Origin of the sequence: Rothia nasimurium (genome assembly GCF_928391935.1) — a bacterium.
GTDB classification, from domain to species: domain Bacteria; phylum Actinomycetota; class Actinomycetes; order Actinomycetales; family Micrococcaceae; genus Rothia; species Rothia nasimurium_D.
On sequence record NZ_CAKMTD010000001.1, the window covers coordinates 457,577 to 513,429 of the forward strand.

Genomic DNA, 55,853 nt, shown 5'->3' on the forward strand with positions numbered 1-55,853 from the left:
CGGAGAACTCCCGCTAGGCCCTCATCAAAAATCCGCCCCCAGTACAGTCTGGGGGCGGATTTTTTGATGGGTGGGCCTGGGGCGGCTCTGCGGGGTGTCTGTCTAGCCCCGGGTCTCGTCCTTGTTAGCCTGGCTGGGGTCCTGGGGCTCGGGGGCCTTGCGGATGGTCGCCTCAAATTCTTCGGGGTTTTCTACCCGCAGGCCGTAGCGCTGCTCATTCTTTTCAGCTCGGATCTGTTCGACCCGTTCGTTGGTGGCGGGAGCCTCCGGAGCCTTTCGGATCATGGCCTCAAATTCCTCGGGGTTCTCCACCCGCAGGCCGAACTTGCCAGCGGCCTTTGAGCCGTCCCGGTTGGTTTCGGCAGGCGGGGTGAAGACGGGTTGGCTCGGGGTTTCCGGGGCGGCGGGGGCCTGCTGCTGGTCTGCCGGGTTGAAGCCGGGTAGGAAGGGTTCAGGCTTCTGCTCGCGCGGGGGCAGGGGCTTGGTCGGATCAAACCACTGGGGCTGCTGGGGAGCACCAGCCTGGGGAGCACCAGCCTGGGGTGCCCCGGCCTGTGGGGGGACGGATGGCTGGTTGACCGGGTGCTGCATGGCCGGGTGGGGCACCGGGCTGGACTGCCCATTGACCACAGTTACCCGCAGCAGCTGCCGGGCAGCGGCGGCGGTAGCTGGAATAGCCATCAGATCATAGCGGGCCGGCAGAATCTGGCTCCGGGTGCGGATTCCTTTACCCTTGGCCCGGGAGGCCACAAAAATGGAGTAAATAATACTGAAAGCAACTGCCAGGGGAACAATGCTGATGAAGTTAGCCAGCATGGAGGTCTGGGTAATCAGGGAGTTGAAGAGGGCAACTAAGGCGCCAAGTCCAATACCCTGAATCGCCCCGCTGAGGGCGGCCCTGGGGTAGGTGGCCTGGCCGGTCACGTAATCTACCTGGCGCACGTCCTGGCCCACCACAAAGAGGGAATGGACCGGGAACTTCTGGCTAGCGAGGAACTCAATAGCCTTGTTCAGTTCGCGGCGGTCCGTAAAGGTGGCGACGAGCTCGCCCGGGGGCAGGCTGGCCCCGGTGGCAAGAGCGAGAGCTGGGGGTACTTTCAGTTGATCCATAGCCCCATTTTTTCGTATCTTGCTGAATCTTTGCCCGGAGTCTGCCTGGTTATCGCCACCGGCGTACATCCTGCTTGTAAGCTAGCTTATTTTTCCCGCTCTGTGGCTCCTGCACATGGCAGGGTGTGCCCCCAGGGAGTAGGCTTAAGACTTGTGAGTAGCGTACCGAACAAAATCTTTATTGCCCGCCTGCTAGGCCTAGACGTCTTTGACCCCCACGGTGACCGCCTGGGCCGTCTGCGCGACGTCGTCGTCCTCAAAAGCGGCTTTACCCAGTTCTCAGCCATTGGGTCCCTGGCCAAGCTCAAGGAACCTGTCGTTGTCGGTATCGTCATTGAGATCCTGGGCAAGAAACGTATTTTTGTTCCCATGACGCGGGTCACCAGTATCGACTCCACCCAGATTATTCTGACGGGCCTGGTGAACCTGCGCCGCTTCGAACAGCGCGGCTCCGAAGCCCTAGTGGTCGGTGAGCTCTTTGACAAAAAGGTGCAGCTGCGTGACGGCTCCGGCATGGCCCACGTTGAGGACGTCGCCATGGAACAGCGACGCAACGGCGACTGGTTCATCTCAGAACTCTTTGTCTCCCGCGGCCACAACCACCTGCTACGCCGCCGCAAGGAAACCCTGATCGTAGACTGGGACCAGGTCATCCTCTCCACCGACTTCGAACCCCAAGCCGCCACCGCCTTCGTCGCCAGCCACGAAGACTCCAACGCAGCAGACCTCGCCGACGCCATCCACGAAATGCCCGACAAGCGCATGGTCGAGGTCGCCCAGGAACTCCAAGACGAGCGCCTGGCCGACGTCCTGCAGGAACTCCCCGAAGAAGACCAGGTACAGATCCTCTCCCACCTGGAGGTAGAACGCGCCGTCAACGTCCTGGAAGAAATGGAACCGGACGACGCCGCCGACCTCCTCAGCGAGCTCTCCGACACCCAGCGTGAGGAGCTGCTCACCCTCATGGACCCCGAAGACTCCGACGACGTCCGCCGCCTGCTGGAATACGAGGAAGGAACCGCCGGTTCGCTCATGAACCCGGTGCCCATCATCCTCTCCCCCGAGGCAACCGTCGCTGAAGCCCTAGCCCATATCCGCCAGGAGGAAATCCCCCCGGCCATGGCAGCGGCCGTCATGGTCACCCGTCCCCCGCTAGAAACCCCCACCGGCAAGTACCTAGGCCTGGTCCACATGCAGCGGCTCCTGCGCCACTCCCCCAGCGAACAGGTCGGCAACATCATTGACTCCTCCATCGAGCCGGTCACCGACGCCGCCAGTATCGAAGAGGTCACCCGCGTTCTAGCAACCTACGACCTCACCATCGTGCCGGTCGTCAACGACCACGACCGCCTAGTCGGGGCAGTGACCGTGGACGACGTCCTCGACGAGATCCTGCCCGATGACTGGCGAACCTACGACGACGGCACCCCCATTCGAAAGGTAGGTCGACGCTTTGAGTGATTCCCGCGACCGTAACGACTCCCTCGGCGCCCTCGGAACCCCCCGACAGCAGAAACGTCGACGCCGTCTCTTCCAGCTCAGCCCCAACCCTGACGCCTTCGGGCAGATGACCGAAAAAATTGCCCGCTTCATGGGAACCCCCATGTTCCTGCTCTGGATGACGGTCTTCTGTGCCCTCTGGCTGGGCTGGAACACCCTCGCACCCGAAGAGTGGCAGTTTGACCCCAGAGCTCTCAACTTCACCCTGCTGACCCTCATGCTCTCCCTGCAGGCCTCCTACGCAGCGCCCCTGCTCCTGCTGGCCCAGAACCGGCAGGACGACCGCGACCGCGTCGTCGCCCGCCAGGACCGCCAGCGCGACCAGCGCAACCTGGAAGAAACCGAATACCTCACCCGCGAAATCGCCTCCCTCCGCATTACCCTGCGCGAGGTAGCCACCCGCGACTTTGTACGCGGCGAAATGCGGGACATCATGGACGAGCTGGCGGAAGTCCAGCGCCGCCAGGAGGAGCTTTTTGCCAGGGCTGAGCAGCTAGCAGCCCTGGGGCTGGGCAACCCCCAGGACCTCGCCAAGGAAGCCCCTGGTTCTGCCCCCGACGGGCCCAACCCGCCCACCAGCTCCTTTGAAGTGCTCAGCGAAGACCACCCCAAGATCCGCAAAAAGAAGAAGGTCATGGACATCGACCGCCCCCAGGAGGATTAGGCTCACATGGCAGATACCCCGCAGGAGGCACCGGCCCTGCACCCTGAGCTAGCTACAGCTCTGGCTACCGTCATTGACCCAGAACTCCGCCAGCCCATCACCGAGCTTGGCATGGTTGAGCGGGCTGACCTGGTAGGTTCAACCGCCACCGTCAGTATTCTGCTCACCATTGAGGGCTGCCCCCTGCGCTCTACGATCGAGCAGGACGTCCGGGCTGCCGTCGGCACCCTGCCCCAGGTGGAGCAGGTAGAACTATCGGTCGGCTTCATGAACGCCGACCAGCGGGCCACCCTCAAGCAGAAACTCGGCCACACCCGGCAGAACCCCTTTACCCAGGACGGTTCCCTCACCCGGGTCTTTGCGGTGGCCTCCGGCAAGGGAGGGGTGGGTAAGTCCTCGGCCACGGCCAACCTTGCGGCGGCCTGTGCCTCAGCCGGGCTGAACGTGGGCATCATCGACGCGGATGTTCACGGCTTTTCCATTCCCGGCCTGCTCGGTATTACGGCTGGCCCCACCCGCATGGATGACATGATCCTACCCCCGGTAGTTGAGGCACCCAGCGGTGGCGGGGCGATTAAGGTCATTTCGATTGGTATGTTCGTCAAGCCGGACCAGCCGGTGGCCTGGCGTGGCCCAATGCTCCACCGGGCCCTGGAACAGTTTTTGACGGACGTCCATTTCGGCCAGCTCGATGTCCTCTTCCTGGATCTACCCCCGGGCACCGGGGATATTGCCATTTCTATGGCCCAGCTTCTGCCTCATGCTGAGATTCTGTTGGTCTCCACCCCCCAGCTGGCTGCCGTTGATGTTGCCCAGCGGGCCGGGACTCTGAGCCTTCAAACGGAGCAGAAGGTTGTGGGTATCTTGGAGAATATGGCTGCTATGGTCCTGCCCGACGGCAGTACCCTCCCCCTCTTTGGGGAGGGGGGCGGGGCTGTCCTCACCGAGTCCCTGTCTCAGGCGCTGGGGTATGAGGTGCCCCTGCTGGGGTCTGTGCCCCTGGAGGTGGCCCTGCGGGAGGGGGGCGACGCGGGCGTCCCGATTGTTTGGGGGGCACCGGACTCCCCTGCCGCCCGGGTTTTGAGTGAGGTGGCCTATCACCTCACCCACGCGCCGCGAGGCTTGGCTGGCAGGTCCCTTCCCTTCACCGTCTAGCCCCAGGTAGGTACCACTTAAAACGGAATGGACCATTTAAATCGGAAAAACCCACCACTCTGGTGGGTTTTTCCGATTTAAATGGTACCTACCTGGTTTAGGTGGCTTCAACGTCAAAGGGGGCCCAGGCCCCGTGCGGCAGGCGCTGGGTCACGGACGGCGCCGGCGCAGCACTTGCCTTAGCCTCCAGCTCAGCCCGGCGCTCCTCATCGTCCTCAGCGAAAGCCTCCCGCACAATCACACGGGGGTCATATTGACGAGGATCATACTGTTTCCAGTCAATGTCACCCAGGTCGGGGCCAAGGGTCTCTTTGAGGTCATCGCGGGCCTCAAAGGCCATGCGGCGGACCATCTTGATAAAATCCTTGAGCTGCTGGGCATATTCGGGCATGCGTTCGGGCCCGATGACAACAAACACCAGGATCAAAAGAACAATAAATTCGAGGCCGCTAATTCCAAGCACACCTAGAGATTACCAGGTGGGGCTGTCTGATACACACCGAAGATGCAAGGTTGAATAAGATATACCAAGAATCTCTGTTAATTCTCCTCAGTGAAGGGCACACGACATGAACCGAGCGGACCTCTCAAAGATCTGGGCTTTTACTGAAGGATTCGCTACCCCCTCCCCTCTGGAGGAGCTGGTACGGGAACAAGCCCAGATGCTAGGGGCCGGTCCGGTCTCTGCCTCGGTGGCTGATGCCCTAACGGTCTTTGCAGCTGCCAAGGCTCCTGCTCAAGTGGTCGACGTCGGCTGTGGGGGCGGGGTTGCTACCCTGGCCCTGCTCAAGGGTATGCCTGCTGGTGCTGCTCTCACAGCTATTGAGATTGACCCGACCCGCGCCCAGGCAACCCGCACAGCAATCGCCCAGGGTGGGTATTCGTCCTCCCACCGGACCCGAGTCATCACCGGTGATGCCCGGCAGGTCCTGCCCCATCTCTCTGACGCCGCCTACGACCTGGCCTTCGTCGATCTGGGTGACGAACTGGCGGAAGAAGCAACCTACCAGTGCCTCAATCTCCTGAAGCCCGGTGGGCTGCTCCTGGTCCACCAGCCGCTCGGGGCCGATGGGGCAGTGACCTCACCAGCCCGGAGGGACCCCACCACTGTCTCCCTGCGGCGGATGCTTACCGACATTGCCTCCTGCACCCAGGACGTGCATGTTTCCCTCATGCCCGTGGGGGCAGGTCTCTTCGCTGTGCAACGAATCCGCTAGGGGCACAGGGAAGACAAAATATCCCCACCTGTTCAGGTGACAGGTGGGGATCAACAAAGATTTAGAAGTTCTCGACGCAGGTTCGCAGGGCTTCGACCTCTTCTTCAGTGAGGTCAAGGACCAGGCGCCCGCCGCCCTCTACAGGGATTCGCATGACGATGCTGCGGCCTTCGCGCACAATTTCGAGGGGGCCGTCTCCGGTGCGAGGTTTTTGTGCTGCCATGAAAATCTCTCCTCTAAGCAGGGGTTAATCTAGTGGCGGTAGCGGGCCAGGTTGCCCGCACCTCTTCCATTAATCATAGTGCTTATCAGCTCTGCGGGGGCATAAACCCCGCAGGTTTCGTGCTGTTTTTTAGGGCGGGTAGTCGCCGCCGCCGGGGAGCTGCTTCCAGTGCCAGAGCCAGCCGACCCAGCCGAACTGGGTTGTTGCCCCTAGCCCCAGCAGGAGCCAGCGGTAGGCGGCTGAGGCTGAAATCCCGACCACCGGCAGGAGCAGGGGGAAGAGGGGCAGAAGCAGACGGAAGGTGGAGGACTGGGGGTTGAAGAAGACCAGCATGTAGATGGCGTAGGCGGCGCACCAGGTGATGAGGGCCGGGTGCAGCAGGCGGCGGGTGACAGGGGCAGCCAGGGCTAGGAAGTAGCCGGCCAGGAGCAGGGCCAGGACGAGGGGGCCCATGAAGGTGCCGAGGTAATGTTGGCTTTGGGTCAGCCAGGGCATAAAGGGGAGGACGTCTTCTCCCCCGGCCCGCCAGGCCGCCTCCGTGGCTGTGTAGGCGTCGATTCGTCCGGTAGCCCACCAGGCGTGGGCGGGGTGGATAAAGGCGAAGGCGCAGACGGCCAGGGCTGAGAGGAGCTGGCCTAACCGGGCACAAAAGGCGGGGAGGGCCCCGTCCGCTCGTGCCTGGGTGAGCCAGGAAATCAACCACCAAATCCCCACTGTTGCCCCGAGGGGGACGCCGACGGGACGGCTCAGGGCTGCTCCCAGGGCGGGCAGGAGCAGGAGCCCGTACCGGCCCTGGACAAGCAGGTAGAGGGCCCAGGAGAGGAAGAGCAGGCCCAGGGCCTCGGCGTACCCGGTTTGCAGGATGGGGGCGACAGCGCAGAAGCTGACTGCGGCCAGGCCCCAGAGGGCGGTGGTGGTTCGGGAGGTGGCGTCCTGGTCTGCCCGGGTGAGGGAGAGCTCGAAGAGCTTGTAGATGAACCAGGCTGCCCCGAACCCAGCCAGGAGGGAGAGGGTGGGGGCCAGTACCTGGAAGCTTCCCCCGGTGACGGCCATGGCTCCCCTGACCAGCAGGGGGTAGAGGGGGTAGAAGGCCCACTCGTTTTGGGCGACGTGCCCGGCTGCGTCGAGGGGGAGCTCGGACGGGTAGCCGGTGGTGGCGATTTTTTCGTACCAGTCGGTATCCCAGATGGTTACGAACTCCAGGTAGCTCATGGCTGAGTCTTTCCAGGGGCCAAAGGTTTGGTGGCGGCCTACGGTGGCGAAAATGGCCCAGCCCCAGATCCTACTGGCGGCATAGATCAGGGCAACCTTGGCCCAGAGGGGTAGGGCGGTAAAGCGGTGCCCGAGGGCCCGGCCCCCCTGGTAGAGGGTGAGGGATAGACGGTCAAGCGGTGAGGTCTGCATGAGGTCCTATCGTTTGGTCCGTCGGGTGGTGGGCTGGGGCGCGGACGCCGGGGCGTCAGGGCCGTTTGCCTGGGCGGCAGCGAGTTCTGCAGCGAGCCGCTTATTTTCGGCGCTTAGTTTGGCGATGACCCCGTCCACTTCTTCCCGTTTGTAGCCGAAAGCGGTGGTGGCGAAGGTGAGGGTGCTCAGTTCTTTCGCGTCGGGGTGGTCTGAGAGGATCAGCGGTGGGTCCCCGGCCGGGGGCAGGTCTATGCCGTCGGTGCTGACGTGGCGCAGGGCCCGGCGTCCGGGTATGAGGCGGTCGGTGGCAAGAATAGCGCAACCGGCCATGGTGCCGCTCAGCACGATGAAAGTAAGTACGACAAGAATGTAGTTCATGGGTTCTCGCTTGTGAAGGTGGGGCGAAGAGGTAGGGGGTGGGTTAGGACGCGGTCAGCCAGGTTTCCAAGGCAGTGTAGCAGGCGCGGACTTCAGAGGCCTTAACGTGTTCGTTGTCGGTGTGGGCCAGCAGGGCGTCGCCGGGGCCGAAGTTGACGGCGGGGATTCCGATTTCGCTGAAGCGAGCGACGTCCGTCCACCCGTACTTGGGTTTAGGTGCCTGCCCCACCGACTCAATGAGCGAGCGCGACATGGGCGCATCCAGGCCAGGGCGGGCGGCGGAGGAGCGGTCAACGAAATCAAGCTCGTAGCCGTCAAAAACCTCGTGCAGGTGGGCGATAGCCTCGTCCAGGGTCTTGTTGGGGGCAAAGCGGTAATTGATGTGGACGCCCGCCCGGTCAGGAATGACGTTACCGGCCACCCCGCCTGAGATTTGGACGGCGTTCAGGCCCTCGCGGTAGGCTAGGCCCTCCACCTCATAGGTTTGGGGCTGGTAGGCAGCCAGGCGGCCCAGGACGTCCGCCATCTTATGGATGGCGTTGACCCCCTTCCAGGCCCGGCCCGAGTGGGCGGCAATGCCGTCGGTGTGGATCCAGAATCGGATCGTACCGTTACATCCTCCCTCAATGGTGCCGTCGGTGGGTTCGAGCAGGACGGCGAAGGCCGCGTCGGTCAGCTTCTCGCGGTGGTTCCGCATGAGGCGGGCCAGGCCGGAAAGGTCAGCTGCAACCTCCTCGTTGTCGTAAAAAACATAGGTGATGTCATAGGCGGGATTTTTCAGGTGGGCAGCCAGGGCCAGCTGCACGGCCACCCCACCCTTCATGTCCACGGCCCCGCGCCCGTAGAGCACCCGCTCCCCTGCCTCATCCACCCAGGTAGCAGGCACCGTCCCCAGGGACCCCTCAGTACGGGGCAGGGGCACCGTATCTAGGTGACCAGCCAGCACAACCCGTGTATCCCGTCCCAGGTTGGTTCGGGCAATAATAGCGTCGCCGTCCCGGGTGATCTCCAAGCCGCCGATACCCTCCAGGGCCGCCTGCACGGCATCTGCTAGGCGCACCTCAGCACCCGACACAGAGTAAATATTGAGCAAATCAGCGGTCAGCTCTTCAACCGGCAGGGACAGATCAAGGACGGCCGGGCCCACCTGAGCGAACTCGGCAGCCTGGGCGAGGGTAGGGTTTTCAGTCATAGTTCCACCATACAAGCAGATGAGGCACTGTGCCCGCCTCATTCCGTAGACTGGTAGGCATGACTGAAAACAATACCCGCGTAGCATCCGGCCTGGGCCTGGCCACCGTCGTCGCCTCCGGCGACAACGAAGGCACCGTCCTGGACGTCTGGTACCCCGCCCCCACCCTCACAGACACCCCCGACAACTCAGTAGCCGCCGACCTCGAAGCCCTCGTTGAGGCAGATACGGACCGCAACGTCGTCCGCGAACTGGTCAACGTCACCATCAACCTCGACGAAGCCCCCGCCAACGCCGCCGACGCCTACCTGCGCCTGCACCTGCTTTCCCACACCCTGGTAGCCCCCAACACCATCAACCTCGATGGCCTCTTCGGGGCGCTCGCCAATGTCGCCTGGACCAACTTCGGCCCTGTGCTGGCCAGCGAGTTCAATACAGTCTCCCTGAAGCTGCGACGTCGTGGTGCCCTGGTCGTCACCCACGTTGATAAGTTCCCCCGCATGATTGACTACGTTGTTCCTGCCGGTGTGCGTATTGGCGACGCCGACCGCGTCCGCCTGGGTGCCCACCTGGCCGCCGGCACCACCGTCATGCACGAGGGCTTCGTCAACTTCAACGCCGGCACCCTCGGCGAATCCATGGTTGAGGGCCGTATCTCCCAGGGCGTTGTCATTGGCAACGGCACCGACATCGGCGGCGGCGCCTCCACCATGGGCACCCTCTCCGGCGGCGGCACCCAGCGTGTCTCCATCGGCGAGCGCTCCCTGCTGGGCGCAGAAGCCGGTATCGGCATTGCCCTAGGCGACGACTGCGTGGTTGAGGCTGGCCTGTACGTCACCGCTGGCTCCCGCGTGACCGTCCTCAGCCCCGGCGAAGAGCCCAAGGTCGTCAAGGCCCTGGAGCTCTCAGGGGTCAACAACCTGCTCTTCCGCCGCAACTCTGTCACCGGCGCCATCGAGGTCCTGCCCCGCGCCAACAACACCGTGGAGCTGAACTCAGAGCTGCACGCCAACTAGAGCAACCACCTCTTTCACACAGGCAAAATATCCATTGACTGTGTGTCCAGCCCCGCCACTACTTCTACCGGGTGGCGGGGCTGAGTGCAGGTAAGCTAGAAAAAACACCTATCACCTTCCGAGGGGAAAACATGAAAATTCTGGTTACCGGTGGCGCCGGTTACATCGGCTCCCACACCGTCCTACAGCTGCTTGAAGCAGGCCACGAGGTCACCGTTATGGACAACCTCTCCAACTCCTCCATGGAGTCCCTGGCCCGCGTTGAAGAACTCACCGGCAAGACCGTGGAGTTCCGCAAGGTTGACCTGCTCGACCTGCCCGAAATGAAGCAGCTCTTCAACCTGGTCAAGCCCGACGCCGTCATCCACTTCGCCGGCCTCAAGGCTGTGGGCGAATCCGCTGAAAAGCCCCTCTGGTACTACCAGACCAACGTCGCAGGCACCCTCAACCTGCTCTACGCCATGGAAGAAGCAGGCTGCCACTCCATCGTCTTCTCATCCTCAGCAACCGTCTACGGTGAGCCCGAGTCCATGCCACTGACCGAAAAAATCAACATGGATGCCCAGTCCTGCTACGGCCGCACCAAGGAACACATCGAGGACATGCTGGTTGACCTGGCAGCCTCAGATTCCAAGTGGAACATTGCCCTGCTGCGCTACTTCAACCCGGTCGGTGCCCACGAGTCAGGCCGTATCGGTGAGGACCCGGCTGGTATTCCCAACAACCTGGTCCCCTTTATCGCCCAGGTCGCTGTGGGCCGCCGTGAGCACCTGAATGTCTTCGGTAACGACTACCCCACTGTGGACGGCACCGGCGTGCGCGACTACATCCACGTCGTTGACCTGGCTGACGGCCACCTCAAGGCCCTGGACTACATCACCACCCACGGCGGCCTGCACACCTGGAACCTGGGCACCGGTAACGGCTACTCGGTGCTTGAGGTTCTGCACGCGTTTGAGAAGGCTGCGGGTAAGGAGCTGCCCTACAAGATTGTGGATCGCCGCCCCGGCGACGTCGCTGTCTCTTATGCTGATCCTTCTGCTGCCCTGGCTGATCTGGGCTGGTCTGCTACCCGTGACATTGACACCATGGTGCGCGACCACTGGAACTGGCAGAAGAATAACCCGAATGGATATGAGGCTTAAGCCGAATATCCCCTAAAGCCGAGCCCCGGCGTCCTGACCTTCTGAGAGGGTTAGGACGCCGGGGCTTAGTTTTTGCCGTTTGGCAGGTTATCGCTGGGGGTAGTGGCGTTCGTTTTCGCCGATGTAGACCTGACGGGGGCGGCCGATCTTGCGGTCGGGGTCCTGGACGCCTTCGGTCCATTGGGCGATCCAGCCGGGGAGGCGGCCCAGGGCGAAGAGGACGGTGAACATGTGTTCGGGGAAGCCCATGGCCTTGTAGATCAGGCCGGTGTAGAAGTCTACGTTGGGGTAGAGCTTACGTTCGATGAAGTAGTCGTCGTTGAGGGCCTTTTCTTCGAGGCGCATGGCGATGTCGAAGAGTTCTGAGTTGCCACCGATGGATTCGAGGATTTCGTCGGCGGTCTTCTTGACGATGCGGGCACGCGGGTCGTAGTTCTTGTAGACGCGGTGGCCGAAGCCCATGAGGCGAACGCCGTCTTCCTTGCGCTTGACCTTTTCCATGAATTCTTCGGGGGTGAGGCCCTGCTGCTGGATCTGGTTGAGCATTTTCAGGACGGCCTCGTTGGCGCCGCCGTGCAGGGGGCCGTAGAGGGCGTTGATGCCAGCTGAGACGGAGGCGAACATGTTGGCGTTGGAGGAGCCGACCAGGCGCACGGTTGAGGTTGAGCAGTTCTGCTCGTGGTCTGCGTGGAGTAGCAGCAGGAGGTCAAGGGCCTTGGCGTGCAGGGGGTTGACTTCGTATTCCTCGGTGGGGAATCCGAAGCACATGCGGAGGAAGTTCTCGGTGTAGTTGAGCTCGTTCTTGGGGTAGATGGACGGCTCGCCCTTGGACTTCTTGTAGGCATAGGCGGCTAGGGTGGGCACCTTGGAGAGCAGGCGGAAGGTGGAGACTTCTACCTGGCGGGGGTCGAAGGGGTCGAGGGAGTCGGGGTAGAAGGTTGACATGGCTGAGACGCTCGAAGCGAGCACTGCCATGGGGTGGGCGTCGCGGGGGAAGCCTCGGAAGAAGAACTTGAAGTCCTCATGCACCATGGTGTGGCGGCGAATCATGAGGTCGAATTCTTCAAGCTGGTCGGGGGTGGGGAGTTCCCCGTAGATGAGGAGGTAGGCGACCTCAATGAAGCTGGATTTTTCGGCCAGTTCTTCGATGGGGTAGCCCCGGTAACGCAGGATGCCGGCGTCGCCATCAATGTAGGTAATGGCTGACTTGGCGTTTGCTGTGTTCATGAAGCCGGGGTCGTAGGCTACCTTGCCGGTTTCTTTGAGCATGCCAGCAACATCGAAGGCACCATTACCTTCGGTTGCTTCCACTGCAGGCAGGGGCAGTTCTTTGCCGTCATAGCTCAGCAGGGCCTTGTTCTCTGTCATTGTGTTCCTCCATGTCTTACGAGGCTACGCGCTTCGTATCGCGTGGTGTGATGCTGTGGGTGTTGGGTGCCCGTCAGTGTGGGAGGACACCCAACACACGCACGCAGGTCATGTTATGCACCACATTACAGGAGTTGATGTGCGAGGTCACATCAGGTTTCATTAGGTGGCCTACATTACGGCATGTAGCGCCTCTTATTTGACAGGGGTGCTTTTTATTGTGCGGTCAGGCGCTGGGCGGCTGCTGCAATGTCGGCGTCTGATCCTGTCAGGGCGATTCGGACGTAGCCGTGTCCGGCTTCCCCGTAGAAGACGCCGGGGCCGATGATGATTCCCTTCTCGGCGAAGCGTTGCACGGTTGCCCAGGTGTCTTCCCCGGCGGTTGCCCAGAGGTAGAGGCCTGCTTCTGAGTTTTCGACGGTGAGGCCGAAGGCCTGTAGGGCGGGCAGGAGGATTTCGCGGCGGGCCCGGTAGAGGTCTTTTTGTGCTTCGACGTGGGCGTCGTCCTGTAGGGCTGCGGTCATGGCTACCTGGACGGGGGCGGGCACGATCATGCCAGCGTGCTTACGGGAGTTGACCAGGTTGGCCATGATGGTGGGGTCGCCGGCGAGGAAGGCTCCCCGGTAGCCTGCGAAGTTTGACTGTTTTGAGAGAGAGTAGGCGGCTAGCACCAGGTCTTGGGTGTTTCCGCAGACTCGGGGATCGAGGATGGAGGGTACGGCCTGGCCGCCGCGTTGGACGTCCCATTCCCCCCAGCCGAGTTCGGCGTAACATTCGTCGGAGGCGACGACGGCACCCAGGGCGCGGGCGTCGTCCACGATCTTTTTGAGCTCGTTAACATCGCGCACAATGCCGGTGGGGTTGGCTGGTGAGTTAACCCAGACGAGGCGGACGCGGTCTCGGGTGGCATCGTCGAGTTCGTCCAGGGTGTCAGCGGCGATGGGTGTGGCCCCGGCGAGTTGGGCGCCGATGTCATAGGTGGGGTAGGCGACGGTGGGGCGGACAACGATGTCCCCCTCCCCCAGGCCGAGGAGGAAGGGCAACCAGGCTACGAGTTCTTTTGAGCCGATGGTGGGCATGACCTGGTCGACGGTGAGGTTTGGGACGCCGCGGCGGCGGGCGAACCAGTCTACGATGGCTTGACGCAGGGTGATGGTGCCGTGGGTGGTGGGGTAGCCGTGGGCGTCGGTAGCACCCGCGAGGGCTTCCCGGATGACGGTTGGGGTGGGGTCGACGGGGGTGCCGATGGAGAGGTTGACGACGCCGTCGGGGTGTTGTTCTGCGATGGCCCGGTAGGGGGCCATGGTGTCCCAGGGGTAGTCGGGCAGGTTGAGGCCGTATTCGCGCATGGTTCGCTTTCTCTTGTGATGATGTTTGTTTTCTAGTGTAAGCCTTTGAATATAACTAAAGGAGCGAGTATCTCACGAGATACTCGCTCCTTGTGCCTGGAATGTTGGCTAGTTTTAGTCCTGGTTTTGCGGGGGCAGGGCTGCGATCATGGGGGCGTCCTTGGCGATTTTGCCCAGGCGGGCAGCGCCGCCAGGATGGAGGGAAAAATTCCGAGCGCGCGAGGAAAATAATTTTTCCCGGAATGGGCTCACCAGGCGGCCCTGCGCTCTTCTACTGGTTTTGCGGGGGCAGGGCTGCGATCATGGGGGCGTCCTTGGCGATTTTGCCCAGGCGGGCAGCGCCGCCAGGTGAGCCCAGGTCGTCAAAGAACTCTGCGTTGGCTGCTGTGTAGTCTTCCCATTCTTCGGGGACGTCGTCTTCGTAGTAGATGGCTTCGACGGGGCAGACGGGTTCGCAGGCGCCGCAGTCGACGCATTCGTCGGGGTGGATGTAGAGGGAGCGTTCGCCTTCGTAGATGCAGTCGACGGGGCATTCTTCGACGCAGGCGCGGTCTTTTACGTCGACGCAGGGTTGGGCGATGATGTAGGTCATGGTTGCCTTTCTGGTGGGGCGCTCCGTTGCGTGGTGGATGGGGGTTAGCTGTGGTCTAGTTTATCTGTTTCGCCGGGTGGGGGTGGATTTTTGTGATTGAGGGAATAGTTATGCTTTGGTGCGGTGGTAGCGGGTGGCGCTGATGATGGCGAGGGTTGCGGCGGTGAGGGTGCCGAGCCCCCAGATGGTGCCTGCTATTCCGATGGGGTTGATGGGGTTGAGGTAGACGAGCATGGAGCTTGTTTTGGCGGTGGCGAAGAGTCCTGTGAGGAGGAAGGCGCTTGTTCCGACGAGGGCTGCTGCCCAGTTTTTTTGGGTGTGGATGGCTGCCCAGGTTGAGGCGAAGTAGATGGTGAGGGTTGCGATGAGTGCGCCCCAGGGGATCCAGAAGGTGCCGAGGTAGAGGATGTGGGCGTGGTACATGGTTCCGGCGAAGCCTGCGATGAGGCCGAGGGCGATGGAGGTGATGATGGTGTTGGTTGTGCCGGGGGCCTGGTGGGTGGGTTCTGGTGTGGTTGGTGTTTTTGTTTGGGGGGTGTGGCCGGGTTTGGCCCAGAGGAGTCGGTAGGTTTCGGTGGGGCTGATGGGTTGGCTTACTTTGTTGGAGTATTCGAAGGTGGTGTCGCTGGTGATGGTGATTTGGGTGGCGTGGGCTCGCATGGCTTCGCGTTTGCGGGCGAGGTTGCCGGTGATGACGGCTTGGGGGCGCTGGTCTGTGGGGTTGGGGTCTCCTTCGATGCCCCAGACGAGGCTGGGGGTGTAGGGGGTGCCTTCGAGCATGCGGATTGCGGCGAGGGTTGCTTCGTGGGTTCGTTTGTGGTCGGGGTGGCCGTAGCCGCCGTCGGCGTCGTAGGTGACGACGATGTCGGGGTGGGTTTCTCGGATGACGGCTGCGATGGCTTCGGCTTGGGGGGTGATGGGTAGGCGGGTGAGGGAGTCTTCGGGTGAGGCGGGGTTGGCGGTGGCGCGTCCGTCCTTGCCCCAGGCCATGCCGGAGTCGCGGTAGTGGGTGCGTTCGCCGGGGAGGGCGCTGGGGCCTTGGCCGAGGTAGGTGTTGTGGTGGATTCCGAGGGCTTTGATGGCGGCGGTGAGTTCTGTGGTTCGGAGGTGGCCGAGGGCGTCGCCGTGGTCTGTGGTTCCGGGGTGGTTGTGTTCGAGGTGTTTGAGGGCGGGGTCGATGACTTCTCCGAGTTCACCGCGGGTCATGGTGAGGAGGTGGAGGGTGGCTCCTTGGTCGGCGAGTGCCCCGATGGTTGCCCCGGTTGAGGACGATTCGTCGTCGGGGTGGGCGTGGACAAAGAGGACGGTGGCGTCGTGGGGGGTGAGTCCTGCTGGCAGCAGGGTGGTGGCGGCGTGGGGGTCGGTGTGTTGCCCTGGGGTGGGGTAATAAGGGGTGGTTTCCATGTCTTCTTTGCTGGAGTTGCGGTGAACGGTAGGGTGGGGTTCGAGCGTCATTTTATCTGCTGATACTTGGGTTTAGCTGGGTTTTGCGGATAGTTTATGATGATGAGCGGTCCATCACATATTTATAGAGGAGTCTTACCGGGTTTTCCGGTGGGGCGTTTAAGGGTTTTATGAGTACTCAGTTTGGGTGGAAGGCCGGGGTTTTGACTGCCCTGGTTGTCTTGTCGTGTAGTTTTTTGTCACCGGTTCCGGCTACTGCGGTGGAGGGCGAGTCGTCGCCTGCTGCTGGTGTGGCTTCTGTCCGTCCTTCCCCTGAGGGGCAGATTCCTTATGGTGAGGCGAAGATGGGTGCTGGCGCCTATGAGGTTCTTGAGGACGGTTCTGTTTCGTCTTTTGGCCGTGCTGCAGCGAATCCTGTGCCGACTTTGCCGGGTGGTTTGGGCGTGTACGGGATGGACGTGTCGAGTCATCAGAAGACTGTTGACTGGAGTCAGAACTATGCGGATGGTTCCCGGTTTGCCATTGTTAAGGCTACTGAGTCGAATTGGTATGTGAATCCTCGGCAGAAGGAGCAGTATGACGGCGCAGGTAGCGTCGGTATGCTGCGCGGGGTGTATCATTTCGCGGTGCCGTCTGATAGTTCTGGTGCTGAGCAGGCCCGGTATTTTGTGGCGAACAGTCAGAAGTGGACCCAGGATGGTAAGACCCTGCCGGGCATGCTTGATCTTGAGTGGAATCCTTATCTGAGTGACGGCGATATTTGTTTTGATATGACCCCGGCCCAGCTGACTGCCTGGGCTAAGGAATTTGCGGCGACCTACCGTCAGCTGACTGGCCGTTACCCTCTGCTGTATACAGCAACTGGTTGGGTTAATAGCTGCCTGAATGGTTCCTTAACTGAGCTGTCTTTTATGCCGCTTCATCTGGCCCGTTACCAGCCGACTGTTGGCCCTATGCCTGTGGGCTACAGTACCTATGATCTGTGGCAGTTTAGTGATTCTGGGCCTTATGCTGGGGACTCTAACGTTTTTAACGGCACCATGGATGATCTCAAACGTCTGGCCCTGAACCCGCGCTACCGCCCCCTTGGTGCTACATCCAGTACAGCTACCCGGGGTCTTTACACTTTGAAGGGCGGTATCGGCGGTTTCTACCTTCAGAACTATCGCGCCTTGAAGCAGCCCCTGACCAATGAGTACGGGGTTCAGCTCGGGGGCGTGGCCCAGGCCTTCGATAACGGTTACCACGTCTACTGGCACCCGGGCACCGGCGCCCACTCAATCTACTGGAGGGGCGCTATCGGGGATCGTTTTGCCCAGACCGGCTATGAAACCGGGTGGGGCTTCCCCCTGACCGAGGACCGCCCGATGTCTTACGGCGCTGAACAGATCTTCCGTCACCCCAGCGGCAAGAACACCGCTGTTTACTGGTCAAATTACACTGGCCTTCACACTATGGTGGCCTGGGGTGGTATTGATGGTCACTGGAATAAGAACACTGCCCGCTATGGTTTCCCCATTACCGATGAAGTAGCGGTTGGTTCTGGGGCAGTGGTTCGTTTTGAGAAGGGTGAGTCCCTGTACTGGGCCCCGAACACTGGTACCACTGCGGTTGTAACCGGTGGTGCCCTGCGTGATGCCTGGGTACGGGCCGGTTACCACCAGCAGCTGGGCTTCCCCATCCATGATGAGCGCCGGGAGGCCGATGGCAACATGCACCTCCGCCTGAGCTCTGGAGCCCATTTTGTCTGGAACGAGCGGCAGGGCACCCGCCGCCTCAAGTAGGGTTCCCTGAGCCAAGCTATAGCCGGACGGACCTGCCTCAAGGGAGGCGGGGCCGTCCGGCTCTTCTTTACCCAACTTTGGACCAGGAACAAGCCACCTGGCCTTGAAACAAAAAGTCTCGGCCCCACCCCCAAGCTGGGGTGGGGCCGAGACTTGCTATGTAGCCCTGAGGGCTAGGGCTTAGGCCTTGGCGCGGCGGCGGGCTTCACGCACGCGCTCATTGGAATCCAGGATGACCTTGCGGATACGGATGGCTTCGGGGGTGACCTCAACACATTCGTCCTCGCGGGCCCATTCCAGGGACTCTTCCAGGGTGAGCTTCTTGGGAGGGGTCATGTTTTCGAAGTTATCAGCGGTTGAAGAGCGCATGTTGGTGAGCTTCTTCTCGCGGGTGATGTTGACTTCCATGTCGTCGGCGCGGGAGTTTTCGCCGATGATCATGCCCTCATAGACCTCTGAGGTGGGTTCAACGAAGATGGTGCCACGTTCCTGCAGGCCGATGATGGCGTAGGGGGTGACGACGCCCGCGCGGTCAGAGATCATGGAGCCGTTGGAGCGGTAGTCGATGTCGCCAGCCCAGGGCTCGTAACCGGTGGAGTAGGACGAGGAGATACCGGCACCGCGGGTTTCGGTAAGGAACTTGGTGCGGAAGCCGATCAGGCCGCGGGCGGGTACGGCAAATTCCATGCGGACCCAGCCGGTGCCGTTGTTGGCCATGTTTTCCATGCGGCCCTTGCGAGCTGCCATGAGCTGGGTCACGGCGCCCAGGAATTCTTCGGGCACATCAATAATCATGTGCTCCATGGGCTCGTGAACCTTGCCGTCGATGGTCTTGGTAACAACCTGGGGCTTGCCGACGGTCAGCTCGAAGCCTTCGCGGCGCATCTGCTCAACTAGGATTGCCAGGGCGAGTTCGCCTCGGCCCTGGACTTCCCAGGCGTCAGGACGCTCGGTGGGAAGAACCTTGAGGGAGACGTTACCGATCAGTTCCTTGTCGAGGCGGTCCTTGACCTGGCGGGCGGTCACCTTAGCGCCCTTGACCTTACCGGCCAGGGGTGAGGTGTTGATACCGATGGTCATGGAGATAGCCGGGTCGTCCACCTTAATCAGGGGCAGGGGCTTGGGGTTTTCAGGGTCGGTGAGGGTTTCACCGATAGTGATGTCTTCGATACCGGCAACAGCGACGATTTCGCCGGGGCCAGCAGACTCGGCGGGAACGCGCTCCAGGGCCTTGGTAGCCAGCAGTTCGGAGATACGGACGTTCTTGGTTTCGCCGTCCTGACGTACCCAGGCAACGGTCTGGCCCTTCTTGAGGGTGCCGTTAAAGATACGCAGCAGAGCCAGGCGGCCCAGGAAGGGGGAAGAGTCCAGGTTGGTCACGTGAGCCTGCAGGACCTCGTTGGGGTCATAGGTGGGGGCAGGGACGTGCTCCAGGATGGTCTTGAAGAGGGGTTCAAGATTGTCGTTGTCAGGCAGGGAGCCGTCTGCGGGCTGGTTCAAGGAGGCAGCACCAGCCTTGCCGGAAGCGTAGACAACAGGGACGTTGAGCAGGGCGTCGACGTCCAGGTCGGGTACCTCATCGGCCAGGTCGCCGGCCAGGCCCAGGAGCAGGTCCATGGATTCGCCCACGACCTCGTCGATGCGGGCGTCGGGTCGGTCAACCTTGTTGACGACCAGGATAACGGGGAGCTTAGCGGCCAGGGCCTTGCGGAGGACGAAGCGGGTCTGGGGCAGGGGACCTTCGGATGAGTCAACAAGCAGAACGACACCGTCAACCATGGACAGGCCGCGTTCAACCTCGCCACCGAAGTCTGCGTGGCCGGGGGTGTCGATGACGTTAATGGTGATTTCTTCGCCATTGGCGGAGGGGCCGGAATAGAACACGGTGGTGTTCTTGGCCAGAATGGTAATGCCCTTTTCCTTTTCAAGGTCACCGGAGTCCATGACGCGGTCTTCGACGTCAGCGTGGGCCGAGAAGGCGTTGGTCTGCTTGAGCATCGCGTCAACGATGGTGGTCTTGCCGTGGTCAACGTGGGCTACGATTGCTACGTTTCGCAGATCGCTGCGTGAGGCGGTCTTCTGAGTTTCAGACATGCGGAAAGTTTCTCGCTTAACTGTTGGGGATAAGGACGCCGGTGCGCGGCTTACCTGCCGAATGTTCGGCATCTGCGCACAGGGCTTTCGCTTCGATTATACCGGCAGCCCCCAAATGAGCTGCTATCTTGTGCGCCACACTAGAGGCCGCTCTCCCCCCTCCCCCATCCACCTGCGCCCTGGTTCCCTACCAAGCTGCTCAGGAACCTACCGGTCCTCGCCGAAAGGGCGGCCCCCGCGTCCCTAGCTTTTGATAGGGGGCGGGGGCCGGAGTTAGGCTCAAGGGCCGGGTGCGGCACCGGGCGGAATCACCTGACTGTGGGGTTAGGCGTCCTTGTCGGTGCTGGTTTTGTGGTTGGGGGTGATGATGGGCAGGGACCCGGTGGCTGTGCGGATCTGCTCAATGGCGGCGGTGTTGGCTGAAACCTGCAGGGAGACCTCATCAACAGCCTTTTCTACGGCTTCTTCCACCTTGGCTTCAACGGCGCTTTCCACCGCCGAGTCAACGGCTTCTTCTACCTTGGCTTCTACGGCCTTGTCGACGACTTCGCCCAGGGCGGCTTCAAGGTGGGTATCGAGGCGCTCTTCGAGGTGTTCGCCAACGGCGGCCCCTACGGCTGCGCTGACGCGGTCTTCGACCCCTTCGTCCATCATCTTGTTGACCCGGTTTTCAACATGGGAGGCAACCGAGGCGTGGATTTCCTGGCGGGCGCTGCGGCGCTGGGCACGCACGAAGAGGCGGTGTTCAACACTCAGGGCCTTGTAGAGGGAGAGGCACATGAGCAGGATAACCACGGAGAAGGGCAGGGCGGTAAGAATGGCGACGGTCTGGATGGCTGAGAGCGATTCAGTCCCGCCGATGACGATGAGGGAAATAGCGGTTGCGGCTGCCACCAGCACCCAGAAGACCCTGATCCAGGTCTTGGGTTCGGGGGACCCGTTGGTGGAGAGCATACCGAGCACCAGGGCCCCGGAGTCTGCTGAGGTCACAAAGAAGACCGTAATCAGGATGACTGCCCCCAAGGTGAGCACGGCTCCGCCGGGGAGGTTGTGGAACATCTGGAAGAGGGCGTTTTCAGCTGATACGCTACCGTCTTCGCTGACCAGGCTGGCGCCTGTGCCAAAGAGTTCCTGGTGTAGGGCGGTACCGCCCAGCACAGAGAACCAGAAGAAGGAGGTCAGGGCAGGTACCAGCAGGACGCCGGTGACGAACTCCCGCACGGAACGTCCCTTAGAGACACGGGCAATGAACATGCCGACGAAGGGCGACCAGGAGATCCACCAGCCCCAGTAGAAGGTGGTCCAGGCTGCCTGGAACTGCTCCCCGTCCACCCCATAGAGGGCCAGGGTTTCAAAAGTCATGGCGACGACGTTTTGCAGGTAGTTGCCAATGGAGCCTACAAAGTTGCGGAAGAGGAAGAGGGTGGGGCCAGCCAGCAGGACGAAGATGCAGAGGATCGCAGCAAGGGCCAGGTTGCCGTTGGAAAGCCATTTCATGCCTTTTTCCAGGCCGGTGACGACCGAGAAAAGGGTGATGCCCATGAGCACCACGATGATGCCGACCAGCCAGGTATTCCCCTGGGCAGGGATGTTCATATAGCCCAGGCCTGCGGCAATCTGCATGACGCCCAGACCCAGGGAGGTAGCAACGCCAAAAAGGGTGCCGACGAGGGCGACAACGTCAATGATGTCACCTGCTGCCCCCTTGACCCGGTCGCCCAGCAGGGGCTTGAGGGAGTAGCGGATAGACAGGGGCAGTTTGAGGCGGTGGGTGGCATAGGCAATGGCCAGACCCACAATGACGTAGATAGCCCAGGGATGCAGACCCCAGTGCAGGAAGGACTGGCTCATGGCGGCTTGGGCTATTTGCTCGCTGGTTCCGTTGCCGACGCCGGGGCGGGGATCAACGTAATGCATGAGGGGTTCGGTGGCCCCGTAGAAGACCAGGCCGATGCCCATACCGGCGGCAAAGAGGAAGGCAAACCAGGTCATAAAGGGGTAGGCGGGTTCGTCGTCGTCCTCACCCAGTTTGATATCGCCCATGCGGGAGAAGCCCAGGTAGAGGGCAAAAATAACGAAGAAGGCGACGATGGCGACGTAGTACCAGCCAAAGTAGTTGATGACGTCGGCCTGCAGGGCGTCGAAGAGGGCCTTGGTTTTGGTGGGAAAGGCCAGGGTCAGCCCGATGAAGATTGCCATGATGACGGCGGCGGGGATGAAGACTTTGGGGGCTAGGTTGCCTTCGCGCATGTTGGCTTTGGTTGCCCGGTCGATATCTCCCTTTCTCAGGTCGGGCCCGGTGCCGGGCGGAGTCAGGGTTTTGCTTTTGTTCATGGAAATACCTCTAGTTTCTGAGTCTTCTTCGTGTTTTGTATTCGACCACGTATGTGGGCAGGACGATTTCTGCGGCAGTTGTTTTGAACCGTCGCGCCTTCCGTCGAGGCAGGTGCTGGGGCTGGTACCTAGCGGATCTGGGCCGTGTCGCATGACGACCAGGGCGCACGAGTAACCAGGGCAGCACCTGCCTGCCTTAAACCAATAATAACACCACTGATTATCAGCATGGATATTTTCCCTACCCCGGCCATCCCAGTCCACCCCCACCCGTCCAGCTCCTATCTCCCCACCAAGACCCCACAAGAAAAGCCGAAAAACCATATCCATCACACCCAAAGCAGAACCAAAACCAACCAAACAGCCATAAAATAGGTAAAGGAAAACCACTCCCGAGAGGAAGGCAGAGCCCATGTCTCGCCCCGCCATCACCGACCCCACCACCACCGCAGCCTGGAACAAGCTCACCGACCACAAGGCCGCCCTCACCCCCGATCTTCGCGCCTGGTTCGCAGCAGATCCGGCCCGCGCCGACAAGCTCACCTTCTCAGCAGCTGACCTCTACGTCGATCTCTCCAAGAACCTCATCACCGATGAGACCCTGGCCCTGCTGACTCAGCTGGCTGACGAGGTTAACCTCGAAGAGCGCCGGGCCGCCATGTTTACCGGCGAACACATCAACGTCACCGAAGACCGCGCCGTCCTGCACACCGCCCTGCGCCGCCCCGCAGGCATGGAACCCAAGCTCGTCGTTGACGGCCAGGACATCGACACCGACGTCCACGAGGTCCTCGCTAAGATTTATGACTTTGCCGACCGCGTCCGCTCCGGTGAATGGGTAGGTATCACCGGCAAGCGTATCGAAACCGTTGTCAACATCGGCATTGGCGGCTCCGATCTGGGTCCCGTCATGGTCTATGAGGCCCTGAAGCCCTACGCCCAGCCCGGCCTGACTGCCCGTTTTATCTCCAACATCGACCCCACCGACGCTGCCGAGACAGTCAAGGATCTGGATCCCGAGACCACCCTCTTCATCGTCGCTTCCAAGACCTTTGGCACCCTAGAAACCCTCACCAACGCCCGCGTCTGCCGTGACTGGTTGCTAACCTCTCTGCGCGAGGCCGGTGCCCTGGAAGGTAAGGACGACAAGGAAGCCGTTGCCGCCCACTTCGTCGCCGTCTCCACCGCCCTGGATAAGGTCGAAGCCTTCGGTATCAACCCCGAGAACGCTTTTGGCTTCTGGAACTGGGTGGGCGGGCGCTACTCCGTCGATTCTGCTATCGGCACCCCCCTGGCCATTGTGCTCGGCCCCGATGTCTTCGAGCAGTTCCTGGCAGGCTTCCACGCCATGGACGAGCACTTCCGCACCGCTCCCCTGGCCCAGAACGTCCCTGCCCTCATGGGTCTGCTGAACATCTGGAACGTCAACTTCCTCGGTGCTGAAACCCACGCCGTCCTCCCCTACGACCAGTACCTGCACCGCTTCCCCGCCTACCTGCAGCAGCTGACCATGGAGTCCAACGGCAAGTCCGTTCGTGCGGACGGCAAGCCCGTCACCACCGCCACCGGTGAAGTCTTCTGGGGTGAGCCCGGCACCAACGGCCAGCACGCCTTCTACCAGCTCATCCACCAGGGCACCCGCCTGATTCCCGCCGACTTCATCGCCTTCGCCAACCCGGTTCACGCAACCCGCGACGGCGAGCAGGACGTCCACGAGCTCTTCCTGGCCAACTTCTTCGCCCAGACCAAGGCCCTGGCCTTCGGCAAGACCGCCGACGAGGTCCGCGCTGAGGGCACCGCCGAAGAGATCGTCTCAGCCCGCGTCTTCTCAGGTAACCGCCCCACCACCTCCATCATGGCCGCCCAGCTGACCCCTGCCGTCCTGGGCCAGCTCATCGCCCTCTACGAACACATCACCTTCGTCCAGGGCATTGTCTGGGGTATTGACTCCTTCGACCAGTGGGGTGTTGAACTCGGCAAGCAGCTGGCCCTGCAGCTTGCCCCCGCCGTGGGCGGCGACCGCGAGGTTCTTGCTCAGCAGGATTCCTCAACCCAGGGCCTGATTGGTTTCTACCTGGAGAATCGCAACTAGTATCGCTTCAGCTGGACGCCCCTTGGCCGACTAACCTTCTTGGTCTCGCCCTGGAGGGCTCGCCCAATTCATGCCAGCCCCAGCCAGTCGGCTGCAGGGGCGTCCAGCCTTCGCCCAGGCAAACATGCCAACTAGCATAAGGCCCCGGTAACTTCGTGAGTTACCGGGGTCTTGCGTTAAAGCTGGGCAAGTGTAGTAAGAACGGCCTGTTCGATTATTTCGATGACCTGAGCCTCGGGCAGGGTGGGCATGTCCTCCCCTTCCACTCCCCCGGTATCCGCGCTGGCTGTGACGGACGGACGTTCGGGCCCGGCCCCTGCCGCCCCGTCGGCGTCGGGGTGGGTGAGGGGGATATGGATAAAACCGGCAGGGATGGTACCTGCCGTTGCGTGCATGAGCTCGTAGAAGACATGGTTGCACACGTAAGTGCCAGCGGTATAGGAGAGTTCAATGGGCAGGCCCTGGGCAGCTAACCGATCAAAAATCTCCCGGGTGGGCAGGGTGGAAAAGTAGGCTGCTGGGCCCCCTTCCTGAATTGCCTCATCCATAAGCTGGGCCCCGGCATTATCCGGAATCCTGGCCGAATCGAGGTTGATAGCAACCCGCTCCAGGCTGACCTTGTCACGCCCGGCAGCAACCCCCAAGCTCACAGCAAGATCCGGCTGCACGTCCCTGAGGGCCTGGCCAAGGGCCCTACTCGATCCAACGAACTCAACCGGTAGCTCCCGGACGTCAACGGTGAGGTGCGGGGCTGAGATGGCCAGAGCCGAGCGGACGCCCTCAGCCACGGCCTGGGAAGGATTGACAGGCACTCCGGGAAAGGGGCCAAAACAGGTGAGAAGTAGGGTCGGCATGGTTAGCACTATCCTTCTGTATTCTTAAGGTTATGTCTCACAACAAGCCTACTCGTTTGCAAAAGACTCCGGTGCTGACTGAAGATACTCCCGAGGCCCTGGCCTTCGGTGGCTTTGACGATGATGAGCAAGCCCAGTTGGAGCACCGGGCCCCTGCAGTTCCCGAGAACGTAGGCTTCTGGCGGGCCGTCCGCCTCTTCTACCGCCACTACTGGAACAGCCAGGGTGGGGCGTCGGCTAGCGAATTTTGGTTGGCCCTGATTTGGGTAGTGGCAGGAACTGTGATCTATGTGGGTGTGACCATCTGGCTCAATTACCTCACCCTGGCCGAAGACGCCGAATCCCTGCTCAGGACCCTCTTCATGTTCCTGGTCATTACCAATCCGCTCTGGATCGCCATGAATATCGGCCCCACCCTCACCCTGATCAAGCGCCGCCGTAACCAGCTGAGGGCTGACAGGAAATCATAGACGGTACAAGCATAAGGACGGCCTCGCCCCCTTTCCCGGCTGAGGAAAGGTGGGCGGGGCCGTCCTCGTCTTTTCTGCGGCACCTAGCCCAGAATCTCAGGGGCCTGGAAGTCCTGACCCAGCAGGTGCTGGTTCAGCCAGGCGGTGAAGACCCGGTACCAGAGGCGGGAGTTGCCGGGCTTAAGGATCCAGTGGCCCTCGTCCGGGAAATAAAGATACTTGTGGCCTAGATCCGGTGAGTGCCGCTGCAGATCTGCCCAGAGGTGGTGGGCCTGGCCGATGGGCACACGGTAGTCCTTATCCCCGTGGATCACCAGCATGGGCGCTGCAATCTCTGCAGCCGTGTGGCAGGGAGAAATCGAATGGCCTTCTCCGCCGTGCTCAATCTTCCACTCGTGCCACATGCCGTTATCTGAGAGGAAGTACATGGTGCCGTAATCCCAGATAGAGGCGTGGGTGACGTAGCACTTGAAGCGGGTTCCGGCCCGGCCTGCTACCCAGTTGGTCATGAAACCGCCGTAGGATCCGCCGGTAAAGGCGGCATTGTTGCCGTCGATATCGGGGCGTTTTGATACTTCTTCTACCACCTGCATGATGTCGGTGTAGGGGGTGCCGCCCAGGTCGTCGCCACCGCGATCGAGCATGTGCTGGCCGTAGCCGGTGGAAATAGCCGGGTCAGGCAGGAGCACGGCGTAGCCTGCTTCGGTAAAGACCCAGGGATTCCAGCGGTAGGTCCAGGAGTTCCAGGAGCCCCAGGGCCCGCCGTGGGCAAAGACCACAAGCGGACGCGGCCCGTCGGCGTCCCCCTCGGGTAGGGCCAGGAAGGAGGTGATTTGGGTACCGTCTTCAGCGGTGGTGGTCAGCCGTTCGAGACGGCCGGGGGCCCGCAACTCCTCGACGGGGGCAGGGATCCGGGTGACCTCGCCGCTGGCCGGGTTAATCCTCACAGGGTAGGCCGAATGCTGGTGGGAGTCAGCCAGGGCAATGAGCGCCCCCTGGTTGTAGGCCAGGGCAGAGAAGTGGGTGGCGCCGTCGTCCACCAGGGCCTGGGCGTCGCCGTCCAGGGTGCCGGTGAAAATTGCCCCGGCACCCCGGTGGTCGGTGGCGAAGGCGAAACGGGTGTCGTCGAGCCAGACAAGGTCCCCAGCCCAGCTGTCGAGTTCAGGGGCCAGGTGGGTGATGGTGCCGGTGTCAAGGGCGTAGTGAGCAGCAGTGACCTTGAGGGACTGGCCGGGCAGCCAGCGTCGGGCCACGGTCAGGGTCAGGCCCAGGCCGCCGGGGGTGAAAGCCCCCGCACTGTAGTCGTGGGTGTCGGTTGCTTCAGCGATCAGGCGGGGCTCAGTCTGCCCGGCCAGGTCCACCAGCCAGGTGGAGTAGCGTTCGTGGATACCGCGCACCTTGGTCTGCATGGTCACAGCTGCCAGGGTGCCAGCCGGGTTGACGGTGAAGCCAGAGATAATGGCGCGGGGGCCACCGGGCAGAGGTAGGCGGGTAGCTTCGGCCTCGCCGTCCTTGACGAAAAGGGCTCGGACGCCGGTGCCCATGTCGTGGTCCCAGAAGCGGGTGGGGAACTCGGTGTAAAGAACCCCGGAGACGCCTGAGCTCTCGCGTTCATCGAGAATTTTTGCCTGCTCTTCGAGGGTGCCCCGGTGGGCCTTGGCGGTGAAGATATACCGGGGCTCTCCGTCACGGTCCCGGACCTCAAGCTGCTCTACTCCCCCGGGCCAGGTAAACACGAGTTCAGGTTCCCCGTGCTCAGGCAGGCGGTAGACGGCCTTGAGGCTCTTGGATTCTGCCTCGTCTACGTCCTTACCTAATCCAAGGTAGAGGGTGCCGCCATCGGTCACGGTGAGGACGGAAGCCCCCGACTCAGGAGCGGTTAGCGGGTAGGCTTTACCCTCCTGGCCTGCGGGAAGGGCCCAGAGGCGGGGGCGCCACTTTGCGCCGTCCTTATTCAGGGTATTGATGGTCAGCACCGGGTCGCCGGTACGGCCTGCAGCCAGCCCGACCATGCGGGGGTGTTCGATGAGCTGCGATAGGTAGGCAGCGTTTTTCTGCTGGTTGTTTTCGCTAGATGTGGTGTCAGTCATAGACTCTACGGTATCACCAGCGCCTGTTGAGGTGATAGCGATTTGCTCTCCCCTTCTTAACATTGCTCCTAGCTGACAGGCAAGCCAGCAAAAGTTCCGTCGTCCATACCTGCACCAAGGTAGGCATCTAGAATCTGCTCAGCGTGGTGCGGGGCAAGAACCCGAATAATAGCCAGAAGGTCTTTTCTTGTGTTCAGGGGTTGCTCTGCTGCCGCCGTCAAAATAGGGGCTTCTTCCGCGGCTGCCGCCCCAAAGATGATGTGCGGTGCACCGTGGATACGGTCACGACAAATACCCAAAGCGGTGTTAAGTGCAAAGAGGTTGCGGCCTTTGATCCCGGCACGAGCGCAGGTCGCCTGATAGCTAAAGCGGCTCTGAAATTCCACCTGCATGTACAGGGTATCTACCAAGTTTTGGAGTTCAGCAACTTTTGCCTCTAGGTCTCGATACTGGGCCACGCTAACCGGGGCGTCCTCAAAATCATCGCCGGTGAGAAGAGGGAAAATATGTTGAGTATTCAGTGGGGCCTGGCTGCTGTGGTCATCGCGCGCAGGGTCGGGGTGAACCCACCGGATTTCCTCAATTTCAGCGCTGGGCGCGGCCTGCTCTAGATCAGCAACACCCCCGGCAGTTACCAAGAGGTAAACATGGGCGCGGACGGTTCGCCCCGTTTCGTTGAGGGCCGTCGCCTGGTAGGTACCCACATTCATCAAGGAATAGCTGTCGAGAACAAGGCCCAGTTCCTCGGCTGTGACTTTGTCCGCTAAAGGGCGTGACATCTTGATCGCTGTGTGGCGCCCTCAGAGTGTCCACTCGTGAGACGCGTCGCCGGTAGGGTGGGTCAAGCCCCTGGTAGTGGTGTAACTGGTTTTTGATCCTTCGTTGGTGGTCAGGCGGGTAGTTGCATCAGTGGGTCGGTGTTCACCTCCGTCTGCGAGCTGGTGTCGGTGGTCAGGGTGAGTCGGCATCTGCTCAGGACTTCGAGGCCGAGGTAGCGACGTCCTTCGGCCCATTCGTCGGTCTGCTCGGCCAGGACGGCGCCGATGAGGCGGACGATGGCGTCGCGGTTGGGGAAGATCCCTACAACGTCGGTGCGGCGGCGGATCTCGCGGTTGAGCCGCTCGGTGGGGTTGTTGGACCAGATCTGCCGCCACACGTCGTCGGGGAACGTGGTGAAGGCGAGCAGGTCCTCTCGAGCGTCACCGAGGTGGTCGGCGACCTCGGGCAGCCGGCCTTCGGTGTACTCCAATAGTCGGTCGAACTGGGCGTTGACGGCGTCTGCGGTGGGCTGGTCATAGACGCTGTGCAGCATGGCCTTCACAGCCGGCCACATGGACTTCGGGCACACCGCCATGAGGTTCGCCGCGTAGTGGGTGCGGCAGCGCTGCCAGGCGGCTCCGGGCAGATTCGCCGAGATCGCATCCACGAGGCCGGCGTGCGCATCAGAGGTCACCAGCCGTACCCCGCCCAGGCCGCGGGCGACCAGGTCGGCGAAGAAGGTGTTCCACGATGCCTTGGTCTCACTGGTCGCCACTTGCATGCCCAGCACCTCGCGGTGCCCGTCGCCGTTGACCCCGGTGGCCAGCAGCACTGAGGCCTTGACGACCTGCTTGTTTTCCCGAACCTTGATCGTCAACGCATCGGCGGTGACGAAAGTGAACGGCCCTGCCTCATCCAGGCGCCGGTGCCGGAACGCGGCGACCTGCTCATCCAGGTCGGCGGCCATGCGGGAGACCTGCGACTTCGACAGTGAGTCGATGCCCAGGGTCTTGACCAGCTTGTCCATGCGGCGGGTGGACACTCCGGCCAGATAGCAATCCGCCACGACGGTGATCAGCGCGGACTCAGCACGCTTGCGGCGCTCGAGCAGCCACTCGGGAAAGTAGCTCCCCGACCGCAGCTTGGGCACCGCCACGTCGACGGTGCCAACCCGCGTATCGAGCGGGCGGTGGCGGTAGCCATTGCGGTAATTCGTGCGCTCGGCAGAATGAGCGTTCCACTCCGCCCCGCAGACGGCATCGGCATCGGCGGACAGCAAGGCGTTGATCATGGTCTGCAACAGCTCGCGCATCAGATCCGGCGACGCGTCGGCGAGGGCTTGGCCAAGAAGGCCGGCAGGGTCGACAATATGAGGTGCGGTCATCGTGATGACTCCATTCGAGGATTCGGTAAGAGGTTGACTCGAAGGATCACACGGTGGCCGCTCTACATCCGTGCACAACACGAATCTGCAGACGATCTCGGCCACCGAGTTACACCACCTTAAGGGGCATTACTGGTAGGGTGAACAGGTATGAAACCCGCCTGTCTCACAAACGCATCAACGACAGACGGTGACACCGCTCTGGCAGGCCTTCTACTCAACTCCTTGCCGCTCAAGCGTCCCGTCTATGCCGCCTGTCTCGCCACAGTCGGCCCGGCAGGCACTCGCATCGCCACGATCGGGTGCGACCTGCAGAAAACGTTCCACATCGGTTCAATCAGCAAAGCCCTCAACGGCTTGATCTACACCGACATGGTGCAGACCAGGCTGATCTCACCGCACGACCGGCTCGAAGACTACCTTCCCCTGGCCGGAACAGCTGCCGGTGAAGCGACTTTGGAGTCCTGTCTGACCCACACCTCAGGACTGCCTGCCACCGGCGGGGGAATCCGCTCAGCAGCCCGAGCGCTCAGTGCTGTACTGACAGGTGGTGATCCACAACCCGAGAACCTCGCCGATCTGATGAACCAACTTCGCCGATCGCGTGTCCGTCATGCCGGGCGCTTCAGCTACTCCAACCTCGCTGCCTCAGCATTGGGCCACGCGTTAGCGGCCGCCGACGGGGCGGACTACCCGACGCTGGTGCGAAACAGGCTGACGATACCGCTGGGGTGTTCACGCCTGCGCGCTCAGCAACCTGCACAGCGAAACCTCCCGCATGACCTCAACGCTGTCACCGTGTGGGGCACTGACCAACTGCCCTGGACCGGGCAAGGCTATGGACCGGCCGGAGCGATCAGGGGAAGCGCCCATGATTTCGCCACGGTCATGTCAACCCTTCTCGCCGATGACTGTGTCTACGAGGATGCTTTCCGAGTGCGCTTCACTGATGACACTAAATCTGTCGCGGCGGGGTGGTTTGTTGAAGACAGATCCGATCGACCCCTGGTGTGGCACAACGGTTACGCCTCCGGATTCGGCGCTCACATGGTGCTGGATCGCCAGCGCCGACGAGGGGCGTTCATCTCGGTGGTCAGCCCGTATCCCGACGCGGACATCGAGCCCGTCGCGATGACAATGCTGGATGCGGCGGTGTAAGCGACATCCTCTGTACGAGGCCACGACGACAGCAGGATGTTCTCGTCAGTGCCCGAGGACCAGGGTGCTGGCAGCAGCCTCAATGACATCGTCGGTGATGGTCTCCAACTCGTTGATCTTCAACACCCGCTTGATCTGGGGGAACAATCGCTCCACTACGCGGAAGTTGCCGCGGGTCAGTCGCTCGATCGCGGCGATGGCTTGCGCATCTGTGAAGTCCTCCGGGTCCAGTTCTCTACCTAGGCGCTTGTAGTGCCGGTTCAGCACGAACAGCAGCTCGTCTTTGCCCAGGGCACGGTAGCGATGAGAGAACCCAAGCCGGCTGAACAGCTGGGGGTAGTGCCGGAAGCGCTGGTCAACGGTTTCTCCGACTAGTGGCGTCATGATCTTCTCGTGTGTGGCAGCAGACCACTTCGAGTGAGGCAGAGGTATCGAAAGGTAGACTGCACGCATGCAGCAGACTCAGCCACACGTCATATGGATCAATGGTACGTTCGGTTCAGGCAAGACAACGGCAGCGAAGTTGTTGGCACAGAAAGTTCCCGGTGCGGTGATCGTGGACCCTGAAGAGATCGGGGCTCTTTTGAGGCCTGTTCTTCAGCCGGTGGTGCCAGTCCAGGACTTCCAGGAGTGGCCCGCGTGGAGGAAACTTGTGGCGTCTACGCTTAACGCTATCCTCCGGGAGTTGCCGGAAGACAGCCCTATGATCATCGTTGTGCCTCAGACTGTGACGGTGGAGGACTATTGGTCGGAGATTACTTCAGACTTTGATCCATCAATCCGACTCACGCCTGTGGTACTGAACATCGACCCGGTAGAACACCGACGCCGCGCAGAAGAAGACACCGAAGAGCCTAATGCTCTGCAATGGCGGCTGAACAATTTCCCAGTCTTTCAACAGTCGGCATGGCTCCAACGCGCGTTTACCGACATCGACGTTTCCTCGTTAACCCAAGAACAGACGGTCGCAGCTATCAGGGCGGTGGCGTTCCCTCCCGACCGTGAAGCCGTGTGAGGGGCAGGGCACGATCGGATACAAAATCTCATGCCCCTTTGTGTAACGCGACCCCGTTTAAGATGACAGCTTTCGGTGCGATGTCGGGCCTGCACGCCACAGAGCGATCGCAGAACCACGCCATTTATCGATCACATTCACATCCTCGGCAGCTTCGCGGCGAGCGGTTTCTTCGGCGGTTTCGCCCGGCTCAGGTTTACCGCCGGGAAGCATGAACCCTGTGGTGCTGCGTTTGCGAACAGTGAGCACCTCACCCAAGGCATTACGAATGACAAGTGCAGAAACAACAATCGGGGCTGAAGTATCGATGCTCATATCAGTAACCCTATCTCAGTAGCCGATTTATCTTGTCACACAGGCACTTCTTATTTAGTGAGCGCTGGCACATCGTTGTATTCTTGGAAATGAAACTGCCCACAAGCGACAAGGGAGACGCCCTTCATGGCAAAGATTATCTACACCCACACCGATGAGGCTCCGCTGCTGGCGACCTACTCCTTCCTACCCATTCTTGAGGCCTATGCTTCAACCGCCGGTGTTGAGGTAGAAACCCGCGACATTTCCCTCTCCGGCCGTATCCTGGCCCAGTTCAGCGATATCCTCCCTGCTGACCAGCAGGTCGCTGACGCCCTGACCGAACTGGGCGAGCTGGCCAAGACCCCCGACGCCAACATCATCAAGCTGCCCAACATCTCAGCGTCCGTGCCCCAGCTCAAGGCCGCTATCGCCGAGCTGCAGGCCAAGGGCTTCGCTATCCCCGACTACCCCGATGAGGTTGTCACCGAAGAAGATAAGGACGTCCGCGCCCGCTACGACCGCGTCAAGGGCTCAGCTGTGAACCCGGTTCTGCGCGAGGGCAACTCAGACCGCCGTGCTCCCCTCTCTGTTAAGAACTACGCCCGCAAGAACCCCCACTCCATGGGCACCTGGTCAGCAGATTCCAAGACCAACGTCGCCACCATGGGCCACGATGACTTCTTCTCTAACGAGAAGTCCGTGATTATTGAGGCTGACGACACCCTGAAGATCCAGCACGTCGGTACCGACGGCACCGTGACCGTCCTCAAGGAATCCGTGCCCGTACTGGCCGGTGAAATCGTCGACGGTACCTACATGAACGTGGCTGAACTCGATAAGTTCCTGGCCGAGCAGGTTGCCCACGCCAAGGCTGAGGGTGTGCTCTTCTCGGTGCATCTGAAGGCCACCATGATGAAGGTGTCTGACCCCATCCTCTTCGGCCGCGTCGTGCGCGCCTACTTCTCCGAGCTTTTTGAGACCTACGGTGAGCAGCTGGATGCTGCCGGTCTGAACGGCAACAACGGCCTGGCCGCTATCATCTCCGGCATTGACACCCTGCCCGAGGATATCCGTGAGGACGTCCGCGAGCTCATCCACAAGGGCCTGCAGGAAGGCCCCGAGCTGGCCTACGTCAACTCTGACAAGGGCATCACCAACCTGCACGTTCCTTCGGACGTCATTGTGGACGCTTCCATGCCTGCGATGATTCGCACCTCCGGTCAGATGTGGGGCGAGTCAGGCCAGCAGGCTGACACCCTGGCCGTCCTGCCCGATTCTTCCTACGCTGGCGTCTACCAGACCGTCATCGAGGACTGCCGCGCCAACGGCGCCTACGACCCCACCACCATGGGCACCGTGCCCAATGTGGGCCTGATGGCGCAGAAGGCTGAGGAGTACGGTTCACACGACAAGACTTTCCAGCTTGAGGCGGACGGTAAGGTTCAGGTGGTGAATTCTGCCGGTGACGTTCTCATTGAACACGAAGTTTCTGCCGGTGATATCTGGCGCGCCTGCCAGACCAAGGACATCCCCGTTCAGGACTGGATCAAGCTGGCCGTCACCCGCGCCCGCGATTCCCAGACCCCCGCTGTCTTCTGGCTCGATAAGAACCGTGCCCACGACGCAAACCTGATTGCCAAGGTCGAGAAGTACCTGCCCGAGCACGATACTGAGGGCCTTGATATTCGAATTCTGGCTCCCGCCGAGGCAACCCAGTTCTCCATCGACCGCATCCGCAAGGGTGAGGACACCATTTCGGTCACCGGTAACGTGCTGCGTGACTACCTGACCGACCTCTTCCCCATCCTGGAATTGGGCACCTCAGCCAAGATGCTGTCCATTGTTCCGCTCATTAACGGTGGTGGCCTCTTTGAGACCGGCGCTGGCGGTTCTGCCCCCAAGCACGTTCAGCAGGTTCTGGAAGAGAACCACCTGCGCTGGGACTCCCTGGGTGAGTTCCTAGCCCTGGCTGCGTCCTTTGAGCACCTGGCAAAGACCACCGGTAATGCTTCTGCCCAGGTTCTGGCTGACACCCTGGATAAGGCGACCGGTACTTTCTTGAACGAGAACAAGTCGCCTTCCCGCCGTGTGGGCGAGATCGATAACCGCGGTTCTCACTTCTACCTGGCGAAGTTCTGGGCTGAGGAGCTGGCTGCTCAGGGTGAGGACGCCGACCTGGCGGCTAAGTTCGCCCCGGTAGCTGAGGCTCTGGCTGCCAACGAGGAAAAGATTGTGGCTGAGCTGCTGGACGCCCAGGGCTCCCCCGCAGATCTGGGCGGCTACTACAAGCCGGAGGACGCCAAGGCATCAGCGGTCATGCGCCCGAGCACCACGCTGAATGAAGTGGTGGATGGGTTGAAGAAGTAATCGCTGGAAGGGCGGAGCCTCAGCTGAGGCTCTGCCCTTCCACGTATGCTCTTCCGTGAAGCTCGTTTCCAGAATATTTTTAGTATGATGATTCAATAATTTCAATTAAAGAAAAATAAGATACACTCACCTATAAACAATGTAAGAAATTACATATAAAATTTCTGGATTTCACCTCTGTAAAAAATTTATTCATTTTTACCAGCAAGACAAGGAGAAACTATCAATGCAAGACTCCCATTTTAGCCCATGGTGGGACCAGACCGGACAGCCGGTAAATGAGAATACAACAACAACCCCAACCTATTCACAATACTATCAAACCTCCCAAGGCTATGGTTCTAGCAACTTTGAACATCATCAAGACCCGACACGGGAAAATAAGATTATTAATTTAAACTTAGAAGAAGCAGAAGAATCTTTTGCCATTGATTTTTACAGCTCAGCTCCAAAGACTTACACCCCAATCGGCCAACTAGTACATGATTTAAAATACCAAAAAGAACTTCACGACAACGAACTAACAAGACTAACAAAGACGATTGCATACATTCTGTTTTATTTCCTTAGCCATAATACTAAAATCTCAAATTTCGATGCAATACTTCCCGTGCCAAGCTACGCAGAAAATCCTAGTCTTCTTAAAAATAAACCAGTCTACAGGGTTGCTGCAGAATTTTCCAAAATTTCATCAATTCAACTCATTGAACAGGGCTTAAAAAAGAATACATCTAAACAAGCAAAAAACAGCAAAATTGACCAAAGCGCGATAAGCTGCACTCGAAACAACCTCCCAGAAAATATTCTTCTTATTGATGACCTATTCCAATCAGGCGACTCAGCAAAATACTCAATAAATGCTATAAAATCACTTAATCCACACTGTAAAATTACATTCATTAGCTTCACAAAAAATAAGCACGGAGGTATACCCAAGCACTATAAAGCTCATCTTGCAAGAAACTCAAAGCGGCGCATCACTAAGTTTGGCAGCGCTTTTTACAGCCTAACAGTGCTAATTGATGGCACACCCAAAAATGTTAATATTTTCGAAAATGCTACTGGATTTAAGATTATCGAAGATCTATATAGAGGAAAGCAATACGACACACAGTTAAATATACAGATGAGCAAGAATGATAAGGGGTATTGGAGCATCAAAGAGGTGTCAATTGACCAATAAAATATTTGTAAGTGGAAGCATATCTGGCCGATTCGGCCTCTTAAAGGATTCTATCCATAAATCCATCAAAAACGCTATGGATAAAGAGATGGAATTTTTAGTCGGAGATGCTCCTGGTGTGGATAAAGAGATACAAAACTACCTCAACAAGAAAGAGTATCAAAATGTTTCAATATACTATGTAGGCGATTCTCCGAGAAACTTTGCAAATCAAAATTGGGATCGACACCAAATTTTTATTGACACAGATAACCCCAAACACTTTAAAAATGGAAAGTTCACAAGGGCTGCACAGATGCTCAAAGATGAAGAAATGTGCAACCATGCAAATTTTGGAATGACAATCTGGCAGGATACAAAATTAAACCGTTTCAACAATATTGAGGTCAGCAAAGGAACTCTCAATAATATGGTTCGAATGCTCAATCGAGAAACCCCTGTTAAATTATTTTATTTACCGAAGCCTGAACTTGGAGAAATTTGGCTTCGATCTCTGCAAGATTTAAATAATTTTATTTTTGAACACTGTAAAGATGAAACAAAAAACTATTTTACAAAAAATTTCACTGTTAAACAGGAAATATATACTCAGGAGTCGCTTTTAGAGGCTTATTCAAAAATCCAACCCACCAACTAGACAACGGCCCCACCACACGGCAACCTAGAGGATAAAACGCCAGTAATATTCTCAGCACCGCACCGGAGGAACCGTTGCACCACCACCGTACCACCGGCCTGACCCCAACCCAATTCGCCACACTGCTCACTGTCCTCAAAAACCACACCACCTGGACACCCATCAACAGAGGTAGACCACCAGCACTAACCCTCGACCAAGCCCTCAAAATCACCCTGCTCTACCACCGCCATAACCTCACCGAAGAACTCCTCGCAGAACTTTTTGCTGTCTCTCAATCGACAGTCTCACGAGCTATCAACACCATCGAAAAGGCCCTGAAGAAGATTCTCACTCCGCTGATTCAGCCTTTGAAAGAAAGCCTTAAAGTACCAGGATCTTTGGTCATCGATGGGACCCTGATACCCACGTGGAATTGGCGTTCACTTGGTAAAACAAATTTCTCTGGAAAGCACAAACGAGCCGGATTCAACCACCAAGTCATCTGCACCCTAGATGGCAGACTCCTAGCCATCACTGACCCGTTGCCTGGGGCTAGGCATGATGCATATGCCTTCAAGGTTCACGGGCTAGATCAGCTGCTGGATTCCTCGACTCTGGCTGATAAGGGCTATGTGGGTCTGGGGTTGGCTACCCCGGCCAGGCGTAAGCCGGGCCAACGGCTGAGCCGGGAGCAGAAGCGGAATAACCGGGTGGTGAATCGGCTACGGTCGGTGGTGGAGCGGGTTATCGCTCACATCAAGACTTGGCGGATTCTTCATACGGGGTTTAGGCGGCCGTTAGGGTTGTATGGGCGGGTGTTTTCGGTGGTGCGGGGGTTGGTGTTTTTGGCTGCGGGTGGGACTTTTGAATAAGCCTCTTAGATTTCTAGTTCTCATGCTTACTAAAGCTATACAGTCTTACCCGCATCAACAGTAGATGCATGGCAATAACAAGTTAAATGAGGACTCTCCAAGACCCTTACTCTCTCCTTGCCTATATGTTGTTTTCGGCAATTACTACATGCCTAAGGACGCCAAGGCATCAGCGGTGATGCGTCAAAGCGCCACGCTGAATGGTGTGATGGAATGGTTGAAGTAACCCCTGAAAAGGCTCCGCAGGTACAACCTGCGGAGCCTTTTCGCATATGGTTTTCGCCTAGATTCTCAGTTAGCGGTTTTGAGCGGTAACGCAAGCAGTCAGGGGCTCAGATGAAAGATGGCTTAAAGAAAAGATCTTGCCATCTCGCAGCCCGAGTAGCTTGTGCTCCTCGTTCCATAGAAGAACGGGGGCACCTGCGTCCTTTCTCTCCCCCGATGCGTCGCGTACCTGGCCGTCCGTCGCGCTAAGAAACTCAAAAAGACGAGTTGAATCATGATTCCAGAAATTCCGGCTCTGTCCGTTGATTTTCAGTTGCACGTGAGTACCGCGAACAGCCATAATCGTAGCTTCCTGCCAGGTCATCTTCGAAGCATTGATGCCAATTGCCGGGACAATTCCATGACCCGCCGAGTGCAAGATACACCGCTGACGAGGCACAGCATTTTCCTGCTGGCTAGCGTGTGAAGAACCTGAAGAAGCTTTTGATGAAGCTGAGAACTTAGAAAAAGGGAAAAGTGAAACCACAGCGAGCCTCCTCATAATCGCGCTTTCACCGAGCCTTGTGGCAGGGTGACCGATTTTCCTTTGAGGGCACCGTCTGCGTCAGGCGGTTGCCAGCCAACAAGTCAAAGGGCTTATCGTTGGTCTTCTGAATCGTGAGAATCAATATACATCAATCTCACAGCGAAACACAACACCCTTTATACGCCATTCACTACTGAGACATCAGAAGGTGGTGTAGCCCTCAGCGCTCATCGTGACACCTCTGCCCGTTGCAGTATTGGAGCAGGTGAGAGCTTCTATCTCCGAAGTGCACTCAACCGTTCCATACTGCACACTGGTGCCATACTCGAGCACCTGGGGAGGGTGCCCTTCTTGCTGGCCCATCATGAAGAACATGGCGTCCCCACGCGGAGCAATCTCGACCTCAGAAACATCATCACCTAGGGCAAAGACCCAGCTTGAGCCAATCCCAGAATCATTAGGATATTTACCCTCATCAAAATAAGACTTCACACCGCAAGTAGCGATACCATCGGTTGCCCAAATATCGCAACCAATATTGCCTGTAGGAGTAGTCAGAATACCGACTTTCCCATCAGCAGCGATCTGCTCAGATACAGGGTAAAAGCGAGTGAGCTCCACTCTGTCATTTTGCACCTGGTTGGGTGATGATAACGATGATGTCGGCGAAACTGCAGAAGTTGGAACGGCCGAAGGATGAGCAGATGGGGAAGAGTTTTCTTCACCAGTGGAGGTAGCAGTCGATGAGGTCGTTGCCTGCTCAGAAATATCGGGTTCTCCCGAGCTTTTAGCCTGGGAGCCTGCACCGCAAGCAACCAGAGAAAGCGCGAGCACAGGTAGCAGTAAAAAAGAGCGAAGCTTCATCATACCTCCTTAAATACAACTTAAAATAAGAATACTTATTATTGAGCTGTCCTTCAAGGGAAATGTATTCGCAGCTACCCGGTGAAGCGGGAGCTACTGGTAGAGTTTGCCGCCCGATTCCTCCAGGTAGCAGGTGGGGCAGAGCGACTCGTAGCCCACGTGCACGCCGTCAATGGCCACCTGGTCACCGGCAAAAACAAACTTTCCATCAACGGTACGGCCGTTAAAGAGCGCCTTCCGTCCGCACCGGCAAATAGTCTTCAGTTCCTCAAGGGTATGGGCGATCTCCAGCAGGCGGGCAGAGCCGGGGAAAGCCCGCGTCCTAAAATCCGTACGAATGCCGTAACACATCACCGGCACGTTCTCTTCTACCGCAATCCGCATGAGATCATCCACCTGCTCAGCGGTCAAAAACTGGGCCTCATCCACCAGCAGGCAAGAGACCGGCAGATGCCAGTGCATGCGGTCGTCATCGGCATTAGGCTCAGCGGCAGCATGGAAGAGCTCGCGCACCGAGTCGTCGGCCCCCACCAAAAAATCGGCCTGACGGGTTACCCCCAGGCGGGACACAATCCCAGTATCACCCTTGGTATCCACTTGCGGCTTGGCCAGCAGCACCCGCTGGCCCCGCTCCTCATAGTTATGGGCAGCCTGCAGCAGCGCAGTAGACTTACCCGAATTCATGGCACCAAAACGGAAATAGAGCTTAGCCACGCGGCCACACCTTTCAACCCAGAACACTTACAAAAAACAAAACCAAACCCCACCATTCTAGCCCGCCCCCACCCCAGCGGGTGAGGGACGTCCGCACCTCGAACGCCACCCGACGGCAACTGAAGATAGCCAGCGCCCAGTAAAATTTTAGAGAAACAACCCAGCCCAACCCCAGGGAGCCCTATGTCCGAATATATCCCCTACCTCCTGGTCCCGGTCCTCTTTGGCCTGCTAGCCAAGATGATCAAGCTCCCACCCCTCCTCGGCTTTCTGGCAGCAGGTATCGCCCTGAACTTCGCTGGCTACGAAGAACTCGGCATCATCACCGAACTCGGGGACCTAGGCGTCACCCTCCTACTATTCACCATTGGCCTCAAGCTGGACGTCCGCCTGCTTCTGCGCCGGGAGGTCTGGCTGACCAGCTCCATCCATATGCTCATCACCACCCTGTGCGGGGCCAGCCTCATCCTCTTCCTCGTCGCCCTCGGCCTGGGCGCCACCGGCACCCTTGACCTCTCCCAGGCAGCAATTCTCGGCTTCGCCCTGAGCTTCTCCTCCACTGTCCTCGTCGTCAAGACCCTGGACGAACGCTCCGACTCCCGCTCCCTCTACGGCCGTACCGCCATCGGCATTCTGGTGATCCAAGACCTCTTCGCCGTGCTCTTCGTCGCCGCCACCGGTGAACACGCCCCCAGCCCCTGGGCCGTCCTGCTCCTACTGCTCATCCCGGCGGCCTGGCTCTTCAAGAAGGGCCTCACCCGCGTCGGTCACGGGGAACTTCTGGTGCTCTACGGAGTGGTTATGGCCTTCGTCCCCGGCTACTGGCTCTTTGACTTCTTCCACGTCAAGGGCGATCTTGGCGCCCTCGTCATGGGTATGTTGCTGGCTAGTCACCCTAAATCCAACGAGCTCTCCCACACCCTGCTCTCCCTCAAGGAGTTCATGCTCATTGGCTTCTTCCTCTCCATCGGGCTCTCAGCCACCCCCACCCTGGACCAGGCACTCTTCGGCTTCATCCTCCTACTCCTGATCCCGATCAACACCGCAGCCTACGCCCTCATTCTGCGCCTGACCGGCCTGACCCCGCGTACCACCATCCTCACCGCCCTGACCCTCTCCAACTTCTCCGAGTTCGCCATCATCCTCGTTGCCATGACCAGCGCCACCGGCCTGGTCGATGAATCCTGGATGGTGACCTTCTCCCTTGCTGTCTCCTTCAGCTTCGTCCTCTCCACCCTGCTCAACATGCGCGGCTCCAAACTGCCCCAGCGCCTGGCCAGCAGAATCCCGGTCGTCCCCGAACACAAAATGCACCCCGAGGAACGGCCCGTCGACTTCGGCGACGCCCAGGCCATCATCATCGGCATGGGCCGCCTGGGTACGGCAGCCTACACCACCCTCACCGAGCGGTATGGGCTCAAGGTCATTGGTATGGACAGCTCCGAGCCCCGCGTCGATACCCTCACCAGTAAGGGCTACCGGGTGGTTGAGGCCGACGCCACCGACCCGGCTTTCTGGCGGCGAGTCACGGCTGCTGAAAAGGTTGAGCTGGTACTCCTGGCCATGCCCGCCCACGGCACCAACGTCGACGCCATGCAGCAGGTTATTGAGGCTGGTTCAGAGGCCGTCATCGGTGTTGTCGCCCAGCACGTCGATGAGCTGCAGGAACTCGACAAGCTGGGAGCCGACTCCGTCATCAACCTCTATTCGGGTGCCGGTGAGACTCTAGCCGATAACGGTTTTGAGGCCATGCAGCGCCGCTTCTACCCCCAGGCAGGTGCCGCCCCGGCCCCCAACCCCCGCACCGGTAGTATCCCGCAGGTTACCCAGGGTTAGGACGCCCCACCCCGCACACCAAGGGCCCGGCCCCTACCATCGAGCAGATGGTAGGGGCCGGGCCCGAGGTCATTGTAGAGGTAGGTCTGGGGCAGTTTACTTGCCGGTGACCTCAAGACCTGACACGTCGACGTCCTTGAGGGGGATGGTCTTGGAGCCGGTGACCAGCTTGTGGGCCAGCCAGACACCGATGATGATGGGCAAGCCGATGTAGGCTGAGACAACCTCAAACCAGTGGCCAGCGAAGACCGCGTTGTAGTTCTGGCCAGCAATCACCAGCAGGCACATCAGCAGGGCGACGATGGGGCCAATCGGGAAGAGGGGAGCCTTGTAGGGCAGGTCGTTCACGTCGTTCCCCTGGGCGATGTAAGCACGGCGGAAGCGGTAGTGGCAGATAGCCACGCCCACCCAGGTGATGAAGCCAGACAGGCCGGAGATGTTGATCAGCCAGGTGTAGGCTGAGCCCTCCCCCACGATAGCTGAGATGAAGCCAAAGAGGCCGATCGCGGCGGTCATGAGCAAGGCGGGCATGGGAATGCCGCGGGAGTTGACACGGGCAAAAATCTTGGGGGCACGGCCTTCCAGAGCCAGCGCATAGAGCATACGGGAGGAGACGTAGAGGCCCGAGTTACCGGCTGAGAGAATCGCGGTCAGAATAACGGCGTTCATGACCGACGCGGCGAAGGCGATACCCAGGTTTTCAAACACCATGGTGAAGGGTGAGTAGGCGATGTCGGTTGCGTCGGAGCGGAGCAGGTTGGGGCTGGTGTAGGGAATCAGGGTACCGATAATAGCAATGGCGCCGATGTAGAAGAGCATGATGCGCCAGAAGACGCTCTTGAGGGCACGGGGCACGTCGCGGCGGGGGTTCTCAGACTCACCAGCGGCCACGCCGATCATTTCGGTGCCCTGGAAGGAGAAACCGGCGACCATGAAAATAGCCAGAATCGAGAGGAAGCCGCCCTTGAAAGGGGCTTCGCCGTCGGTCCAGTTAGCGAAACCGGTGCCGTGGTTGCCCAGAATACCGAAAATCATGGCGACGCCAGCAATGAGGAAGACAATAACGGTGACCACCTTAATGGTCGCCAGCCAGAATTCTGATTCGCCGTAGGAGCGGGCGGAGAGGATATTGATGCCCAGGATAATGGCCAGGAAGACGCCTGCCCAGATCCAGCCGGGGACGTCCGGGAGCCAGTAGGACATGATGACGCCAGCTGCCACCAGTTCGGCAGCGACGGTGATGGCCCAGTTGAACCAGTAGTTCCAGCCCATGGCAAAGCCGAAGGAGTCTGAGACGTAGCGGGAGGCGAAGGTCTGGAAGGAGCCTGCTACGGGCAGGTTAGCTGCCATTTCGCCCAGGGACTGCATGAGCAGCAGGACCATGATGCCGATGAGGGCGTAGGCCAGCAGGGCACCGCCGGGGCCTGCTTCTGCGATGGTGGAGCCAGAGGCAACGAAGAGGCCGGTGCCAATGGCGCCGCCGATGGCGATCATGGAAAGGTGGCGGCTTGCGAGCCCGCGTTTGAGCTCTTCTTTGGTCTGCCCGGTGGGTGCAGACTGCGCTTCAGTAGACATGAAGTGGTTCTACTTTCGGTGGTAATGAGCCCCAACAGTTTTGCTTAAGGGGCGTAAGACAACCTAAAGATTACCACCGGGGGCCGAGCGTCCCACCGGGCGACCAACGTGATTTAGCTTTATCTCTGCTGGGGCAGGAACCGCTAGTGAGCGTCCTTGTTCTCGTTGATAAAGGTAACTGAAGCCCCGTGCTCAACGGTGCGGGAGACGGTGCAGTCCTTTTCAGCTGAGAGTTTGATGAGGCGGTCAACCATGGCCTGGGCTTTTGCGCCATTGTCGGTGGCGGGGAAGCGGACGTTGAAGCTGATTTCAATATCGTCCATGCGGACGGCGCCGTCCTCGTCCTGGCGGATGCCGGAGGCCAGCACCTCAAAGGTTTCGGGTTCTTCCTTGCGGGAGGTGACGACGTCCACGTCGACGGAGGAGCAGCCGGCAATGGCAGCTAGGAGCAGCTCGACGGGGGTGAGCAGGCCCTCCCCCTGGCCGAAGTCCAGGGTTGCGCCCTGGGGGTTGGTGGCCCGGTAGTGCTTGCGGCCGATTCGTTCGACGGTGACGGCGCGGTAGTTGGGGTCCTGGGTGCGGGTGGGGTTCTCGGTCATGGGATACCTTTCTGTGTGGGGTTATTGGCGCGGACGCCGGTAGGTGGGTAACACGCGGGCGGGGTCGTTTTATTTCTACCCTAGGGGGCTTTGAGCAGTTTCATGGTGATACGGGAGTCAATGCGGAGGATGTGTTCGTGGTTCGCGGCAATTTCTGAGTACCAGCGTTCGTAGGCGGCAGAATCCTTGACCCGCACCTTGATGTAGTAGTCAGGCACCCCGAACATGCGCCTAAACTCTATGACCTGGGGGCTGGCTAGGATCATGGACTCAAAGGCGTTGACACTGGCCATATCGTTGCGGGAAAGATCGGCAAAGACTAGCACCTCGAAGCCCTCGTCCATGGCTTCATAGTTAATGCGGGCTGTGTAGCCCTCGATGATTCCGGCTTCTTCGAGGCGACGGACGCGGCGCAGGCAGGGGGCAGGAGTGAGCCCCACCTGGGAGGCTAGTTCCTGGTTGCTGAGGCGGCCGTCCCGAGCAAGCTCGTCAATTATTGCTCTATCTAGTGAGTCCATAGGTCTAATATTGCTCAGATGAGGGGTATTTAGCAAGATTGAGCAAGCACCTTGCCTCTCTTTTTCCCTACACTTAGTCCTATGCACCAGCCTAAGCCCTCCTTATCCCCCGCTTCCCCGGCACCTAGCGTCGGGAGCCGTCCGGACGCAGCCCCCGCAGCTGGACCTGCCTCCCCCATCGAGGGTGGGCACCAGTCCCAGTTCCCCGGGGAAAGCGGCTTCCGGGAGGGCCTGCAGGTTGCCGGGGTGCTCTGCGTCGGCTTTATCGTGATGGGCATGGGCCTGGGCGTCCTGGTGTCTTCGGTTGGTCTGCCCTGGTGGGTGGCCCCGGCCCTCTCAGCGATCGTCTTTGCCGGATCAGTGGAGTTCCTGCTGGTGGGCTTGATTGCCGCCTCAGCCCCACTCACCCTCATCGCCTCAACCACCTTGCTGATGAATGCCCGGCACCTGGTCTACGGAATCTCCTACCCCCTGCAGAACGTCAAGGGGAACCTGGCCAAGGCCCTGGCTGTTTACATGCTCTGCGACGAGGCCTACGCCCTAAATACGGCTCCCGGGTCCCAAAACTTTCGGAGCTCTCGAATCATGACGGTGTCCGTACTACTCTGGGTCTCCTGGTGGGGCGGCTCCACCCTGGGCGCTATTGTGGGTACAGCCTTCCTCTCCCACCTGGAGGGCGTGGACTTCGTCATGACGGGCATGTTCCTGATTCTTTCCATCGACGCCTACCGGGCGGTCAAAGACCGGGTCACCGCTTCCCTTGCGGTAGCCGCCTCGCTGACGGCCATCGTCCTGGCCCCTCATTCCATGCTCCTAGTGTCCCTTCTGACCCTGGTGGCCCTGCTCATCATCCGCCACCTTACCACCGGGCGCACCCAGGCCCCCGCCCAGGAGGTCCCCCATGCCTAGCACCGGCTACATTCTCTCTGCAATCTTCCTGGCCGCCGGTATCACCTTTGCCCTGCGCCTGATTCCCTTCGGCATTAAGTCAGCGCTCAAAGACTCAGTCCTCATAGCTAACCTTGCGGCCTGGCTACCCATGGGCGCCATCATCTGCCTAGGCTTCTATGTGCTAGCAGAGATCGACTACTCCTCCCGTGAGACGGCCCTGCCCTACCTGGCAGGGGCTATCGTGACGGTTGCGACGCACCTGTGGCGCAAGAACCTGGCCCTCTCCCTCATCGCCGGAACCGCCGCCTGCGTCATCCTGGCGAACTGGGTAGTTTAGATAGAGGGGCAGGGACGGGCATATCCTCGCCGATCGACCCTCTCGCAGGCTCGCTGACTGGCTCGCAAGCTCACCAGATTCACACCAAGATTATTTTCCTCGCGCGCTCGGAATCTTGGCGCTCATCGCACTCGATTCACGCCAGACCCATCCAATCGGCTCGTGATATGCCCGTCCCTACCTAGCTGTACCCTGCCTCTGCACACAGCGGTGGGTATATCCCTGAAAGCCTGCTGGCTTGGGGCTGGCATGAATCCCCGCGAGCGCCCCAGCGCGAGCTGGGAGAGGGTCAGCAGGCGGAAGGGATATACCCACCGCGTAAGTGATGTTGGTTTTAGAGAGCTGCGAGCGCTGCCTCGTAGTCGGGTTCGGTGGGGATTTCGTCGACGAGCTGGGTGTGGACGACCTCGCCAGCTGCATTAATAACGACGATGGCGCGGGCCAGTAGGCCTGCTAGGGGGCCGTCGGTCATGGTGACTCCGTAGTCCTTGCCGAAGGTGTCGCGGAAGGCTGAGGCGGTGACGACGTTTTCGATACCTTCAGCGCCGCAGAAGCGGCCCAGGGCGAAGGGGAGGTCGTGGGAGATGCAGATGACCTTGGTGTTGTCTAGGTCGGCGGCTTTCTGGTTGAAGGTGCGGACGGAGGTGGCGCAGACGCCGGTGTCGATGGAGGGGAAGATGTTGAGGACCAGGTTCTGGCCTGCGAAGTCGGTGGAGTTGACGGTTTCTAGGTCAGCGCCAACCAGAGTGAAGGCGGGGGCGGTTGAGCCTACTGCGGGCAGATCGCCGGTGGTGTGGATGTCGGTTCCATTCAAATGTGTAGTAGCCATAACCCCATTGTGTCCCAGCTAACCTGGTGGTGCAAGGTCTTCCTCTCTCAACTTAATGCCCCCTGCCGGGTCTGGCGGTAAACTAGCATTCACATCACTCACAGACTTCAAGGGGATAGATTGTGCCTTCTCAGGCTCTCCACCCGGCTGATACTCACCAGTTGATTCGTATTACCGGTGCCCGCAATAACAACCTGAAAAATGTTTCGGTTGAGATTCCTAAGCGCCGTTTGACGGTTTTTACCGGGGTGTCTGGCTCGGGTAAGTCTTCGCTGGCTTTTGGGGTGGTGGCGGCTGAATCCCAGCGGCTGATTAATGAAACCTATTCGGCTTTCGTCCAGGGTTTTATGCCCCACCAGGATCGCCCCGAGGTGGATTCTATTGAGGGTCTGACCAGCGCGATTATCGTCGACCAGGAGCGTCTGGGTTCTAATCCGCGTTCGACGGTGGGCACTGCCACCGACGCCCTGCCCATGCTCCGTATGCTGTTTGCCCGCGTCGGCACCCCTAATCTGGGCTCCCCCACTGCTTTCTCTTTTAACCAGGCTAGTGTGCAGGCTACCGGGGCCCGGAAGGTGGGCGACGGCAAGGTGGAGCATGTGACCTTCTCGCGGGCGGGTGGCATGTGTAACCGTTGTGAGGGCCTGGGGCGTACCAGCCAGATTGACCTGACCGAGCTCTATGACGAGAACCTGACCATGGAGGACGAGGGCTTCTTCAAGGTCCCCGGTTTCTCCACCAGTGGCTGGTCAGCCCGCCTCTACAAGGAATCTGGCCTCTACCCCACCAATGTTCCTGTCAAGACCTTCACGGAGGAGCAGCTGGCGGACTTCCTCTACAAGGAACCCACCAAGATGAAAATCGCAGGGATCAACATGACCTATGAGGGTCTGGTTCCCCGCATTCAGAAGTCCATGCTCTCCAAGGATAAGGAGGGTATGCAGGCCCATATCCGCACCTTTGTTGACCGGGCGGTTACCTTCATTGCCTGCCCTGACTGCGGCGGCACCCGCCTCTCCCAGGCAGCCCTGGAATCCAAGGTCAACGGAGTGAACATTGCTGAGCTCTGCGACATGCAGGTCACCGATCTTCTGGCCTGGGTACGCGAGCAGAATATCCCCGAGGTCGCTCCCCTCCTTGGGGCCCTAGAACACCTCCTCGACTCTATGGTCACCATCGGCCTCGGTTACATCGCCCTCTCCCGTTCAGCCTCCTCCCTTTCAGGCGGCGAGGCCCAGCGGGCCAAGATGGTGCGTCACCTGGGCTCCCCACTCACCGACGTCACCTACGTCTTTGATGAACCCACCGCGGGCCTGCACCCCCACGATGTGGCCAAGATGAACCAGCTCCTGCTGCGCCTGCGCGACCGGGGCAACACCGTCCTCGTCGTTGAACACAAGCCCGAAACCATCGCCATTGCCGACCACATCATCGACATGGGCCCGGCCGCCGGTTCTGCCGGTGGCACCGTCGTCTATGCCGGGGCCTTTGAGGGGCTGCAGCAGGCAGATACCGTCACCTCCCGCCACTTCTACGACCGGCAGGGGCTTAAGGACGCCGTCCGCCCGGCCATCGGGGCCCTGCAGGTTACCGGCGCCACCCGCAACAACCTCAAGAATGTTTCTGTTGCCGTGCCCACCGGCGTCCTGACCACCGTTACCGGTGTTGCCGGATCTGGTAAGTCCTCCCTAATCATCGAGCTCTTAGAGCAGCACGCGGACAGCGACGATCGCATCATCTACATCGACCAGTCCCCCATCAAGGGCTCCCGCCGCTCCAACCCGGCCACCTACACCGGCCTGCTAGAACCCATCCGCAAGTCCTTCGCCAAGGCCAACGGGGTCAAGCCTGCCCTCTTCTCCGCCAATTCTGAGGGCGCCTGCCCCGAGTGTAAGGGTACCGGCGTGATTGAAACCCAGCTGGGCTTCATGGAGAAATCCACCGCCATCTGCGAGGCCTGTGAGGGTAAGCGGTTCTCCCCCGGCGTGCTCGAATACCGCCTGGGCGACAAGAACATTAGCGACGTTCTGGCCCTCTCAGCCGCTGACGCCCTCGCCTTCTTCAGCGCCAAGGACACCAAGCTGGCCGCAGCCACCAAGATCCTGCAGCGTCTGGTGGATGTGGGGCTGGGTTACATTACCCTCGGCCAGCCCCTCTCCACCCTCTCCGGCGGCGAGCGCCAACGCATCAAACTCGCCACCCACATGGCTGAACCCGGCGGAACCTACATCTTTGATGAGCCCACCACCGGCCTACACCTGGCAGATATCCAGCAGTTCCTTGGCCTGCTCGACCAGCTGGTTGACGCTGGCACCACCGTCATCTGCGTTGAGCACCACCAGGCTGTCATGGCCCACTCCGACCACATCATCGACGTCGGCCCCGCAGCTGGCCACGACGGCGGCACCATCGTCTTTGAAGGAACCCCCGCCGCCCTGGTCACCGCCGGGACCATCACCGGCGAGCACCTGGCGTCCTACCTCAGCTCAGAAAAATAGGCTCACAAGAAGGCCCCCACTCCGTCCAGGGAGTGGGGGCCCTTAGCTCATAGTGGCCTGGCTACTTACCAGGCAAAGGCGATGGAATCCTCAATTTTCTTCATGAACTCGGCGTTCTCTTCTTCAAGCAGAATCGCTGAGTGCATGAGCTCAATACCGTTGCTGTAGGTAAAGAGGTAGCCCGGGTTGCCGCCCGAAGCGAAGCGCACCTGGGTGCGGACTACTTGCACCCCGTCCTCACGGGTGTAGGACTCAGTTGCGCCAACCTCCTTGATTGACCAGGCAGACCGCAGGCGCTCAATCAGCTCCTTCTCGACCTCCTCAGCCTGACGCTGGTCAGGGTTGGCGTAGGGGGTGCCCACCATGAAACGGCCTAGGGCTTCCTCGGCGGTTTCGTAGTGGGTGAACTGGTAAATGAAAATTTCAGGCTGGGAGGGGCTGGCGTCCTGGGTGTAGCCCTCGGGTACGAAGAAGGCGACCCCGTTTTCAGCGAAAGTGGTGCCGGGGAAAGGGTCGGCAGGGGTGGGTTCTTCGGTGGGAGTTTCCTCAGCAGGTGACTCTTCAGTTGCTGGGGTTTCAGTAGCCTCGGGGGCAGGTGCTTCGGTGGTCGGCTCAACAGAAGGGCTAGGAGAAGCGGTAGGGGTTGCTGAGGCAGAAGCAGATACTGAAGCACTTGTGCTGGTTGCTTCTGATGATTCTGCCTGTGGTGAGCCGCCACAGGCAGTCAGCAGGGCCAGGGTAGCTGCCGACATCAGCAGGAGGGGTGTTTTATTCAAGGGGTTTCTCCATTCACAATTCGTATTTCGTCGCGGCTATACATTCTAGGGTTTACGGATTACCCCTGCCCAGGGTTTGGGCTAAAGTGTGGGCAAGGACGCGCCTCTTCCTGTTCTTTGCCCGTCCTGCCCCAGGTTCGGTGGGGGCGGGCTCTTCTTTAAGCCTGGCGGGCTTGGAGGTCGCGTTTAGCCTTGGGGTAGAGCAGGGCCATCATGGTCAGGCCGGTCAGGACGACGGGGATGTGGCTGGCCATGGCCCAGCGGAAGGGTTCGAGGGCGTAGGTATCGGGGGTGCCTGCGCCGAAGCGGTCGAGCACAAGACCGATGAGGAAGATGGAAATCAGGGCCCCGACGAAGCCGCCCATGTTGGCGATACCGGTAGCGATTCCGCGTTGGGTGGGCAGAACATGGGCCCGAACAACTTCAAAGGCGGCCATAGAAATTGGGCCGTTGATTCCTAGGGTAATTGCGCCCAGGTAGAGGGCCCAGAGCGGGGCCTGGCCGGGCCAGAAAAAGATAGCAGACCAGGTAGCCAGGTTCAGAAAGGCGCTGGCCCCGGCGATGTGCACCCGGTAGGGGGCGAAGCGGGCCAGGATGGAGCCGGTGAAGAAACCAGCGATGATGATAGTGGCGATCACGGTGCTCAGGACGCCGGAGGCCTGGGCGGTGCTGTAGCCGAGCCCGCCCGTCATGAAGGGCATACCCCACAGAAGCATGAGGGAGAAGATCATGGAGGCTGTTGAGTAGTGGACCCAGAAGGCCAGGCGTACCCCGGGGTAGGCTAGGGCCTCCCGAATACTCCGGGCGAAACCGGGGCTGCTCTTCTGCTTGCCCGGACGGGCATCTGCCCCGGTGAGGATCGGCAGGGAATCGGTGACCGGGTAGGGGTGGTCGGCCCGGGCTGCGCTCAGGCTTGTCTGGTTGCCGTCCTGCCCCAGATGGCGTCCTTTCCCCATCGTGAAGAGGGAAGCAGCCAGGCTCGGGGTGCTGGGTGAGGACCGCAGGACCGTCAGCGCCAGGGCCAACAGAGTAGCCCCAATGAGGGCGAGGGTGAGGAAGCCGCCTCTCCAGCCGAGCCCGTTCACCAGCAGCACCAGCGGGGTGACGGCCAGCAGCTGGCCCATCTGGCCCACGTTGGCGCTGATTTGGTTGACGACCGGTATTTGCTTGGGCGTGAACCAGTCTGAGATCAGGCGGATCAGGCTCACGAAGATACAGGCGTCGCCGCTACCCACCAGCAGGCGGGCGAGGACGGCGGTGGGCACCGAGTCGCTAACAGCCAGGACGGTTTGCCCCGCAGTCATGAGGGTCAGGCCCGAGGCGATGAGGACGGGGGCGCCCTTCCGGTCGAGGAGGGCTCCGACGGGTATCTGGCAGCTGGCGTAGACCACCAGTTGCAGCACGATGAAGAGGGAGACGACTGTTGCTTCTACCCCGAAGTGGGTTTGGGCGGTAGCTCCTAGGGCTGAGAAGGAGCTTCGGTTCACGATGGAGAAAACGTAGGCGGCGATGGCCACCACCCAAACCAACCATTTCATGGGCTGCTGGCTTTCTGGTGGTTAGGAGTTCTTTTTGACGACGGAGGACTTGAGGTACATTTGGCCGGCGCCGGGTACCTTGGCTTCGATGTCGTGGCCGTTGACGGGGCTTTCCAGGAGGCGGATTCCGCGGACCTTGGTGCCGGCCTTGATGTCGGCGCCGCCCTTGACTTTGAGGCCCTTGGTGATGGTGACGGAGTCGCCGTCTGCCAGGGGGTTGCCGACGGAGTCGAGGATCTGGGTGGGGGTGTCTGCGGTGTCGTCGGCGTCGGTTTCAGCCCATTCGTGGCCGCACATGGGGCAGACCCAGAGGTCCCCCTGCTGGTAGGAGTATTCTTCGGAACAGGCAGGGCAGGCGGGGGCAGCGGTATCAGACATGGGTATCTCCGTCAGTCAAAAAGTGGATTGATCAAACCCTATTATCCCAGATAGAGGCAAGAACCCCGTTATCCTATATTCCCTTACATGAGCATAGGCCCCACCACGAAGACCTGTGCAGAAAAGGAAAACCCTCCCAGCATGCGTCCGTACGCAACCGGGAGGGTTTTGCTCTAAGAGGCTACACGCTAGACGTTGAAGCGGAACTCCACCACGTCGCCGTCCTGCCCAAGAACCTCCAGGCTTTCTAGGCAGTGCTTCAGCGGTGGGAGATAAATCCTAACAACTTCAAAAACCAGCTCAATGTCCACACCAAAATACTCATGAACCAGTATGTTTCGCAGGCCACGAATCTGTGGCCATGGAATCTCTGGATAAGCTTCGGTTAGGGTCTCCGGGAGCGTTTTCACAGCGTCACCGATAACCTGCAGATTCCGTTCAATCGCGTCCTCCCCCATCCTCACGAGACGCGGGTCAGAAGAAATGAGCTGAAGATAGTCCTCGCAGTTACTGATAGCGCGCAAAATATCATCAATGCGCTGGCTCACTAGTCTTGCCATAGAGGAACTGCCTCAGCCAGGGCCTGCTGCGAAACCTGATCTTTAAGGAGCTGTAAAGGAAAAATGTCGACCCTCTGAGTACCCAGAAGGTTACGGGTTTCCTCGATAAGACCCGCTGCCCTCATCAAGACGTTACCATCAGCGGGGTCCATCTCTACCAGAATATCTAAGTCACTTTCTGGGCCAGCAGTACCCCGGGCGACAGACCCAAAAAGCTGGGGATTAGAGGCACCGTAGCGTTCCAGCAGCTCCGTAAACGGCTGCCAGTGGGTTTGAAGTAAAGACCTGCGCTCTAGGCTTTCTCTGCTCAGACTTCTAGTGCTCATACCCACAGTTTACCTATTCACTTCTGAGAAAAGATAGGGTTTTCCTTTTCTATCAACAGTGGCCGGTAGCTCCTTCTAGGGAGCTACCGGCCACTCAATGATCAGAGGCTACAGGCTAGACGTTGAAGCGGAACTCTACTACGTCGCCGTCCTGCATGATGTAGTCCTTGCCTTCCATGCGGACCTTGCCGCGGGCCTTGGCCTCGGCCATGGAGCCGGCATCGTCCAGGTCAGAGAAGGAAACAACCTCGGCCTTGATGAAGCCGCGCTCGAAGTCGGTGTGAATGACGCCAGCGGCCTGGGGGGCGGTGTCGCCCTTGGTGATGGTCCAGGCGCGGGTTTCCTTGGGGCCTGCGGTCAGGTAGGTCTGCAGGCCCAGGGTGGAGAAGCCGACGCGGGCCAGCTTGTCGAGGCCGGACTCGTCCTGGCCACTCATCTCTAGCATTTCGCGGGCCTCTTCTTCAGAGAGCTCAACCATGTCGGCCTCAAGCTTGGCATCCAGGAAGACGGCCTCAGCGGGGGCTACCATGGCGCGCAGTTCAGCCTGCTTTTCCTCAGAGGCAAGGACGCCCTCGTCCGAGTTAAAGACGTAGATGAAGGGCTTGGAGGTGAGCAGGTTCAGCTCCTTGAGCAGGGCCATATCGATCTTTGCTTCTTCGTACTTGGAAATCAGGGTGTCGCCCTGTTCCAGTACAGCCTGGGCCTTCTTGTATTCCTCAAGCTGGGCGGGGTCGCCCTTCTTGATTTTGACGGCCTTTTCCAGGCGGGGAATAGCGTTTTCCAGGGTCTGCAGGTCAGCCAGCACCAGCTCGGTGTTGATGGTTTCCATATCGCTGGCGGGGTCTACCTTGCCGTCAACGTGAATGACGTCGGGGTCGTCGAAGGCGCGGACGACCTGGGCGATCGCGTGGGCCTCGCGAATGTTGGCGAGGAACTGGTTACCCAGGCCTTCACCTTCGGAGGCGCCGCGAACGATACCGGCGATATCAACGAAGGAGACGGTCGCGGGCAGGATGCGCTCGGAGCCGTAGATTTCAGCCAGGCGGGCCAGGCGCTCATCGGGCAGGTTGACGACGCCCACGTTGGGTTCGATGGTTGCGAAGGGGTAGTTCGCTGCCAGGATGTTGTTTTTGGTCAGTGCGTTAAAGAGGGTTGACTTGCCGACGTTGGGCAGACCCACAATTCCAATAGTTAAAGCCACGGAAAAAATAAACCTTTGCTTGGGGTGTTCTTAGTGCCCAGTTTACTAGGAATGGTGCCTGCTCTGTCGCTTTAGCAGGACGCGGGTGGGTGAGTTTGCTTCTACTGGCAGGCCCCAGCCGGTTCCGCCGGGGGCAGGGGCATGACAAATGTCAGAGGAAGCTCGTGACTTTTGGACTGAGTTAAGGCCCTGACCTGGCGTGAAACTTAAGGTATGAGTGTAGCAGTTGAAATTCTCGATGTGTGCAAGACTTTCCGCACCCGTACGACCCAGGTGGAAGCCGTCAAAGATATCAGTTTATTGGTAAATACCGGTGAAATCGTTGCCTTGCTGGGTGAAAACGGTGCCGGTAAAAGCACCCTTATCGATATGTTGCTGGGGCTTACTGAACCCACCAGCGGAAGGATTATGCTGTGGGGTTCGTCGCCCAGGCAGGCTGTTGCTAATGGGCGGGTCAGCGCCGTCCTGCAAACAGGTGGGTTGCTCAATGATTTATCGGTCTACGACCAGGTTGCAATGGTTGCGGCAACCTACCCTACCCGTCCCAGCGTAAAGGCTGCTTTAGAGGCCGCTGGTATCAGCCACCTGGCTCGCAGAAAAATCGGCAAGTGCTCAGGCGGTCAACAGCAAAAAGTCAAATTTGCTATGGCACTTTTGGGCGACCCGGATCTCTTGTTCCTAGACGAGCCCACGGCAGGTTTGGACGTCAACGCCCGTGAACATTTCTGGGCAGCAATGAAGCGGCGGGCTGAAGCCGGTACAACAATTATCTTTGCCACCCACTACCTTGAAGAAGCACAGGAGTTTGCCGAACGAATCGTGGTGTTAGCAGATGGGCAGGTCATGATGGACGGCACCCCACAGGACATCCGCGACACGGCAGGTGCCCGATTCGTCCGATTCACAGTGGACAACCCAGCCCTGCACCTGCCCCAGGAACAGGCCGACGCCTGGGGTATCAGTAACCACACGATTAATCAGACACATCATTCCCTCCGCTGCCAGGACGCTGAGGGGCTCGCCCTCTACCTGCTCCAGAACCACACCATCACCGACCTCGAAATAATTGCGCCCAATCTCTCTGAGGCTTTCACTCACCTCACCGCTCATAGTACAAGCAACAAGGTTTAACCATGCAAACTCTTAGCTTTATCTTCTACGATCTCAAGCATTCCCTCCTCAATGTTTCTACCCTCTTTTACCTTGTCATGATGCCAGCAGGGTTTTATCTGCTTTTCGGCGTCTTGCAAGATTACGGTAGCCTTCCTTTCCGGGACGGCAGCGCCTCCGCCTACGTCATGGTAGGCATGGCGGTCTATGGGGCTGTGGCTGGGGCTGTTTCCTCATCAGGTAGCGCCGTCATAGAGGTCGAATCTGGGTGGGGACGGCAACTCGCACTCACCCCTATCCGCCGCTCAACTATTCTTTTCTGCAAAGTCATTAACGCTTTTGTTACCACCTCCCTGCCGGTGTTGGTGGTCAATCTTCTTGCCCTCATCACCGATACGAAGATTCCCGCTGCACAGCAGTTGGCCTGTGCTCTGATCTCCATTGCGGCCTCTTCTATCTTTGTCTTCTACGGAATTGCTGTTGCCCGTCTCGTCAAATCTGCCAGGGCTGTTTCCGTTGCGACAGGTTTCCTCGTGTTCTTTGCCTTTTTCGGTACCACCTTCAGCCCCCTGCCCCTATCGCTGATGGACTACGCCCGTTTCACACCCATGTACGGAGTCACCCAGCTAGCCCGTTATCCGTTTACTGCGGGGGATACCATTACGAGCGACTCAAACCAGTGGATGATCACCGAACCCCTGCACTTTGCGCTAGTGAATGTAGCAGTCTGGGGGATAATTTTTATAGGAGCCTGTGTCCTGCTTCGCAAGCGTTCTCTGGCCCGCTAGTACAACTACGGTAGGCTCAATCTGGCACTGAGGAGATAGATAGTATGGGCACCGAAATTCCCACCCGACAGCGTATTGATTGGCTGTCCGTTGGCTTCGCCGGAATCTGGCTGGTTTTTCTGGTTTTCCCTCTCAGCCAGGTTCTGCTCAGCGACCAGCTAGACAGCGCACCAAAAGTCCTGAGCCTATGTGCCTTGGCACTCTTTGCCGTGGTCTACCTTGCCTCTTACGGCGCCCCCTGGCTGCTACGAGGTAGGGAAACATGGCACACTACCTTCTACTGGTGCTTACTCCTGCTCATCCCCACGGTAGCCTTGACCTACATTGGGGGCCCCTGGTGGTTTTATCTCTCCACCTACTTTGTTGCTATGTGGGCCTTCCAAACACCACCGCGTATCGGGCTCCCTGTGGGGGTTGCTGTCACGGCCCTCTCTTCTGCCGCTATGGTTATTTACTACCCCGGTGTCTACCCGCTGGGAGGGTACGGTTTTATGACCGGTGCCTGCTTCATCCTGGTCATGGCGGCTTTATCAGCCTACGGTGACGCACGTGTCCTGCGCCGAGAGCAGCAACAACGAGCCGAGCAAGCTGAACGTATCGCCAGCGACATCCATGATATTTTGGGGCGCTCTCTAACTGTTATCAACCTCAAAGCGGAGTTGGCCTCAGCCCTGG

Annotated in this window: 53 protein-coding genes, 1 pseudogene and 1 riboswitch (2 of these 55 running past the window's edge); of the genes and pseudogenes, 23 read left to right on the plus strand and 31 right to left on the minus strand. The window is 59.7% G+C overall.

Annotated features, from left to right (window positions below; genetic code table 11):
• Positions 1-17, plus strand: the final stretch of a protein-coding gene (locus tag L7A15_RS02070; protein WP_237208017.1) for an aminopeptidase P family protein. The gene continues 1,534 nt to the left of window position 1, outside the view; the window shows 17 of its 1,551 coding nt (coding positions 1,535-1,551); its start codon lies beyond the left edge, outside the window; it ends in the stop codon at positions 15-17.
• Positions 18-102: 85 nt separating this feature from the next.
• Here the strand turns inward: L7A15_RS02070 and L7A15_RS02075 are convergent, their stop codons facing one another.
• Positions 103-1,110: an alanine and proline-rich secreted protein Apa gene (locus L7A15_RS02075; RefSeq protein ID WP_237204418.1), complete on the minus strand. Its 1,008-nt coding sequence runs from the start codon at positions 1,108-1,110 to the stop codon at positions 103-105.
• Between the two features lie 153 nt (positions 1,111-1,263).
• Between L7A15_RS02075 and L7A15_RS02080 the strand changes: the two genes are divergently transcribed.
• Genes L7A15_RS02080 through L7A15_RS02090 form a run of 3 tightly spaced genes read left to right on the plus strand, consistent with a single transcriptional unit; the run spans position 1,264 to position 4,429 of the window.
• On the plus strand, positions 1,264-2,571 hold the full coding sequence (locus L7A15_RS02080; RefSeq protein ID WP_237189594.1) for a magnesium transporter MgtE N-terminal domain-containing protein: 1,308 nt from the start codon (positions 1,264-1,266) through the stop codon (positions 2,569-2,571).
• Positions 2,564-3,274, plus strand: a complete 711-nt coding sequence (locus L7A15_RS02085) for a DUF1003 domain-containing protein (RefSeq protein WP_237189593.1) — start codon at positions 2,564-2,566, stop codon at positions 3,272-3,274. The genes L7A15_RS02080 and L7A15_RS02085 overlap by 8 nt, the downstream gene beginning before the upstream one ends.
• Before the next feature lie 6 nt (positions 3,275-3,280).
• Positions 3,281-4,429 carry a P-loop NTPase gene (locus L7A15_RS02090; protein ID WP_237189592.1) on the plus strand — a complete coding sequence of 383 codons (1,149 nt, stop codon included), beginning with the start codon at positions 3,281-3,283 and terminating at the stop codon, positions 4,427-4,429.
• Positions 4,430-4,526: 97 nt separating this feature from the next.
• On the opposite strand, the gene L7A15_RS02095 is transcribed toward L7A15_RS02090, so the two are convergent.
• Positions 4,527-4,892, minus strand: a complete 366-nt coding sequence (locus L7A15_RS02095) for a Sec-independent protein translocase TatB (protein ID WP_237208018.1) — start codon at positions 4,890-4,892, stop codon at positions 4,527-4,529.
• Positions 4,893-4,998: 106 nt separating this feature from the next.
• On the opposite strand from L7A15_RS02095, the gene L7A15_RS02100 reads away from it, so the two are divergent.
• Positions 4,999-5,646 (plus strand): O-methyltransferase, encoded by a 648-nt coding sequence (locus L7A15_RS02100; RefSeq protein ID WP_237189590.1) that lies wholly within the window; start codon positions 4,999-5,001, stop codon positions 5,644-5,646.
• Positions 5,647-5,707: 61 nt separating this feature from the next.
• On the opposite strand, the gene L7A15_RS02105 is transcribed toward L7A15_RS02100, so the two are convergent.
• From L7A15_RS02105 to dapE, 4 genes are all read right to left on the minus strand, one after another.
• The gene (locus L7A15_RS02105) at positions 5,708-5,869 is read right to left on the minus strand and encodes a DUF3117 domain-containing protein (RefSeq protein ID WP_237189589.1); all 162 of its coding nucleotides are present in this window, start codon (positions 5,867-5,869) and stop codon (positions 5,708-5,710) included.
• A 129-nt stretch (positions 5,870-5,998) separates the two neighbouring features.
• Complete coding sequence (locus L7A15_RS02110; protein ID WP_237208019.1) at positions 5,999-7,273, minus strand: hypothetical protein; 1,275 nt, start codon at positions 7,271-7,273, stop codon at positions 5,999-6,001.
• A 6-nt stretch (positions 7,274-7,279) separates the two neighbouring features.
• Complete coding sequence (locus tag L7A15_RS02115; protein WP_237200331.1) at positions 7,280-7,651, minus strand: hypothetical protein; 372 nt, start codon at positions 7,649-7,651, stop codon at positions 7,280-7,282.
• A 43-nt stretch (positions 7,652-7,694) separates the two neighbouring features.
• Entirely contained in the window at positions 7,695-8,843 is a 1,149-nt protein-coding gene (gene dapE / locus L7A15_RS02120; protein WP_237208021.1) for a succinyl-diaminopimelate desuccinylase, read from the minus strand.
• Positions 8,844-8,893: 50 nt separating this feature from the next.
• On the opposite strand from dapE, the gene dapD reads away from it, so the two are divergent.
• Entirely contained in the window at positions 8,894-9,859 is a 966-nt protein-coding gene (dapD, locus tag L7A15_RS02125; RefSeq protein ID WP_237200432.1) for a 2,3,4,5-tetrahydropyridine-2,6-dicarboxylate N-succinyltransferase, read from the plus strand.
• Between the two features lie 131 nt (positions 9,860-9,990).
• Complete coding sequence (galE, locus tag L7A15_RS02130; RefSeq protein WP_237189585.1) at positions 9,991-11,004, plus strand: UDP-glucose 4-epimerase GalE; 1,014 nt, start codon at positions 9,991-9,993, stop codon at positions 11,002-11,004.
• Between the two features lie 87 nt (positions 11,005-11,091).
• Here galE and L7A15_RS02135 read toward each other — a convergent pair whose 3' ends face one another.
• The 4 genes from L7A15_RS02135 to L7A15_RS02150 form a co-directional block, all read right to left on the minus strand.
• On the minus strand, positions 11,092-12,372 hold the full coding sequence (locus tag L7A15_RS02135; RefSeq protein ID WP_237189584.1) for a citrate synthase: 1,281 nt from the start codon (positions 12,370-12,372) through the stop codon (positions 11,092-11,094).
• A gap of 215 nt (positions 12,373-12,587) precedes the next feature.
• Positions 12,588-13,721 (minus strand): succinyldiaminopimelate transaminase, encoded by a 1,134-nt coding sequence (gene dapC / locus L7A15_RS02140; protein WP_237208022.1) that lies wholly within the window; start codon positions 13,719-13,721, stop codon positions 12,588-12,590.
• Positions 13,722-13,992: 271 nt separating this feature from the next.
• Positions 13,993-14,313: a ferredoxin gene (gene fdxA / locus L7A15_RS02145; RefSeq protein WP_237189581.1), complete on the minus strand. Its 321-nt coding sequence runs from the start codon at positions 14,311-14,313 to the stop codon at positions 13,993-13,995.
• A gap of 108 nt (positions 14,314-14,421) precedes the next feature.
• On the minus strand, positions 14,422-15,717 hold the full coding sequence (locus tag L7A15_RS02150) for a PIG-L family deacetylase (protein WP_237208023.1): 1,296 nt from the start codon (positions 15,715-15,717) through the stop codon (positions 14,422-14,424).
• Positions 15,718-15,887: 170 nt separating this feature from the next.
• On the opposite strand from L7A15_RS02150, the gene L7A15_RS02155 reads away from it, so the two are divergent.
• Positions 15,888-17,501, plus strand: coding sequence for a GH25 family lysozyme (locus tag L7A15_RS02155; protein WP_237208024.1), 1,614 nt, complete (start codon positions 15,888-15,890; stop codon positions 17,499-17,501).
• A 180-nt stretch (positions 17,502-17,681) separates the two neighbouring features.
• Here L7A15_RS02155 and typA read toward each other — a convergent pair whose 3' ends face one another.
• Both typA and L7A15_RS02165 read right to left on the minus strand, forming a co-directional pair.
• On the minus strand, positions 17,682-19,595 hold the full coding sequence (typA, locus tag L7A15_RS02160) for a translational GTPase TypA (RefSeq protein ID WP_237212261.1): 1,914 nt from the start codon (positions 19,593-19,595) through the stop codon (positions 17,682-17,684).
• 324 nt (positions 19,596-19,919) lie between these two features.
• Positions 19,920-21,929, minus strand: a complete 2,010-nt coding sequence (locus L7A15_RS02165) for a BCCT family transporter (RefSeq protein WP_237212262.1) — start codon at positions 21,927-21,929, stop codon at positions 19,920-19,922.
• 412 nt (positions 21,930-22,341) lie between these two features.
• Here L7A15_RS02165 and pgi point away from each other — a divergent pair, with 412 nt between their 5' ends.
• Positions 22,342-24,021: a glucose-6-phosphate isomerase gene (pgi, locus tag L7A15_RS02170; RefSeq protein WP_237212263.1), complete on the plus strand. Its 1,680-nt coding sequence runs from the start codon at positions 22,342-22,344 to the stop codon at positions 24,019-24,021.
• A 176-nt stretch (positions 24,022-24,197) separates the two neighbouring features.
• On the opposite strand, the gene L7A15_RS02175 is transcribed toward pgi, so the two are convergent.
• A complete protein-coding gene (locus L7A15_RS02175) occupies positions 24,198-24,875 on the minus strand; it encodes a pyroglutamyl-peptidase I (RefSeq protein ID WP_237189325.1) in 678 nt (225 codons plus the stop codon).
• 32 nt (positions 24,876-24,907) lie between these two features.
• On the opposite strand from L7A15_RS02175, the gene L7A15_RS02180 reads away from it, so the two are divergent.
• The gene (locus L7A15_RS02180) at positions 24,908-25,345 is read left to right on the plus strand and encodes a hypothetical protein (protein ID WP_237189324.1); all 438 of its coding nucleotides are present in this window, start codon (positions 24,908-24,910) and stop codon (positions 25,343-25,345) included.
• A gap of 83 nt (positions 25,346-25,428) precedes the next feature.
• Here L7A15_RS02180 and L7A15_RS02185 read toward each other — a convergent pair whose 3' ends face one another.
• The 3 genes from L7A15_RS02185 to L7A15_RS02195 all read right to left on the minus strand — a co-directional run bounded on the left by L7A15_RS02185 (position 25,429) and on the right by L7A15_RS02195 (position 29,578).
• Positions 25,429-27,435, minus strand: a complete 2,007-nt coding sequence (locus tag L7A15_RS02185) for an alpha/beta hydrolase family protein (RefSeq protein WP_237189323.1) — start codon at positions 27,433-27,435, stop codon at positions 25,429-25,431.
• 68 nt (positions 27,436-27,503) lie between these two features.
• Entirely contained in the window at positions 27,504-28,214 is a 711-nt protein-coding gene (locus L7A15_RS02190; protein ID WP_237189322.1) for a hypothetical protein, read from the minus strand.
• Between the two features lie 110 nt (positions 28,215-28,324).
• Positions 28,325-29,578, minus strand: a complete 1,254-nt coding sequence (locus tag L7A15_RS02195; RefSeq protein WP_237189321.1) for an IS256 family transposase — start codon at positions 29,576-29,578, stop codon at positions 28,325-28,327.
• Between the two features lie 150 nt (positions 29,579-29,728).
• Here L7A15_RS02195 and L7A15_RS02200 point away from each other — a divergent pair, with 150 nt between their 5' ends.
• Positions 29,729-30,736 (plus strand): serine hydrolase domain-containing protein, encoded by a 1,008-nt coding sequence (locus tag L7A15_RS02200; RefSeq protein ID WP_237189320.1) that lies wholly within the window; start codon positions 29,729-29,731, stop codon positions 30,734-30,736.
• 45 nt (positions 30,737-30,781) lie between these two features.
• Here L7A15_RS02200 and L7A15_RS02205 read toward each other — a convergent pair.
• Positions 30,782-31,096 (minus strand): annotated as a pseudogene (locus L7A15_RS02205) (AAA family ATPase); the annotation flags it as partial.
• Between the two features lie 91 nt (positions 31,097-31,187).
• Between L7A15_RS02205 and L7A15_RS02210 the strand changes: the two are divergent.
• Positions 31,188-31,751, plus strand: a complete 564-nt coding sequence (locus tag L7A15_RS02210) for a hypothetical protein (protein WP_185174883.1) — start codon at positions 31,188-31,190, stop codon at positions 31,749-31,751.
• Between the two features lie 57 nt (positions 31,752-31,808).
• On the opposite strand, the gene L7A15_RS02215 is transcribed toward L7A15_RS02210, so the two are convergent.
• A complete protein-coding gene (locus L7A15_RS02215; RefSeq protein WP_237212264.1) occupies positions 31,809-32,066 on the minus strand; it encodes an NUDIX domain-containing protein in 258 nt (85 codons plus the stop codon).
• A gap of 126 nt (positions 32,067-32,192) precedes the next feature.
• Between L7A15_RS02215 and L7A15_RS02220 the strand changes: the two genes are divergently transcribed.
• The 4 genes from L7A15_RS02220 to L7A15_RS02235 all read left to right on the plus strand — a co-directional run bounded on the left by L7A15_RS02220 (position 32,193) and on the right by L7A15_RS02235 (position 37,089).
• Positions 32,193-34,415 (plus strand): NADP-dependent isocitrate dehydrogenase, encoded by a 2,223-nt coding sequence (locus L7A15_RS02220; protein WP_237212265.1) that lies wholly within the window; start codon positions 32,193-32,195, stop codon positions 34,413-34,415.
• 226 nt (positions 34,416-34,641) lie between these two features.
• Positions 34,642-35,598: a hypothetical protein gene (locus tag L7A15_RS02225; RefSeq protein ID WP_237208033.1), complete on the plus strand. Its 957-nt coding sequence runs from the start codon at positions 34,642-34,644 to the stop codon at positions 35,596-35,598.
• On the plus strand, positions 35,588-36,235 hold the full coding sequence (locus L7A15_RS02230; RefSeq protein WP_237212266.1) for a hypothetical protein: 648 nt from the start codon (positions 35,588-35,590) through the stop codon (positions 36,233-36,235). The genes L7A15_RS02225 and L7A15_RS02230 overlap by 11 nt, the downstream gene beginning before the upstream one ends.
• A 74-nt stretch (positions 36,236-36,309) precedes the next feature.
• The gene (locus L7A15_RS02235) at positions 36,310-37,089 is read left to right on the plus strand and encodes a transposase family protein (protein WP_237212267.1); all 780 of its coding nucleotides are present in this window, start codon (positions 36,310-36,312) and stop codon (positions 37,087-37,089) included.
• A 295-nt stretch (positions 37,090-37,384) separates the two neighbouring features.
• Here the strand turns inward: L7A15_RS02235 and L7A15_RS02240 are convergent, their stop codons facing one another.
• The 3 genes from L7A15_RS02240 to L7A15_RS02250 all read right to left on the minus strand — a co-directional run bounded on the left by L7A15_RS02240 (position 37,385) and on the right by L7A15_RS02250 (position 39,418).
• The gene (locus L7A15_RS02240; protein ID WP_237208035.1) at positions 37,385-37,840 is read right to left on the minus strand and encodes a hypothetical protein; all 456 of its coding nucleotides are present in this window, start codon (positions 37,838-37,840) and stop codon (positions 37,385-37,387) included.
• 14 nt (positions 37,841-37,854) lie between these two features.
• Positions 37,855-37,971: riboswitch (SAM riboswitch) on the minus strand.
• Positions 37,972-38,041: 70 nt separating this feature from the next.
• On the minus strand, positions 38,042-38,707 hold the full coding sequence (locus tag L7A15_RS02245; RefSeq protein WP_237208036.1) for a hypothetical protein: 666 nt from the start codon (positions 38,705-38,707) through the stop codon (positions 38,042-38,044).
• Between the two features lie 90 nt (positions 38,708-38,797).
• On the minus strand, positions 38,798-39,418 hold the full coding sequence (locus L7A15_RS02250) for a thymidine kinase (protein ID WP_237208037.1): 621 nt from the start codon (positions 39,416-39,418) through the stop codon (positions 38,798-38,800).
• A 183-nt stretch (positions 39,419-39,601) separates the two neighbouring features.
• Here L7A15_RS02250 and L7A15_RS02255 point away from each other — a divergent pair, with 183 nt between their 5' ends.
• Positions 39,602-41,254, plus strand: a complete 1,653-nt coding sequence (locus L7A15_RS02255; RefSeq protein WP_237208038.1) for a cation:proton antiporter family protein — start codon at positions 39,602-39,604, stop codon at positions 41,252-41,254.
• Positions 41,255-41,350: 96 nt separating this feature from the next.
• On the opposite strand, the gene L7A15_RS02260 is transcribed toward L7A15_RS02255, so the two are convergent.
• From L7A15_RS02260 to L7A15_RS02270, 3 genes are all read right to left on the minus strand, one after another.
• Positions 41,351-42,829 (minus strand): amino acid permease, encoded by a 1,479-nt coding sequence (locus L7A15_RS02260; protein WP_237208039.1) that lies wholly within the window; start codon positions 42,827-42,829, stop codon positions 41,351-41,353.
• A gap of 143 nt (positions 42,830-42,972) precedes the next feature.
• Positions 42,973-43,428 (minus strand): OsmC family protein, encoded by a 456-nt coding sequence (locus tag L7A15_RS02265; RefSeq protein ID WP_237208040.1) that lies wholly within the window; start codon positions 43,426-43,428, stop codon positions 42,973-42,975.
• A gap of 80 nt (positions 43,429-43,508) precedes the next feature.
• Complete coding sequence (locus L7A15_RS02270) at positions 43,509-43,946, minus strand: Lrp/AsnC family transcriptional regulator (protein ID WP_237208041.1); 438 nt, start codon at positions 43,944-43,946, stop codon at positions 43,509-43,511.
• Positions 43,947-44,027: 81 nt separating this feature from the next.
• On the opposite strand from L7A15_RS02270, the gene L7A15_RS02275 reads away from it, so the two are divergent.
• On the plus strand, positions 44,028-44,855 hold the full coding sequence (locus L7A15_RS02275; RefSeq protein ID WP_237208042.1) for an AzlC family ABC transporter permease: 828 nt from the start codon (positions 44,028-44,030) through the stop codon (positions 44,853-44,855).
• The gene (locus L7A15_RS02280) at positions 44,848-45,174 is read left to right on the plus strand and encodes a branched-chain amino acid transporter permease (protein ID WP_237208043.1); all 327 of its coding nucleotides are present in this window, start codon (positions 44,848-44,850) and stop codon (positions 45,172-45,174) included. The genes L7A15_RS02275 and L7A15_RS02280 overlap by 8 nt, the downstream gene beginning before the upstream one ends.
• Before the next feature lie 334 nt (positions 45,175-45,508).
• On the opposite strand, the gene tpx is transcribed toward L7A15_RS02280, so the two are convergent.
• Positions 45,509-46,003 carry a thiol peroxidase gene (gene tpx, locus L7A15_RS02285; protein WP_237208044.1) on the minus strand — a complete coding sequence of 165 codons (495 nt, stop codon included), beginning with the start codon at positions 46,001-46,003 and terminating at the stop codon, positions 45,509-45,511.
• A 122-nt stretch (positions 46,004-46,125) separates the two neighbouring features.
• Between tpx and L7A15_RS02290 the strand changes: the two genes are divergently transcribed.
• On the plus strand, positions 46,126-48,501 hold the full coding sequence (locus tag L7A15_RS02290) for an ATP-binding cassette domain-containing protein (protein WP_237208045.1): 2,376 nt from the start codon (positions 46,126-46,128) through the stop codon (positions 48,499-48,501).
• A 65-nt stretch (positions 48,502-48,566) separates the two neighbouring features.
• Here the strand turns inward: L7A15_RS02290 and L7A15_RS02295 are convergent, their stop codons facing one another.
• The 6 genes from L7A15_RS02295 to ychF all read right to left on the minus strand — a co-directional run bounded on the left by L7A15_RS02295 (position 48,567) and on the right by ychF (position 53,280).
• Positions 48,567-49,277, minus strand: coding sequence for a hypothetical protein (locus L7A15_RS02295; RefSeq protein ID WP_237208046.1), 711 nt, complete (start codon positions 49,275-49,277; stop codon positions 48,567-48,569).
• A gap of 158 nt (positions 49,278-49,435) precedes the next feature.
• Complete coding sequence (locus tag L7A15_RS02300; RefSeq protein ID WP_237208047.1) at positions 49,436-50,815, minus strand: MFS transporter; 1,380 nt, start codon at positions 50,813-50,815, stop codon at positions 49,436-49,438.
• Between the two features lie 21 nt (positions 50,816-50,836).
• Complete coding sequence (locus L7A15_RS02305; protein WP_237208048.1) at positions 50,837-51,193, minus strand: zinc ribbon domain-containing protein YjdM; 357 nt, start codon at positions 51,191-51,193, stop codon at positions 50,837-50,839.
• Positions 51,194-51,381: 188 nt separating this feature from the next.
• Positions 51,382-51,741: a HepT-like ribonuclease domain-containing protein gene (locus L7A15_RS02310; RefSeq protein ID WP_237208049.1), complete on the minus strand. Its 360-nt coding sequence runs from the start codon at positions 51,739-51,741 to the stop codon at positions 51,382-51,384.
• Entirely contained in the window at positions 51,741-52,079 is a 339-nt protein-coding gene (locus L7A15_RS02315) for a nucleotidyltransferase family protein (RefSeq protein WP_237208050.1), read from the minus strand. The genes L7A15_RS02310 and L7A15_RS02315 overlap by 1 nt, the downstream gene beginning before the upstream one ends.
• 115 nt (positions 52,080-52,194) lie before the next feature.
• A complete protein-coding gene (gene ychF, locus L7A15_RS02320; protein WP_237188077.1) occupies positions 52,195-53,280 on the minus strand; it encodes a redox-regulated ATPase YchF in 1,086 nt (361 codons plus the stop codon).
• Between the two features lie 213 nt (positions 53,281-53,493).
• Here ychF and L7A15_RS02325 point away from each other — a divergent pair, with 213 nt between their 5' ends.
• The 3 genes in view from L7A15_RS02325 to L7A15_RS02335 are tightly spaced (at most 44 nt apart) and all read left to right on the plus strand, a layout consistent with a single transcriptional unit that may run on beyond the window.
• A complete protein-coding gene (locus tag L7A15_RS02325; RefSeq protein WP_237188075.1) occupies positions 53,494-54,411 on the plus strand; it encodes an ABC transporter ATP-binding protein in 918 nt (305 codons plus the stop codon).
• A 2-nt stretch (positions 54,412-54,413) separates the two neighbouring features.
• The gene (locus L7A15_RS02330) at positions 54,414-55,178 is read left to right on the plus strand and encodes an ABC transporter permease (protein WP_237188073.1); all 765 of its coding nucleotides are present in this window, start codon (positions 54,414-54,416) and stop codon (positions 55,176-55,178) included.
• A 44-nt stretch (positions 55,179-55,222) separates the two neighbouring features.
• Positions 55,223-55,853, plus strand: partial view of a sensor histidine kinase gene (locus L7A15_RS02335; RefSeq protein WP_237200297.1) — the 5' portion only. 491 nt of this gene lie beyond the right edge of the window; 631 of the gene's 1,122 nt are visible here — the first part of the coding sequence; the start codon lies at positions 55,223-55,225; its stop codon lies off the right edge, out of view.

What these genes read in the sequence shown, in the direction of transcription:
- L7A15_RS02075 (WP_237204418.1), bottom strand. Translation starts at nt 1,110, where the DNA reads ATGGATCAACTGAAAGTACCCCCAGCTCTCGCTCTTGCCACCGGGGCC.
- L7A15_RS02090 (WP_237189592.1), top strand. Translation starts at nt 3,281, where the DNA reads ATGGCAGATACCCCGCAGGAGGCACCGGCCCTGCACCCTGAGCTAGCT.
- L7A15_RS02100 (WP_237189590.1), top strand. Translation starts at nt 4,999, where the DNA reads ATGAACCGAGCGGACCTCTCAAAGATCTGGGCTTTTACTGAAGGATTC.
- L7A15_RS02105 (WP_237189589.1), bottom strand. Translation starts at nt 5,869, where the DNA reads ATGGCAGCACAAAAACCTCGCACCGGAGACGGCCCCCTCGAAATTGTG.
- L7A15_RS02110 (WP_237208019.1), bottom strand. Translation starts at nt 7,273, where the DNA reads ATGCAGACCTCACCGCTTGACCGTCTATCCCTCACCCTCTACCAGGGG.
- L7A15_RS02115 (WP_237200331.1), bottom strand. Translation starts at nt 7,651, where the DNA reads ATGAACTACATTCTTGTCGTACTTACTTTCATCGTGCTGAGCGGCACC.
- dapE (WP_237208021.1), bottom strand. Translation starts at nt 8,843, where the DNA reads ATGACTGAAAACCCTACCCTCGCCCAGGCTGCCGAGTTCGCTCAGGTG.
- galE (WP_237189585.1), top strand. Translation starts at nt 9,991, where the DNA reads ATGAAAATTCTGGTTACCGGTGGCGCCGGTTACATCGGCTCCCACACC.
- L7A15_RS02135 (WP_237189584.1), bottom strand. Translation starts at nt 12,372, where the DNA reads ATGACAGAGAACAAGGCCCTGCTGAGCTATGACGGCAAAGAACTGCCC.
- dapC (WP_237208022.1), bottom strand. Translation starts at nt 13,721, where the DNA reads ATGCGCGAATACGGCCTCAACCTGCCCGACTACCCCTGGGACACCATG.
- fdxA (WP_237189581.1), bottom strand. Translation starts at nt 14,313, where the DNA reads ATGACCTACATCATCGCCCAACCCTGCGTCGACGTAAAAGACCGCGCC.
- L7A15_RS02150 (WP_237208023.1), bottom strand. Translation starts at nt 15,717, where the DNA reads ATGGAAACCACCCCTTATTACCCCACCCCAGGGCAACACACCGACCCC.
- L7A15_RS02155 (WP_237208024.1), top strand. Translation starts at nt 15,888, where the DNA reads ATGAGTACTCAGTTTGGGTGGAAGGCCGGGGTTTTGACTGCCCTGGTT.
- typA (WP_237212261.1), bottom strand. Translation starts at nt 19,595, where the DNA reads ATGTCTGAAACTCAGAAGACCGCCTCACGCAGCGATCTGCGAAACGTA.
- L7A15_RS02165 (WP_237212262.1), bottom strand. Translation starts at nt 21,929, where the DNA reads ATGAACAAAAGCAAAACCCTGACTCCGCCCGGCACCGGGCCCGACCTG.
- pgi (WP_237212263.1), top strand. Translation starts at nt 22,342, where the DNA reads ATGTCTCGCCCCGCCATCACCGACCCCACCACCACCGCAGCCTGGAAC.
- L7A15_RS02175 (WP_237189325.1), bottom strand. Translation starts at nt 24,875, where the DNA reads ATGCCGACCCTACTTCTCACCTGTTTTGGCCCCTTTCCCGGAGTGCCT.
- L7A15_RS02180 (WP_237189324.1), top strand. Translation starts at nt 24,908, where the DNA reads ATGTCTCACAACAAGCCTACTCGTTTGCAAAAGACTCCGGTGCTGACT.
- L7A15_RS02185 (WP_237189323.1), bottom strand. Translation starts at nt 27,435, where the DNA reads ATGACTGACACCACATCTAGCGAAAACAACCAGCAGAAAAACGCTGCC.
- L7A15_RS02190 (WP_237189322.1), bottom strand. Translation starts at nt 28,214, where the DNA reads ATGTCACGCCCTTTAGCGGACAAAGTCACAGCCGAGGAACTGGGCCTT.
- L7A15_RS02195 (WP_237189321.1), bottom strand. Translation starts at nt 29,578, where the DNA reads ATGACCGCACCTCATATTGTCGACCCTGCCGGCCTTCTTGGCCAAGCC.
- L7A15_RS02200 (WP_237189320.1), top strand. Translation starts at nt 29,729, where the DNA reads ATGAAACCCGCCTGTCTCACAAACGCATCAACGACAGACGGTGACACC.
- L7A15_RS02210 (WP_185174883.1), top strand. Translation starts at nt 31,188, where the DNA reads ATGCAGCAGACTCAGCCACACGTCATATGGATCAATGGTACGTTCGGT.
- L7A15_RS02215 (WP_237212264.1), bottom strand. Translation starts at nt 32,066, where the DNA reads ATGAGCATCGATACTTCAGCCCCGATTGTTGTTTCTGCACTTGTCATT.
- L7A15_RS02220 (WP_237212265.1), top strand. Translation starts at nt 32,193, where the DNA reads ATGGCAAAGATTATCTACACCCACACCGATGAGGCTCCGCTGCTGGCG.
- L7A15_RS02225 (WP_237208033.1), top strand. Translation starts at nt 34,642, where the DNA reads ATGCAAGACTCCCATTTTAGCCCATGGTGGGACCAGACCGGACAGCCG.
- L7A15_RS02245 (WP_237208036.1), bottom strand. Translation starts at nt 38,707, where the DNA reads ATGATGAAGCTTCGCTCTTTTTTACTGCTACCTGTGCTCGCGCTTTCT.
- L7A15_RS02255 (WP_237208038.1), top strand. Translation starts at nt 39,602, where the DNA reads ATGTCCGAATATATCCCCTACCTCCTGGTCCCGGTCCTCTTTGGCCTG.
- L7A15_RS02260 (WP_237208039.1), bottom strand. Translation starts at nt 42,829, where the DNA reads ATGTCTACTGAAGCGCAGTCTGCACCCACCGGGCAGACCAAAGAAGAG.
- L7A15_RS02265 (WP_237208040.1), bottom strand. Translation starts at nt 43,428, where the DNA reads ATGACCGAGAACCCCACCCGCACCCAGGACCCCAACTACCGCGCCGTC.
- L7A15_RS02270 (WP_237208041.1), bottom strand. Translation starts at nt 43,946, where the DNA reads ATGGACTCACTAGATAGAGCAATAATTGACGAGCTTGCTCGGGACGGC.
- L7A15_RS02275 (WP_237208042.1), top strand. Translation starts at nt 44,028, where the DNA reads ATGCACCAGCCTAAGCCCTCCTTATCCCCCGCTTCCCCGGCACCTAGC.
- L7A15_RS02280 (WP_237208043.1), top strand. Translation starts at nt 44,848, where the DNA reads ATGCCTAGCACCGGCTACATTCTCTCTGCAATCTTCCTGGCCGCCGGT.
- tpx (WP_237208044.1), bottom strand. Translation starts at nt 46,003, where the DNA reads ATGGCTACTACACATTTGAATGGAACCGACATCCACACCACCGGCGAT.
- L7A15_RS02300 (WP_237208047.1), bottom strand. Translation starts at nt 50,815, where the DNA reads ATGAAATGGTTGGTTTGGGTGGTGGCCATCGCCGCCTACGTTTTCTCC.
- L7A15_RS02305 (WP_237208048.1), bottom strand. Translation starts at nt 51,193, where the DNA reads ATGTCTGATACCGCTGCCCCCGCCTGCCCTGCCTGTTCCGAAGAATAC.
- L7A15_RS02315 (WP_237208050.1), bottom strand. Translation starts at nt 52,079, where the DNA reads ATGAGCACTAGAAGTCTGAGCAGAGAAAGCCTAGAGCGCAGGTCTTTA.
- L7A15_RS02325 (WP_237188075.1), top strand. Translation starts at nt 53,494, where the DNA reads ATGAGTGTAGCAGTTGAAATTCTCGATGTGTGCAAGACTTTCCGCACC.
- L7A15_RS02330 (WP_237188073.1), top strand. Translation starts at nt 54,414, where the DNA reads ATGCAAACTCTTAGCTTTATCTTCTACGATCTCAAGCATTCCCTCCTC.